The organism is Variovorax sp. UC122_21 (genome assembly GCF_044056785.1).
GTDB lineage: Bacteria > Pseudomonadota > Gammaproteobacteria > Burkholderiales > Burkholderiaceae_C > Variovorax.
Window position 1 is genome coordinate 4206559 of sequence record NZ_CP172004.1, and the last position, 55785, is coordinate 4262343.

General features: G+C 69.0%; 53 protein-coding genes and 12 pseudogenes (2 of these 65 cut by a window edge). 43 read left to right on the forward strand and 22 right to left on the reverse strand.

Annotation, left to right across the window (positions count from 1 at the left end; translation table 11 throughout):
- The 11 genes and pseudogenes from dnaK to ACHMXE_RS32495 form a co-directional block, all read left to right on the forward strand.
- Positions 1-1357: pseudogene (dnaK, locus tag ACHMXE_RS32445) on the forward strand (molecular chaperone DnaK) (it extends 586 nt beyond the left edge of the window).
- A 120-nt stretch (positions 1358-1477) separates the two neighbouring features.
- A pseudogene (gene dnaJ, locus ACHMXE_RS32450) lies at positions 1478-2618 on the forward strand (molecular chaperone DnaJ).
- 771 nt (positions 2619-3389) lie between these two features.
- Positions 3390-3467 (forward strand): annotated as a pseudogene (locus tag ACHMXE_RS32455) (hypothetical protein); the annotation flags it as partial.
- Positions 3468-3534: 67 nt separating this feature from the next.
- Entirely contained in the window at positions 3535-4374 is an 840-nt protein-coding gene (locus ACHMXE_RS32460; RefSeq protein ID WP_395348116.1) for a hypothetical protein, read from the forward strand.
- A pseudogene (locus tag ACHMXE_RS32465) lies at positions 4284-4652 on the forward strand (PrkA family serine protein kinase); the annotation flags it as partial. The gene ACHMXE_RS32460 and the pseudogene ACHMXE_RS32465, both read left to right, overlap by 91 nt.
- A gap of 67 nt (positions 4653-4719) precedes the next feature.
- On the forward strand, positions 4720-5082 hold the full coding sequence (locus ACHMXE_RS32470) for a hypothetical protein (RefSeq protein ID WP_395348117.1): 363 nt from the start codon (positions 4720-4722) through the stop codon (positions 5080-5082).
- Positions 5024-5221: a hypothetical protein gene (locus ACHMXE_RS32475; protein ID WP_395352901.1), complete on the forward strand. Its 198-nt coding sequence runs from the start codon at positions 5024-5026 to the stop codon at positions 5219-5221. The genes ACHMXE_RS32470 and ACHMXE_RS32475 overlap by 59 nt, the downstream gene beginning before the upstream one ends.
- A gap of 63 nt (positions 5222-5284) precedes the next feature.
- Positions 5285-5359, forward strand: a pseudogene (locus ACHMXE_RS32480) (hypothetical protein); the annotation flags it as partial.
- Positions 5360-5466: 107 nt separating this feature from the next.
- Positions 5467-6227, forward strand: a pseudogene (locus ACHMXE_RS32485) (DUF444 family protein); the annotation flags it as partial.
- A gap of 91 nt (positions 6228-6318) precedes the next feature.
- Positions 6319-6579 carry a DUF444 family protein gene (locus ACHMXE_RS32490; protein ID WP_395352904.1) on the forward strand — a complete coding sequence of 87 codons (261 nt, stop codon included), beginning with the start codon at positions 6319-6321 and terminating at the stop codon, positions 6577-6579.
- Positions 6576-8150, forward strand: a complete 1575-nt coding sequence (locus ACHMXE_RS32495) for a SpoVR family protein (RefSeq protein ID WP_281081213.1) — start codon at positions 6576-6578, stop codon at positions 8148-8150. The genes ACHMXE_RS32490 and ACHMXE_RS32495 overlap by 4 nt, the downstream gene beginning before the upstream one ends.
- A 7-nt stretch (positions 8151-8157) precedes the next feature.
- Here the strand turns inward: ACHMXE_RS32495 and aroQ are convergent, their stop codons facing one another.
- Together aroQ and ACHMXE_RS32505 are read right to left on the reverse strand one after the other, a co-directional pair.
- A complete protein-coding gene (gene aroQ, locus ACHMXE_RS32500; RefSeq protein ID WP_395348118.1) occupies positions 8158-8598 on the reverse strand; it encodes a type II 3-dehydroquinate dehydratase in 441 nt (146 codons plus the stop codon).
- A gap of 39 nt (positions 8599-8637) precedes the next feature.
- Positions 8638-9609, reverse strand: a complete 972-nt coding sequence (locus tag ACHMXE_RS32505; RefSeq protein ID WP_203205207.1) for a LysR family transcriptional regulator — start codon at positions 9607-9609, stop codon at positions 8638-8640.
- 159 nt (positions 9610-9768) lie between these two features.
- On the opposite strand from ACHMXE_RS32505, the gene ACHMXE_RS32510 reads away from it, so the two are divergent.
- The 12 genes and pseudogenes from ACHMXE_RS32510 (at position 9769) to ACHMXE_RS32565 (ending at position 18087) form a co-directional block, all read left to right on the forward strand.
- Complete coding sequence (locus ACHMXE_RS32510; protein WP_395348120.1) at positions 9769-10632, forward strand: BMP family ABC transporter substrate-binding protein; 864 nt, start codon at positions 9769-9771, stop codon at positions 10630-10632.
- Positions 10626-10847, forward strand: a complete 222-nt coding sequence (locus ACHMXE_RS32515; RefSeq protein WP_395348121.1) for a hypothetical protein — start codon at positions 10626-10628, stop codon at positions 10845-10847. Before ACHMXE_RS32510 ends, ACHMXE_RS32515 begins: the two co-directional genes overlap by 7 nt.
- Positions 10848-10864: 17 nt before the next feature.
- Positions 10865-11548: a Rieske 2Fe-2S domain-containing protein gene (locus ACHMXE_RS32520; protein ID WP_395348122.1), complete on the forward strand. Its 684-nt coding sequence runs from the start codon at positions 10865-10867 to the stop codon at positions 11546-11548.
- Positions 11549-11558: 10 nt separating this feature from the next.
- Positions 11559-12422 carry an aromatic ring-hydroxylating dioxygenase subunit alpha gene (locus ACHMXE_RS32525; RefSeq protein ID WP_395348123.1) on the forward strand — a complete coding sequence of 288 codons (864 nt, stop codon included), beginning with the start codon at positions 11559-11561 and terminating at the stop codon, positions 12420-12422.
- Positions 12419-13069, forward strand: a complete 651-nt coding sequence (locus tag ACHMXE_RS32530; protein ID WP_395348124.1) for a glutathione S-transferase family protein — start codon at positions 12419-12421, stop codon at positions 13067-13069. Before ACHMXE_RS32525 ends, ACHMXE_RS32530 begins: the two co-directional genes overlap by 4 nt.
- Positions 13070-13152: 83 nt before the next feature.
- Positions 13153-14258 (forward strand): annotated as a pseudogene (locus ACHMXE_RS32535) (S-(hydroxymethyl)glutathione dehydrogenase/class III alcohol dehydrogenase).
- 17 nt (positions 14259-14275) lie between these two features.
- A complete protein-coding gene (locus ACHMXE_RS32540; RefSeq protein ID WP_395348126.1) occupies positions 14276-15184 on the forward strand; it encodes an alpha/beta fold hydrolase in 909 nt (302 codons plus the stop codon).
- Complete coding sequence (gene fghA / locus ACHMXE_RS32545) at positions 15181-16056, forward strand: S-formylglutathione hydrolase (RefSeq protein ID WP_395348127.1); 876 nt, start codon at positions 15181-15183, stop codon at positions 16054-16056. The genes ACHMXE_RS32540 and fghA overlap by 4 nt, the downstream gene beginning before the upstream one ends.
- Before the next feature lie 9 nt (positions 16057-16065).
- Positions 16066-16560: an N-acetyltransferase gene (locus ACHMXE_RS32550; protein ID WP_203205201.1), complete on the forward strand. Its 495-nt coding sequence runs from the start codon at positions 16066-16068 to the stop codon at positions 16558-16560.
- Positions 16561-16583: 23 nt separating this feature from the next.
- Complete coding sequence (locus ACHMXE_RS32555; RefSeq protein WP_395348129.1) at positions 16584-16973, forward strand: VOC family protein; 390 nt, start codon at positions 16584-16586, stop codon at positions 16971-16973.
- A gap of 5 nt (positions 16974-16978) precedes the next feature.
- Positions 16979-17464 carry a TfoX/Sxy family protein gene (locus ACHMXE_RS32560; protein WP_395348130.1) on the forward strand — a complete coding sequence of 162 codons (486 nt, stop codon included), beginning with the start codon at positions 16979-16981 and terminating at the stop codon, positions 17462-17464.
- Positions 17461-18087, forward strand: a complete 627-nt coding sequence (locus ACHMXE_RS32565; RefSeq protein ID WP_395348132.1) for a 3'-5' exonuclease — start codon at positions 17461-17463, stop codon at positions 18085-18087. Before ACHMXE_RS32560 ends, ACHMXE_RS32565 begins: the two co-directional genes overlap by 4 nt.
- Before the next feature lie 129 nt (positions 18088-18216).
- On the opposite strand, the pseudogene ACHMXE_RS32570 reads toward ACHMXE_RS32565, so the two are convergent.
- Together ACHMXE_RS32570 and ACHMXE_RS32575 are read right to left on the reverse strand one after the other, a co-directional pair.
- Positions 18217-18955: pseudogene (locus tag ACHMXE_RS32570) on the reverse strand (alpha/beta fold hydrolase).
- Between the two features lie 117 nt (positions 18956-19072).
- The gene (locus ACHMXE_RS32575) at positions 19073-20086 is read right to left on the reverse strand and encodes a helix-turn-helix domain-containing protein (RefSeq protein WP_395348133.1); all 1014 of its coding nucleotides are present in this window, start codon (positions 20084-20086) and stop codon (positions 19073-19075) included.
- 201 nt (positions 20087-20287) lie between these two features.
- Here ACHMXE_RS32575 and gnd point away from each other — a divergent pair, with 201 nt between their 5' ends.
- Positions 20288-21715, forward strand: a complete 1428-nt coding sequence (gene gnd, locus ACHMXE_RS32580) for a decarboxylating NADP(+)-dependent phosphogluconate dehydrogenase (protein ID WP_395348135.1) — start codon at positions 20288-20290, stop codon at positions 21713-21715.
- Positions 21716-21742: 27 nt separating this feature from the next.
- A complete protein-coding gene (locus ACHMXE_RS32585) occupies positions 21743-22324 on the forward strand; it encodes a GNAT family N-acetyltransferase (protein WP_395348136.1) in 582 nt (193 codons plus the stop codon).
- Between the two features lie 7 nt (positions 22325-22331).
- On the opposite strand, the gene ACHMXE_RS32590 is transcribed toward ACHMXE_RS32585, so the two are convergent.
- The gene (locus ACHMXE_RS32590; protein ID WP_395348138.1) at positions 22332-22778 is read right to left on the reverse strand and encodes a DUF2000 domain-containing protein; all 447 of its coding nucleotides are present in this window, start codon (positions 22776-22778) and stop codon (positions 22332-22334) included.
- A 274-nt stretch (positions 22779-23052) separates the two neighbouring features.
- Between ACHMXE_RS32590 and ACHMXE_RS32595 the strand changes: the two genes are divergently transcribed.
- From ACHMXE_RS32595 to ACHMXE_RS32605, 3 genes are all read left to right on the forward strand, one after another.
- Positions 23053-26259, forward strand: a complete 3207-nt coding sequence (locus ACHMXE_RS32595) for an efflux RND transporter permease subunit (RefSeq protein WP_395348139.1) — start codon at positions 23053-23055, stop codon at positions 26257-26259.
- Between the two features lie 119 nt (positions 26260-26378).
- Positions 26379-27659, forward strand: a complete 1281-nt coding sequence (locus tag ACHMXE_RS32600; protein ID WP_395348140.1) for an efflux RND transporter periplasmic adaptor subunit — start codon at positions 26379-26381, stop codon at positions 27657-27659.
- A gap of 2 nt (positions 27660-27661) precedes the next feature.
- Entirely contained in the window at positions 27662-29155 is a 1494-nt protein-coding gene (locus ACHMXE_RS32605; RefSeq protein WP_395352906.1) for an efflux transporter outer membrane subunit, read from the forward strand.
- Here the strand turns inward: ACHMXE_RS32605 and ACHMXE_RS32610 are convergent.
- Positions 29106-30204: pseudogene (locus tag ACHMXE_RS32610) on the reverse strand (PA0069 family radical SAM protein). The gene ACHMXE_RS32605 and the pseudogene ACHMXE_RS32610 sit on opposite strands and share 50 nt — an antisense overlap.
- Positions 30205-30327: 123 nt before the next feature.
- Between ACHMXE_RS32610 and ACHMXE_RS32615 the strand changes: the two are divergent.
- The 6 genes from ACHMXE_RS32615 (at position 30328) to ACHMXE_RS32640 (ending at position 34492) form a co-directional block, all read left to right on the forward strand.
- Positions 30328-30915, forward strand: coding sequence for a GbsR/MarR family transcriptional regulator (locus ACHMXE_RS32615; RefSeq protein ID WP_395348142.1), 588 nt, complete (start codon positions 30328-30330; stop codon positions 30913-30915).
- Between the two features lie 61 nt (positions 30916-30976).
- Positions 30977-31408 carry a thiol-disulfide oxidoreductase DCC family protein gene (locus ACHMXE_RS32620; protein ID WP_395348143.1) on the forward strand — a complete coding sequence of 144 codons (432 nt, stop codon included), beginning with the start codon at positions 30977-30979 and terminating at the stop codon, positions 31406-31408.
- A 35-nt stretch (positions 31409-31443) separates the two neighbouring features.
- Entirely contained in the window at positions 31444-32376 is a 933-nt protein-coding gene (locus ACHMXE_RS32625) for an SAM-dependent methyltransferase (protein ID WP_395348144.1), read from the forward strand.
- A gap of 37 nt (positions 32377-32413) precedes the next feature.
- The gene (locus ACHMXE_RS32630) at positions 32414-33481 is read left to right on the forward strand and encodes an SRPBCC domain-containing protein (protein ID WP_395348146.1); all 1068 of its coding nucleotides are present in this window, start codon (positions 32414-32416) and stop codon (positions 33479-33481) included.
- Positions 33478-34116 carry a DUF4166 domain-containing protein gene (locus tag ACHMXE_RS32635; RefSeq protein WP_395348147.1) on the forward strand — a complete coding sequence of 213 codons (639 nt, stop codon included), beginning with the start codon at positions 33478-33480 and terminating at the stop codon, positions 34114-34116. The genes ACHMXE_RS32630 and ACHMXE_RS32635 overlap by 4 nt, the downstream gene beginning before the upstream one ends.
- Positions 34117-34144: 28 nt before the next feature.
- Positions 34145-34492 (forward strand): DOPA 4,5-dioxygenase family protein, encoded by a 348-nt coding sequence (locus ACHMXE_RS32640; protein ID WP_395348149.1) that lies wholly within the window; start codon positions 34145-34147, stop codon positions 34490-34492.
- Here ACHMXE_RS32640 and ACHMXE_RS32645 read toward each other — a convergent pair.
- On the reverse strand, positions 34489-35145 hold the full coding sequence (locus ACHMXE_RS32645; protein WP_395348150.1) for a glutathione S-transferase: 657 nt from the start codon (positions 35143-35145) through the stop codon (positions 34489-34491). The two genes, ACHMXE_RS32640 and ACHMXE_RS32645, sit on opposite strands and share 4 nt — an antisense overlap.
- A 131-nt stretch (positions 35146-35276) precedes the next feature.
- Between ACHMXE_RS32645 and ACHMXE_RS32650 the strand changes: the two genes are divergently transcribed.
- A complete protein-coding gene (locus ACHMXE_RS32650) occupies positions 35277-36596 on the forward strand; it encodes a polyhydroxyalkanoate depolymerase (RefSeq protein WP_395348151.1) in 1320 nt (439 codons plus the stop codon).
- On the opposite strand, the gene ACHMXE_RS32655 is transcribed toward ACHMXE_RS32650, so the two are convergent.
- The 12 genes and pseudogenes from ACHMXE_RS32655 to ACHMXE_RS32710 all read right to left on the reverse strand — a co-directional run.
- Entirely contained in the window at positions 36500-38206 is a 1707-nt protein-coding gene (locus ACHMXE_RS32655; protein WP_395348152.1) for a Mur ligase, read from the reverse strand. The two genes, ACHMXE_RS32650 and ACHMXE_RS32655, sit on opposite strands and share 97 nt — an antisense overlap.
- A gap of 70 nt (positions 38207-38276) precedes the next feature.
- Positions 38277-38723, reverse strand: coding sequence for a hypothetical protein (locus tag ACHMXE_RS32660; protein WP_395348153.1), 447 nt, complete (start codon positions 38721-38723; stop codon positions 38277-38279).
- A 272-nt stretch (positions 38724-38995) separates the two neighbouring features.
- Positions 38996-40561 (reverse strand): phosphotransferase, encoded by a 1566-nt coding sequence (locus ACHMXE_RS32665; RefSeq protein WP_203205179.1) that lies wholly within the window; start codon positions 40559-40561, stop codon positions 38996-38998.
- Complete coding sequence (locus ACHMXE_RS32670; RefSeq protein WP_395348154.1) at positions 40558-40929, reverse strand: capsular biosynthesis protein; 372 nt, start codon at positions 40927-40929, stop codon at positions 40558-40560. The genes ACHMXE_RS32665 and ACHMXE_RS32670 overlap by 4 nt, the downstream gene beginning before the upstream one ends.
- Positions 40930-40940: 11 nt before the next feature.
- Positions 40941-42071, reverse strand: coding sequence for a hypothetical protein (locus tag ACHMXE_RS32675; RefSeq protein ID WP_395348155.1), 1131 nt, complete (start codon positions 42069-42071; stop codon positions 40941-40943).
- A complete protein-coding gene (locus ACHMXE_RS32680; RefSeq protein ID WP_395348157.1) occupies positions 42068-42586 on the reverse strand; it encodes a hypothetical protein in 519 nt (172 codons plus the stop codon). Before ACHMXE_RS32680 ends, ACHMXE_RS32675 begins: the two co-directional genes overlap by 4 nt.
- Positions 42553-43590 (reverse strand): hypothetical protein, encoded by a 1038-nt coding sequence (locus ACHMXE_RS32685; RefSeq protein ID WP_395348159.1) that lies wholly within the window; start codon positions 43588-43590, stop codon positions 42553-42555. The genes ACHMXE_RS32680 and ACHMXE_RS32685 overlap by 34 nt, the downstream gene beginning before the upstream one ends.
- A 274-nt stretch (positions 43591-43864) precedes the next feature.
- Positions 43865-44509, reverse strand: a complete 645-nt coding sequence (locus tag ACHMXE_RS32690) for an aspartyl/asparaginyl beta-hydroxylase domain-containing protein (protein ID WP_395348160.1) — start codon at positions 44507-44509, stop codon at positions 43865-43867.
- 138 nt (positions 44510-44647) lie between these two features.
- On the reverse strand, positions 44648-45007 hold the full coding sequence (locus tag ACHMXE_RS32695; protein ID WP_203205176.1) for a hypothetical protein: 360 nt from the start codon (positions 45005-45007) through the stop codon (positions 44648-44650).
- 80 nt (positions 45008-45087) lie between these two features.
- Entirely contained in the window at positions 45088-45369 is a 282-nt protein-coding gene (locus ACHMXE_RS32700; RefSeq protein ID WP_395348163.1) for a LysR family transcriptional regulator substrate-binding protein, read from the reverse strand.
- 121 nt (positions 45370-45490) lie between these two features.
- Positions 45491-45688 (reverse strand): annotated as a pseudogene (locus ACHMXE_RS32705) (hypothetical protein); the annotation flags it as partial.
- A 223-nt stretch (positions 45689-45911) separates the two neighbouring features.
- Positions 45912-46109 (reverse strand): annotated as a pseudogene (locus ACHMXE_RS32710) (LysR family transcriptional regulator); the annotation flags it as partial.
- Between the two features lie 76 nt (positions 46110-46185).
- Here ACHMXE_RS32710 and ACHMXE_RS32715 point away from each other — a divergent pair.
- The 8 genes and pseudogenes from ACHMXE_RS32715 (at position 46186) to ACHMXE_RS32750 (ending at position 53205) form a co-directional block, all read left to right on the forward strand.
- Positions 46186-47301: an adenosine deaminase gene (locus ACHMXE_RS32715; protein WP_395348164.1), complete on the forward strand. Its 1116-nt coding sequence runs from the start codon at positions 46186-46188 to the stop codon at positions 47299-47301.
- Positions 47302-47309: 8 nt separating this feature from the next.
- Complete coding sequence (locus ACHMXE_RS32720) at positions 47310-48305, forward strand: Bug family tripartite tricarboxylate transporter substrate binding protein (RefSeq protein ID WP_395348165.1); 996 nt, start codon at positions 47310-47312, stop codon at positions 48303-48305.
- Positions 48306-48372: 67 nt separating this feature from the next.
- Positions 48373-49455, forward strand: a complete 1083-nt coding sequence (locus ACHMXE_RS32725; protein ID WP_395348166.1) for a phospholipase D-like domain-containing protein — start codon at positions 48373-48375, stop codon at positions 49453-49455.
- A gap of 4 nt (positions 49456-49459) precedes the next feature.
- Positions 49460-49999: a phospholipase D-like domain-containing protein gene (locus ACHMXE_RS32730; RefSeq protein ID WP_395348167.1), complete on the forward strand. Its 540-nt coding sequence runs from the start codon at positions 49460-49462 to the stop codon at positions 49997-49999.
- Between the two features lie 12 nt (positions 50000-50011).
- The gene (locus tag ACHMXE_RS32735; protein WP_395348168.1) at positions 50012-50734 is read left to right on the forward strand and encodes a helix-turn-helix transcriptional regulator; all 723 of its coding nucleotides are present in this window, start codon (positions 50012-50014) and stop codon (positions 50732-50734) included.
- Positions 50735-50775: 41 nt separating this feature from the next.
- Positions 50776-51141, forward strand: a complete 366-nt coding sequence (locus tag ACHMXE_RS32740; protein WP_395348170.1) for a VOC family protein — start codon at positions 50776-50778, stop codon at positions 51139-51141.
- A 111-nt stretch (positions 51142-51252) separates the two neighbouring features.
- Positions 51253-52062, forward strand: coding sequence for a class D beta-lactamase (blaOXA, locus tag ACHMXE_RS32745; protein WP_395348171.1), 810 nt, complete (start codon positions 51253-51255; stop codon positions 52060-52062).
- A pseudogene (locus ACHMXE_RS32750) lies at positions 52059-53205 on the forward strand (acyltransferase family protein). Before blaOXA ends, ACHMXE_RS32750 begins: the two are co-directional and overlap by 4 nt.
- Positions 53206-53285: 80 nt before the next feature.
- On the opposite strand, the gene ACHMXE_RS32755 reads toward ACHMXE_RS32750, so the two are convergent.
- The 3 genes in view from ACHMXE_RS32755 to ACHMXE_RS32765 are tightly spaced (at most 24 nt apart) and all read right to left on the reverse strand, a layout consistent with a single transcriptional unit that may run on beyond the window.
- Positions 53286-54710, reverse strand: a complete 1425-nt coding sequence (locus ACHMXE_RS32755) for an NAD(P)(+) transhydrogenase (Re/Si-specific) subunit beta (RefSeq protein ID WP_395348173.1) — start codon at positions 54708-54710, stop codon at positions 53286-53288.
- Positions 54707-55036, reverse strand: a complete 330-nt coding sequence (locus ACHMXE_RS32760; RefSeq protein ID WP_093350473.1) for an NAD(P) transhydrogenase subunit alpha — start codon at positions 55034-55036, stop codon at positions 54707-54709. The genes ACHMXE_RS32755 and ACHMXE_RS32760 overlap by 4 nt, the downstream gene beginning before the upstream one ends.
- Before the next feature lie 24 nt (positions 55037-55060).
- Positions 55061-55785, reverse strand: the 3' portion of a protein-coding gene (locus tag ACHMXE_RS32765; RefSeq protein WP_395348174.1) for a Re/Si-specific NAD(P)(+) transhydrogenase subunit alpha. Its footprint extends 418 nt past the window's final position; 725 of the gene's 1143 nt are visible here — the last part of the coding sequence; its start codon lies off the right edge, out of view; its stop codon occupies positions 55061-55063.

A 55785-nucleotide genomic window follows, 5' to 3' on the forward strand; every position in this document is an offset into this window, starting at 1 on the left:
TCGGCGGCGGCACCTTCGACGTCTCGATCATCGAGATCGCCGACGTCGATGGCGAGAAGCAGTTCGAAGTGCTGTCGACCAACGGCGACACCTTCCTCGGCGGCGAGGACTTCGACCAGCGCATCATCGACTACATCATCGGCGAGTTCAAAAAGGAACAGGGCGTCGACCTCAGCAAGGACGTGCTCGCGCTGCAGCGCCTGAAGGAAGCGGCCGAGAAGGCCAAGATCGAGCTGTCGAACAGCGCCCAGACCGACGTCAACCTGCCCTACATCACGGCCGACGCCACCGGTCCGAAGCACCTGAACATCAAGCTCACGCGCGCCAAGCTCGAGAGCCTGGTCGACGAGCTGATCGAACGCACCATCGCGCCCTGCCGCCTGGCCATCAAGGACGCCGGCATCAGCGTGAGCGACATCAACGACGTGATCCTGGTCGGCGGCATGACCCGCATGCCCAAGGTGCAGGAGAAGGTGAAGGCCTTCTTCGGCAAGGACCCGCGCAAGGACGTGAACCCCGACGAGGCCGTGGCCGTCGGCGCCGCCATCCAGGGCCAGGTGCTCTCGGGCGACCGCAAGGACGTGCTGCTGCTCGACGTGACCCCGCTGTCGCTGGGCATCGAGACCATGGGTGGCGTGATGACCAAGATGATCACGAAGAACACCACGATCCCGACCAAGTTCGCGCAGACCTTCTCGACCGCGGAAGACAACCAGCCGGCCGTGACGATCAAGGTGTTCCAGGGCGAACGCGAACTGGCCGCGGGCAACAAGCTGCTCGGCGAGTTCAACCTCGAGGGCATCCCGCCGGCTTCGCGCGGCACGCCGCAGATCGAGGTGAGCTTCGACATCGACGCCAACGGCATCCTGCACGTCGGCGCCAAGGACAAGGGTACCGGCAAGGAAAACAAGATCACCATCAAGGCGAACTCGGGCCTGTCGGAGGACGAGATCCAGAACATGGTGAAGGACGCCGAGCTCAACGCGGCCGAGGACAAGAAGAAGGTCGAGCTGGTGCAGGCCCGCAACCAGGGCGAGGCCATGGTCCACAGCGTGCGCAGTCGCTGGGCGAGCACGGCGACAGCCTCGATGCCGGCGAGAAGGAAAAGATCGAGACTGCGATCAAGGAACTCGAGGACGTGGTCAAGGGCGAGGACAAGGCCGCGATCGAAGAGAAGACCAACACGCTGATGACCGCGAGCCAGAAGCTCGGCGAGAAGATGTACGCCGACGCGCAGGCCGCGGCCGGTGCCGCCGCCGGCCCGGGTGCCTCGGCTGGCGCGGAAGCTGCGAGCAGCGCCCCGGCCGACGACAACGTGGTCGACGCCGAGGTCAAGGAAGTCAAGAAGAAGGACTGATCGTCCGCTCGGTCGAACGGGGCTGGAACACCTGGAAGGGTGCTCCAGCCTTTCTCGCTTCGATCGATCCCCGTTCCCGAAGAGACCTGAAGACCGCCCCGCCGCCCGACCGAACCTGCCATGGCCACCAAACGCGACTACTACGAAAACCCTCGGCGTTCCCAAGAACGCGAGCGACGACGAAATCAAGAAGGCTTATCGCAAGCTCGCGATGAAGCACCACCCGGACCGCAACCACGGCGACACCAGCAAGGACGCCGAGGACAAGTTCAAGGAGGTGAAGGAAGCCTATGAAATGCTGTCGGACGGCCAGAAGCGCGCGGCCTACGACCAGTACGGCCACGCCGGCGTCGATCCCAACATGCGCGGCGGCCCCGGCGCGGAAGGCTTCGGCGGCTTCGCGGAAGCCTTCGGCGACATCTTCGGCGACGTGTTCGGCGGCGGTGGCCGCGGCCGTGCCGGCGGTGGCCGCCAGGTGTTCCGCGGCAGCGACCTGAGCTACGCGATGGAGATCACGCTCGAGGAAGCGGCCGAGGGCAAGGAAGCCCAGATCCGCATCCCGAGCTGGGACGACTGCGGCACCTGCAAGGGCACGGGCGCCAAGCCGGGCACCAAGCCGATCACCTGCACCACCTGCCACGGCGCGGGCGCGGTGCAGATGCGCCAGGGCTTCTTCAGCGTGCAGCAGACCTGCCCGACCTGCCACGGCAGCGGCAAGATCATTCCCGAGCCCTGCGCGACCTGCCACGGCCAGGGCAAGATCAAGAACAACAAGACGCTGGAAGTGAAGATCCCGGCCGGCATCGACGACGGCATGCGCATCCGCAGCACCGGCAACGGCGAACCCGGCACCAATGGCGGGCCACCCGGCGACCTCTACATCGAGATCCGGCTCAAGAAGCACGAACTGTTCGAGCGCGACGGCGACGACCTGCACTGCGTGGTGCCGGTCAGCGTCACCACCGCTGCGCTCGGCGGCGAGATCAACGTGCCCACGCTCAAGGGCAACGCGGCCATCGACATTCCCGACGGCACGCAGAGCGGCAAGCAGTTCCGCCTGCGCGGCAAGGGCATCAAGGGCGTGCGCTCGAGCTACCCGGGCGACCTCTACTGCCACGTGCGCGTCGAGACGCCGGTGAAGCTCACCGAGCACCAGCGCAAGCTGCTGAAGGAACTCGACGAGTCGCTCAAGAAGGGTGGCGAGAAGCACAGCCCCACCGACAAGGGCTGGTTCGACAAGGCCAAGGAATTCTTCAGCTGAGGACGAAAACGCACGGCCCTGCCGTGCTGAACCGTGGCGCACGAGGGGTGCGCCACGGCCTCGAGGCCCCTGCGGCCTTTTGTTTGCGTCCACGCACGCGAACGGTGCCCCTCGAACGCCTTCGGTGCCACGCACCACAACGGCGCGTTCTCCCGCTTCCCTCCGACTCGCAACTGGCGCGCTTTCCCACGCCGCGGCGCGCGCGCCGCTCATCAAAAGATGGCGCGTAGATTGCTTTTAGATATTTTTTGAATGAGCAATAAACCCAAACGGGAGCTGCCGCGTTATTGAAGGACAGCGTTGTTTTTTTGAGTCAGTGGGCTCAATAGGAGGTGCTTGCCGTTAAAACACGCAAAGGACGCATATGTCGATTGCCATAGGTATTTTCACTGGCAGACTGGTTTACCCGAACCGGTTTGCGGAACCTGGGAATTTAGCTGGAATTCGCAAACTCGTGCACGAATTTTTTGTTGAACTTTACTCGTGACTGTGGTTCTGAATTAACAACTATTTCCTGGGTGCACTCTTTGCTTTATGCTGATTGTGCAGATTGTGTTTAAGGGAGTTTTCCAAGGCATGCAGCCCTGGGCGGCCACACCTTTTCAAAAGATGCGACGCTTTCGGACTGCAGGATTTCGGGCTTTAAATGCCCGCTGACTTGACGGAGGCGTGACCATGGATGTGATCAGCAACTTTGCAGCGCGTTACGAGCGCACTCGCGAAGAAGTCCTTTCGCTGCAGGAATACCTGGAACTCTGCAAACGAGACCCGATGGCCTACGCCACCGCGTCCGAGCGCATGCTCAAGGCCATCGGCGACCCCGAACTGGTCGACACCCGCAACGACTCCCGCCTCTCGCGCATCTTCGCCAACAAGGTCATCAAGATCTATCCGGCGTTCAAGGAGTTCTATCGGGATGGAGGAGGCCATCGAGCAGGTGGTGTCCTATTTCCGCCACGCCGCGCAGGGCCTGGAGGAAAAGAAGCAGATCCTCTACCTGCTGGGCCCGGTCGGCGGCGGCAAGAGCTCGATCGCCGAGCGCCTCAAGCAGCTCATGGAGCACGTGCCCTTCTACTCGATCCAGGGCTCGCCGGTGAACGAATCGCCGCTCGGCCTGTTCGACGCGGCCGAGGACGGCGAGATCCTCGAGAAGGAATACAACATCCCGCGCCGCTACCTGCAGCGCATCCTGTCGCCCTGGGCCGTCAAGCGGCTCGAGGAGTACGGCGGCGACATCCGCCAGTTCAAGATCGTCAAGCGCTACCCCTCGGTGCTGCGCCAGATCGCGGTGGCCAAGACCGAGCCCGGCGACGAGAACAACCAGGACATCTCCTCGCTGGTCGGCAAGGTCGACATCCGCAAGCTCGAGACCTATGCCCAGGACGACCCGGACGCCTACGCCTACTCGGGCGGGCTGTGCCTCGCGAACCAGGGCCTGCTCGAGTTCGTGGAAATGTTCAAGGCGCCGATCAAGGTGCTGCATCCGCTGCTGACCGCCACGCAGGAAAGCAACTTCAAGGGCACCGAGGGCTTCGGCGCGATCCCCTTCGACGGCATCGTGCTGGCCCACAGCAACGAGAGCGAGTGGAAGGCCTTCCGCAACAACAAGAAAGCAACGAGGCTTTCCTCGACCGGATCTACATCGTCAAGGTGCCCTACTGCCTGCGGGTGTCCGAGGAGATCAAGATCTACGAGAAGCTGGTGCGCAACTCCTCGCTGGCCCAGGCGCCCTGCGCGCCCGGAACCCTGCGCATGATGGCGCAGCTGTCGGTGCTCACGCGGCTCAAGGAACCCGAGAACTCGAGCATCTTCAGCAAGTCGCAGGTCTACGACGGCGACAACCTCAAGGACACCGATCCCAAGGCCAAGTCGATCCAGGAGTACCGCGACTACGCGGGCGTCGACGAGGGCATGAGCGGCGTCTCCACGCGCTTCGCCTTCAAGATCATCTCCAAGGTCTTCAACTTCGACAGCTCCGAGGTGGCCGCCAACCCGGTGCACCTGATGTACGTGCTCGAGCAGCAGATCGAGCGCGAGCAGTTCCCGCAGGAGGTCGAGCAGAAGTACATCAGCTACATCAAGGAGCTGCTGGCGCCGCGCTATGCCGAGTTCATTCGGCAAGGAGATCCAGACCGCCTACCTCGAGAGCTACAGCGAGTACGGCCAGAACATCTTCGACCGCTACGTGACCTACGCCGACTACTGGATCCAGGACCAGGAGTTCCGCGACGTCGACACCGGCGAGGTCTTCGACCGCGCTTCGCTCAACGCCGAACTCGAGAAGATCGAGCGGCCGGCCGGCATCGGCAACCCGAAGGACTTCCGCAACGAGATTCGTCAACTTCGTACTGCGCGCGCGGGCCGGCAACAACGGCCGCAACCCGGCATGGACCAGCTACGAGAAGCTGCGCGCGGTGATCGAGAAAGAAGATGTTCTCGAACACCGAGGAGCTGCTGCCGGTGATCAGCTTCAACACCAAGAGCAGCGCCGACGAGCAGAGAAGCACGAGGACTTCGTCACGCGCATGGTCGAGAAGGGCTACACCGCGAAGCAGGTGCGCCTGCTGTGCGAGTGGTACCTGCGCGTGCGCAAGAGTTCGTAGCCGTCGCGCGCGCCACCGGCGCACGCCAACGCCCATCGTTTTGCAAGGAGCTTTGAAACCATCGTGGCCATCCTGCAGCAGATCATCGACCGCCGGCTCTCGGGCAAGAACAAGTCCATCGGCAACCGCGAGCGCTTTCTCCGGCGCTACCGCGGCCAGATCCAGGAGGCGGTGCGGCGGGCCGTGAGCGGGCCGCAACATCCGCGAACTGGAACAGGGCGAGGATGTGACGCTGCCGCGCCACGATGTGTCGGAGCCGGTCTTCCGGCCATGCGCGCGGCGGCGACCGCGAGTACGTGCACCCGGGCAACCAGGAGTACGTGCGCGGCGACCGCATCAAGCGCCCCGAGGGCGGCCAGGGCGGCGGCTCGGGCAGCGGCGAGGCCAGCGACAGCGGCGAGGGCAACGACGACTTCGTGTTCCACCTCACGCGCGAGGAGTTCATGCGCGTGTTCTTCGACGATCTCGCGCTGCCGCACCTGATCCGCACGCAGATCGCCGACGTGCCCGAATGGAAGAGCCACCGCGCGGGCTTCACCAGCGACGGCACGCCCAACAACCTGCACGTGGTGCGCTCGATGCGCGGCGCGCTGGCCCGGCGCATCGCGCTCGGCGGCGAACCGCGCAAGGAGCTGCGCCGGCTCGAGGCGCACCTGCTGCACCTGAAGGCGCATCCGCAGGCCATGCAGCCCTTCATCCAGAACGAGATCGCCGAGACCGAGGCGCGCATCGAGGAGCTGCGCCGTACCGCGCGCCACGTGCCCTACATCGATCCGATCGACCTGCGCTACCGCAACCGCGTGAAGCGCCGGTGCCCAGCGCCAAGGCCGTGATGTTCTGCCTCATGGACGTCTCGGGCTCGATGGACGAGGCGCGCAAGGACATGGCCAAGCGCTTCTTCATGCTGCTGTACATGTTCCTCACCCGGCACTACGAGACCATCGACCTGGTGTTCCTGCGCCATCACACGCAGGCGCAGGAAGTCAGCGAGGACGAGTTCTTCCATGCCACCGAGACCGGCGGCACCGTGGTGTCGAGCGCGCTGGTGCTGATGGACGAGATCGTCGCGCGCGCGCTACCCCAGCGGCGAGTGGAACATCTACGGCGCGCAGGCCAGCGACGGCGACAACTGGCACCAGGACAGCGGGCGCTGCCGCCAGCTGCTCGAGGAGCACATCCTGCCGAAGGTGCGCTACTACGCCTACGTGCAGGTGGCCGAGACCGAGCAGAACCTGTGGCAGGAATACGCGCAGCTCGAGGGCATCGAGCCCAACTTCGCGATGCGCAAGGTGTCCGAGGCCAGCGACATCTACCCCGTGTTCCGCGACCTGTTCAAGAAGGAAGGAGCCAGCGCATGACCTCCGCCGACCGCCCTCCTTCGGCACCGCCGCTGCCGACCGCCGCCACCATCCCGCAGGGCAGGCTCGAGCGCTTGCCGAGCCCCTCGGACTGGACCTTCGACCTGATCGAGCGCTACCACACCGAGATCGCGCGCACCGCGCGCGGCTACGGCCTCGACGTCTATCCGAACCAGCTCGAGATCATCACGGCCGAGCAGATGATGGATGCCTACGCCAGCGTGGGCATGCCGATGATCTACAGGCACTGGTCGTACGGCAAGCAGTTCATCGCCACCGAGAAGAACTACCGCCGCGGCCACATGGGGCTGGCCTACGAGATCGTGATCAACTCCGATCCCTGCATCGCCTACCTGATGGAGGAGAACACCATGGCCATGCAGGCCCTGGTGATCGCGCACGCGGCCTACGGCCACAACAGCTTCTTCAAGGGCAACTACCTGTTCCGCATGTGGACCGATGCGTCCTCGATCATCGACTACCTCGTCTATGCGCGGCACTACATCGCCGAATGCGAGGAGCGCCATGGCGTCGATGAAGTCGAGAAGCTGCTCGACTCCTGCCATGCGCTGATGAACTACGGCGTGGACCGCTACCGCCGTCCGCAGAAGCGCTCGCTGGCGCAGGAGAGCGCGCAGCGCGCCGAGCGCGAGCGCCACATGCAGCAGCAGGTCAACGACCTCTGGCGCACGCTGCCGCGGCGCAGCGAGCAGAACGCCGGCTCGGAATCGGCGCCGCGCTTTCCGCTCGAGCCGCAGGAGAACCTGCTCTATTTCATCGAGAAGAACGCCGCCCTGCTCGAGCCCTGGCAGCGCGAGGTGGTGCGCATCGTGCGCAAGATCGCGCAGTACTTCTATCCGCAGCGCCAGACCCAGGTCATGAACGAGGGCTGGGCCACCTTCTGGCACTACACGCTGCTCAACACCATGTACGACCGCGGCCAGCTCGACGACGGCTTCATGATGGAGTGGCTGAGCTCGCACACCGGCGTGATCTTCCAGCCGCCCGTGGGCCACCGCGCCTACAGCGGCATCAACCCCTACGCGCTCGGCTTCGCGATGTACACCGAGCTGCGCCGCATCTGCGAGAAGCCGACCGACGAGGACCGGCGCTGGTTCCCCGACTTCGCGGGCAGCGACTGGGTGGCCACGCTCGACTACGCGATGCGCAACTTCAAGGACGAGAGCTTCGTGGGCCAGTTCCTGAGTCCGAAGACCATGCGCGACTTCCGCCTGTTCGCGATCCGCGACCACCAGAGCGAGTCCGAGCTCGAGGTCTCGGCGATCCACGACGACAGCGGCTACCAGGCGCTGCGCGAATCGCTGTCGCGCCAGTACGACCTCGGCAGCCGCGAGCCCGACATCCAGGTCTGGAACGTCAACATGCGCGGCGACCGTTCGCTGACGCTGCGCCACACGCAGCGCAACAGCCTGCCGCTGCACGACGACGCCGAGGAGGTGCTCAAGCACGTGGCGCGGCTGTGGGGCTTCGACGTGCACCTCGAGAGCGTCGATGCGCAGGGCCGCATCAGCCGCAGCTGGAAGGCCTCGGCGCCGCGGGCGCTGTACTAGCCGAGGTTCAGGGCACGAGCGCGGCGATCGCCAGCGTGTAGCCCTTCACGCCCAGCCCCACGATGATCCCGCGCGCCGCCGGCGAGATGTACGAGCGGTGGCGGAACTCCTCGCGCGCATGCACGTTCGAGATGTGCAGCTCGATCAGCGGCACGCTCGCGCCCTTGATGGCGTCGTGCAGCGCGATCGAGGTGTGGGTGTAGGCGCCCGGGTTCATCACCACGCCGAGCATGGTGCCGGCCGCCACCTCGCGGCCCGCTTCCTGGATCCAGTCGACCAGCATGCCTTCGTGGTTGGTCTGGCGGCATTCGATCACCACGCCGAGCTTCGCGCCGGTTTCGACGCACAGGCGTTCCACGTCGGCCAGCGTGTCGCGGCCATACTGTTCGGGCTCGCGCGTGCCCAGGAGGTTGAGGTTGGGGCCGTTGAGGACGAGGATTTTCTTCATGATGGATCGGGCTGGCGGCACGCGTCGGACGGGCCGCCATTATGGTCTGGCACCGGCCCTGCCCCGCCGGGCCGCGGGCGAGCCGACGTAGTGGTTGTACGCGTCGATGTCGACCACGCAGCGCGCCATCAGGTCGACGAAGGCGCGCAGCTTCTGCCCCATGTAGCGCTGGCGCTGGTAGGCGCAGTAGATGGGCCGCGGCTGCGGCTGCCACTGCGGCAGCACCGGCACGAGCACGCCCTGCGCCAGCTCGGGCCGCACGAAGAAGGCCGGCAGCAGCGCGATGCCCAGGCCGTCGATGCAGAAGGTCTTCATCACCCAGTGGTCGTTGGTCTCGAAGGCGGGTTCGGGGCGGTAGGCATGACGGCCCGATGCGCCCGACACCAGCAGCACCTGCGACGGCCCCGCGGCCTCCCGCATCACGATCGCCCGGTGCGCCGCGAGATCGTCGGGCGCGCGCGGCGTGCCGTGGCACTCGAGGTACTGCGGGCTCGCATAGAGGCCGTAGTTCAGCTGTCCCAGCAGCTTGGCGACAAGGTTCGGCGCATCGGGCGGCTCCGAGCACACATAGCAGTCCACGTCGCCGATGCCCGGCGCGTTCGGCCGGCTCGCCGCATCGAGCTGGCAGCGCACATTGGGATGCGACTCCAGGAACAGCTTCACCACGTGGCACACGAAGGAAGTGCTGAACTGGGTGTCCGACAGCAGCGAGAGGCTGCCCGACACGCCGCTGGTGATCTCCTGGATCTCGGTGCGCGCCGTCTCGAGCCGCCCCGTGACCTCGCCGAGCAGGTCCTCGCAGCGCACGAAGAAGGCACGGCCCGCCTCGGTCGCGGTGATGCGGCGCGAGCTGCGCATCAGCAGCTGCGCGCCCAGCAGTTCCTCCAGCCGCGTGAGCTGCCGGCTCAAGGTGGCCTTCGACACGCCCGACAGGCTCTCGGCCCGCGTGAGGCTGCCGCTTTGCACGACGAGCACGAAGGCCTGCACCAGCGCGAGGTCGATGCCGGTCACGCGCGCTCCCTGTCGGCCACGATCGGCTGTTTCAAAATTGAAAAGTTGCGTCTCGGCATGTGGCTTTCATCAGGAGGCAAGAAACGGTACGGTCTGCGCGAGCGTAGCGAATGCTATGCCATGCGCTGCCGCCCCCTCCCCACGACTGGAGAACCCCCGATGCATAGCTCCTTCCGACGCAACCTGCTTCTCGCCGGCGTTGCCGCGTCCCTTAGGCCCTTGCCCACCGCCTGGGCGGCCAGCCCGTTCAAGATCGGCTTCGTTCTCCACGGTCCAGTCAGCAACGCGGGCTGGACCTACCAGCACGACCTCGGCCGGCGCGAACTCGAGAAGAACCTCGGTGCCCAGATCGAGGTGCGCACCGTGCCCGACACCGACGATGGCCCCGACTCCGAGCGCGTGGCGCGCGAACTGTCCGCCGCCGGCTACCGATTGATCTTCGGCGCCTCCTTCGGCTACATGAAGCCGATGCTCTCGGTCGCCAACGACAACCCCGGCATCCAGTACCTGATCGCAAGCGGCTACCAGACCGCGAAGAATGTCGGGGGGTACAACGCTCGCTGGCATGAGGGCGGCTACCTCGCGGGGATCGTGGCGGGCAGGACCACGCGCTCGAACATCATCGGCCTCGTCGGTGCCCACCCGGTGCCTGACGTGATGTGGTATCTCAACGCCTTCGCGCTCGGCGCCCGCAGCGTCAATCCGAAGGCGATGGTGCACGTGGTGTTCGTCAATTCGTGGTTCGACCCGCCGAAGGAGCGCGACGCCGCGGTCGCGCTGATGAACCAGGGCGCCGACGTGCTCACGCATTTCACCGACACGCCCGCCGTCACCACCGCCGCCGAGGCGCGCGGCGTGGGCGCCATCTCGTTCCACTCCGACATGCGCAATCACGCGCCCAGGAACTACCTCACCGGCGTTACCCACCACTGGGGCGGCTTCTACACCCGGGTGGCGCGCGAGGTGATGGCCGGCAGCTGGAAGCCCGGCCTCTATCTGGCGGCATCGGCGACGGCGTGGTGAAGATGGCGCCGATGGGCCCGCGCGTGCCGAAGGACGTCGCCGAACTCGTGCAGGCGAAGGAGCGCGACATCGCCAGCGGCAAGCTGCAGGTGTTCGCCGGTCCCATCAAGGACCAGAAGGGCGCGGTCCGCGTGGCCGCGGGCGCCCGCGTCGCCGACGCGGACCTCGGCCGGATGGACTGGTTCGCCGAGGGCGTGGTGGGCGGCTCGCGTTGAAGGCCATGGAGAACCCCATGACGCATCCCATCGCCGCTCCCTGGCACCCCGTCGCCCCTTCGGCCGGCCTGCGCCCCGGCGTCAACATCGTCGCCGGCTTCGCCGAGGGCCAGGAGCTCGCGCTCTGGCGTTCGGCCGACGGCGCGGCCCAGGCCTGGGAGAACCGCTGCCCGCACCGCAGCGTGCGCTTCACGCTGGGCCAGGTGGTCGAGAACCGACTCGCCTGCGCCTACCACGGCTGGCAGTACGCCGCGGGCAACGGGCAGTGCGTCGGCATTCCCGCCCATCCGGCGATGCCCGCGCCGCGCAACGTCTGCGCCAGGGTGTTCGGCGCGGTCGACGCGGCGGGCATGGTGTGGGTGAACCTGGCGCACGAAGGCCCCATGACGGCATCGGCGCCGCAAGCGCTGGCCGATGCCGTGCCGGCCGGCTGGCATTTCTGTCGCACGCTGACCTTGCGTGCCGGCGCGCAACAGGTGCGCGAGGCGCTCGCACGGCACGGCTTCGCGGCCGGCGCCGCCCCAGGCGCATGGCGCGGCACGCTCGGCGACACGCCGACCGTCGCGCTGCTGCTCGACGCGCAACCGCAGCTGGCCTTCATCCACCTGTGGACCGAGACCGCCCCGGGCTCCGAGGCCATGAAGACCCTGCACGCGGCCGCGCGGACCCTGCGCGGCGACATCGAACCAACCGAGACCTGAAGGAAGCACGATGCCCTTCGTCACCGAAGACCCCAACATGCTCGACGACTGGCTGGTCGTCGGCCCCACGAGCGCGCTCGCCGGCCGCTCGCAGCGGCAGCCCTACGCCACCTGCCTGCTCGGCGCCACGCTCTCGCTGTGGGCCGAGGCCGACGGCACGCCGCAATGCCGGCTCGGCGCGCAGCCGCTTTCGGTGCAGTCGCGCCACGGCTACCTCTGGGTCTGTCCCAGCGGCCGGCCCGCGCGCCCGCTGTTCGAGTTTCCCGAATACACCGAGCCCGGGCGCCGCCTCGTCGATTGCGGCGGCATCGGCGTCGCGGTCTCGGGGCTGCGCGTGATCGAGAACTTCCTCGACATGGCGCACTTTCCCTTCGTGCATGCCGATTACCTCGGCAAGGTGCCGCACACCGAGGTCGCCCCGTACCGGGTGACGATCGAGCCCGCCACCGGCGAGATCTGGGCCACCGACTGCCGCTTCTGGCAGCCGCGCGCCTCGGCCGCGCACGACAGCGGCGCCGACGTGCGCTACACCTACCGCGTGATGCAGCCCTTCTCGGCCATGCTCTACAAGTCGAGCCTGCGGCCCGAGGCACGGGACGCGATCTGCCTGTTTCTCCAGCCGCTGGACGACGAACACGTGATCGCCCACGCGTTGATCGCGTACTTCGACGACGTGTCGAGCGACGCCGAGCTCATCGCGTTCCAGCACACCATCTTCGGCCAGGACAAGCCGATCCTCGAGAACCACGCGTTCAAGCGCATGCCGCTCGAAGGCCGCGCCGAGACGCCGACGCGCGGCGACACCGCCTCCGTCACCTACCGCCGCTGGCTGCGCGAACGCGGCATGCGCTTCGGCACGAGGGCCGCCGCATGACGACGCTGCTCAAACTCCACGACTACCCGCTCTCGGGCAACTGCTTCAAGGTGCGGCAACTGCTGGCCTGGCTGGCCGTGCCCCACGAGATCGTGCCGGTCGACTTCCACCCGGGGCGCGCCCACAAGTCGGCCGCGTTCCTCGCCGAGCTCAATCCGCTCGGCCAGATCCCGGTGATCGAGGACGACGGCTTCGTGCTGCGCGATGCGCAGGCCATCCTGGTCTACCTCGCGAGCCGCCACGACGCGCAGCGGCGCTGGTACCCCGAAGATGCGAAGCTGCGCGGCCAGGTCGCGATGTGGCTCGCCACGGCCGACGAGATCACGCGCACCGCCTCGGCCGCGCGGCTGCACGACGCGCTCGGCTACCGCCACCTCGACATCGAGGCCTGCCGCGCCGGCGCGCGCGCCGTGTTCCGCGTGCTCGACGACCACCTGGCCGAGCAGGCCAGCGCGGGCCTGCGCTGGCTGGCCGCGGCCACCGAGCCGACGATCGCCGACCTGGCCTGCTTCCCGTACGTGGCGCTGGCCGGCGAAGGCGGCATCTCGCTCGACGAGTTTCCCGCCCTGCGGCACTGGGTCTGGGATTTCCGACACCTGCCCGGGTTCATCGGCATGTCGGGTATCTTCCCCGCTGGCCCCGCCTGAGTATCCTTGGGGCCTCGCGCCGCCTGCCGGCCCTCCAATTCCTCCCCCTCCTTTCCCCTCCTTCCCTCCTCCCCGAACACGCCATGAAAACCAAAGCCGCCGTCGCCTGGAAATCCGGAGCCCCGCTGACCATCGAAACCGTGGACCTCGACGGCCCGCGATTCGGCGAAGTGCTCGTCGAGATCAAGGCCACCGGCATCTGCCACACCGACTACTACACCCTCTCGGGCGCCGACCCCGAAGGCATCTTCCCGCCATCCTCGGCCATGAAGGCGCGGGCATCGTGGTCGACGTCGGCCCCGGCGTCACCACCCTCAAGAAGGGCGACCACGTCATTCCGCTCTACACGCCCGAATGCCGCCAGTGCAAGTTCTGCCTGTCGCGCAAGACCAACCTGTGCCAGCTGATCCGCGGCACCCAGGGCAAGGGCCTGATGCCCGACGGCACCAGCCGCTTCAGCCTCGACGGCAAGCCCATCGCCCACTACATGGGCACCTCCACCTTCAGCAACTACACGGTCGCGCCCGAGATCTCGCTGGCCAAGATCCGCGAGGACGCGCCCTTCGACAAGGTCTGCTACATCGGCTGCGGCGTCACCACCGGCATCGGCGCGGTGATCTTCACGGCCAAGGTGGAAGCCGGCGCCAACGTGGTGGTGTTCGGCCTCGGCGGCATCGGCCTGAACGTGATCCAGGGCGCGAAGATGGTGGGCGCCGACAAGATCATCGGCGTCGACCTGAACCCCGAGCGCGAAGCCATGGCGCGCAAGTTCGGCATGACCCACTTCATCAACCCGAAGGACACAGAGAACGTCGTCGACGCCATCGTGCAGCTGACCGACGGCGGCGCCGACTACAGCTTCGAGTGCATCGGCAACACCAAGGTGATGCGCCAGGCGCTCGAGTGCACGCACAAGGGCTGGGGCCGCAGCATCATCATCGGCGTGGCCGAGGCCGGCGCCGAGATCAGCACGCGCCCGTTCCAGCTGGTCACCGGCCGCAAGTGGGAAGGCTCGGCCTTCGGCGGCGCGCGCGGCCGCACCGACGTGCCGAAGATCGTCGACTGGTACATGGAAGGCAAGATCAACATCGACGACCTGATCACCCACACCATGCCGCTCGAGAAGATCAACGACGGCTTCGACCTCATGAAGCGCGGCGAGTCGATCCGCGGCGTGGTGCTCTACTGACGCCGCGGGTGCCGACCATGGAACGCATGGAGCCCCTGCGCCGCATCGAAGCCGGCGTGCTCGAGGTCGCCTATCACGAGAGCGGCCCGGCCGACGGACCGCCCGTGCTGCTGATGCATGGCTTCCCCTACGACATCCACACCTATGCCGAGGTCGCGCCGCTGCTCGCGGCCGAGGGCTGCCGCACCATCGTGCCGTACATGCGCGGCTACGGCGGCACGCGCTTCCTGAGCGCCGACACGCCGCGCTCGGGCGAACAGGCGGCCTTCGGCGCCGACCTGCTGGCGCTGCTCGACGCACTGAAGATCGAGCGCGCCGTGCTGGCCGGCTACGACTGGGGCGGCCGCGCCGCCTGCGTGGTGGCGGCCCTGTGGCCCGAGCGCTGCGCGGGGCTGGTATCGCTCAACAGCTACAACATCCAGAACATCGCCAAGGCGATGGAGCCCGACACGCCCGAGAACGAGCACAGCCTCTGGTACCAGTACTACTTCCACAGCGAGCGTGGCCGTGCCGGCCTGCGGAAGGACCGCAAGGCCATCGCCAAGCTGCTGTGGAAGCTGTGGTCGCCGACCTGGCGCTTCGACGACGCCACCTTCGAGCGCAGCGCCGCGGCCTTCGACCATCCCGACTTCGTGGAGGTGGTGATCCACTCGTACCGCCATCGCTACGGCCTGGTGGCGGGCGATCCGGCCTATGCGGACATCGATCGCCAGCTGGCCGCGCAGCCGGTCATCCGCGTGCCCGCGATCACCTTCGACGGCATCGACGACGGCGTGCGGCCGCCGGCCGATGCATCGGCGCATGCGCCGCGCTTCAGCGGACCGCGCTCGCACCGGCTGGTGCCGGGCGCGGGCCACAACCTGCCGCAGGAGGCGCCGCGCGCCTTCGCCGACGCGGTGCTCGAACTGGTGCGAGGCGCCGCATGACCGATCTGCTCAAGACCCTGTCCGAGCACCACTGCTTCGGCGGCGTGCAGGGCTTCTACGAACAGGCCTCGCACGAGATCGGCCTGCCGATGCGCTTCTCGGTCTACCTGCCGCCGCAGGCCGCCAACGAGCGCGTGCCCGCGCTGCTGTACCTCGCCGGCCTGACCTGCAACGAGGAGACCTTCGCGATCAAGGCGGGCGCCCAGCGCATGGCCGCCAGCCTCGGCCTCGCGCTGATCGCGCCCGACACCAGCCCGCGCGGCGCGGCCGTGGAAGCGCTGCCGGGCGCCACCGCGAGCTGGGACTTCGGCATCGGCGCCGGCTTCTACCTCGACGCCACGGAGGCGCCCTGGGCCACCCACTGGCGCATGGAGAGCTGGATCGTGCAGGAGCTGCTGCCGCTGGTGGGCCGCGAGTTCGCGATCGACACGGCGCGCCTGGGCATCTTCGGCCACTCGATGGGCGGCCACGGCGCGCTGACGCTGGCGCTGCGCCATCCGGGGCGCTTCCTCTCGCTGTCGGCCTTCGCGCCGATCTGCGCGCCCACCCAGTGCCCCTGGGGCGACAAGGCGCTGCGCGGCTACCTCGGCGAACCCGGCGACGACCGCGCCGCCTGGCTCGCGCACGATGCCAGCGCGCTGATGCAGTCGCAGACCGCGGCGCCCTATCCGCACGGCATCCTGGTCGACCAGGGCCTGGCCGACAAATTCCTCGCCGAGCAGCTGAACCCCGAAGCCTTCGAGGCCGCCTGCTTCGCCGCCGGCCAGCCGCTCACGCTGCGGCGCCACGCGGGCTACGACCACGGCTACTACTTCATCCAGAGCTTCATGGCCGACCACCTGGCGCACCACGCGCAGGTGCTGCGCGGCTGACGAACGGCCATGTCCGACGCCCAGACGCCCGCCTTCCACCTGCGACTGCGCGACGGCGCGGCCGAGGAGGACATGGTGCTCGCCGGCATCTGGCGCCGGGCCTGGTCGGCCTCGCACCCGGGCGCGGCCACGGTCGAGCCGATCGCCCACTGGCTGCAGCGCGTGCGCACCGAGTTCGTGGCACCGGCCGAGGTGGTGATCGCCGAGCGCGACGCGCAGGTGCTGGCCTTCATGGTGCTGCACGACCGGCGCGAGTACGTGGCGCAGCTGTTCGTCGACCCGCACCTGCGCAACCAGGGCCTGGGCCAGGCGCTGCTCGACGAGGCCTGCGTGCGCATGCCCACCGGCTGGCGGCTGCACGTGGCGCTCACCAACACCGCGGCCCAGCGCTTCTACGAACGCTACGGCCTCGCGCGCGGCACGGTCGACCGCCATCCCACGAGCGGGCGCGAACGCATCAGTTACCACTGGTACCCGGCGCGCGCGCCCTGGCGCAAGGCCTGAACCCTCACGTCGTCTTCTTCACCATGCGCATCGACCACATCGCCCTCTGGACCAACGACCTCGAACGCTGCAAGCGCTTCTACGTCGACTATTTCGGCGCCGCCGCCGGCGAGGGCTACGTCAATCCGAAGAAGGGCTTCGCCTCCTACTTCCTGAGCCTGGGCGACGGCGCCCGCATCGAGGCGATGACCACCAGCACGCTGTCGCCGGTGGCGGCCGAGCCCGGCGCGCAGCGCATGGGCTGGACGCACCTCGCGATCAGCGTGGGCTCGGAGGAAGCCGTCGACGCGCTGAGCCGCCGGCTGCAGGCCGACGGCTATCCGCTGCTCGACGGCCCGCGCCGCACCGGCGACGGCTACTACGAGAGCGTGGTGCTCGACCCCGACGGCAACCGCATCGAGATCACGGCCTGACACCCATGAAGAACGCCTTCGCCGACAGCCTGCACGAAACCTTCGAGCGCCTGGGCCGCATCGACATCCGCCGCATGTTCAGCGGCTTCGGCATCTATCACGAAGGCCGCATGTTCGCGCTGGTGATACGCGACACGCTCTACCTCAAGTCCGACGCCGAAAGCGCCGCGCATTTCGACCGCCTGAACCTCGCGCCCTTCACCTACGAGCGGCAGGGCCAGCAGATGCCGATGTCCTACCGCGAGGCGCCGCCCGAGCTGTTCGAGGACCGCGAGGAAGCGGCCCTGTGGGGCCGGCGCGCCTACGAAGCCGCGCTGCGCTCGGGCACGGTGCCGAAGGCGGTGCGCAAGGCGGCCGCGGCGAAGAAGGCGGCGGCGAAGAAAGCCCCCGCCACGAAGAAGGTGGCTGCGAAGAAGACCGTCGCGAAGAAGGCTGCACCGGCCAGGAAGACCGCGCCGGCGAAAAAGGCCCGAAAGGCGACTCCCCGTTGAACGCACCACGCACACCCCAGACCTCTCTGCCCCCTCTGCCGGAGCGCGAGGAGATCGCGCTGCTCGAGCCCTTCGAGGGACTGGGTCTGGACGACATCGTGCTGGTCGCCACGCGCGACGATGCCGAGCGCGCGGCCACCGCGCTGCTGGCGGCGGGCGTGGTCGGCTTCGACACCGAGTCCAAGCCCACCTTCGCCAAGAACGAGGTCTCGACCGGCCCGCACCTGGTGCAGTTCGCCACGCGCGAGACCGCCTGGCTGTTCCAGCTGCATCGCACCGACTGCAACGAGGTGCTGGGCGCGCTGATCGGTTCCGAGGCGCTGCGCAAGGTGGGCTTCGGCCTTTCGAGCGACCTCTCGCTGATCCGCCAGAAGCTCAAGGTGGAGCCGCGCGCGGTCCACGACATCGACGACGAGTTCCGCCGCCGCGGCTACCGCCGCTCGGTCGGCGTGAAGACCGCCGTGGCGCTGGTGTTCGGCCAGCGCTTCGCGAAGTCGCGCAAGGCCACGACCTCGAACTGGGCCAGCCACCGGCTCAGCGAGGCGCAGCTGCGCTACGCGGCCAACGATGCCTATGCGTCGATCCGGGTGTTCGACGCGCTGCAGGACAACCGTTCACGCTGAGCCTGTCGAAGCGCTGCACAACCGTTCACGCTGAGCCTGTCGAAGCGCCGCACAACCGTTCACGCCGAGCCTGTCGAAGCGCCGCGCAAGGCTTCGACAGGCTCAGCCGAACGGTTCTTGCACGACGCCTCAGTCCCGCCCCGCCTCGAGGATCGCCTGCGCGAGCCGCTTCGGATTCGAGAAGAACATCTCGTGGCTGCCCGGGCATTCGACCAGCCTGAACAGCCCCAGCCGCTCCGACAGCCCGCGGATGCCACGGCAGGCTGTGCGGCAGCGCGATGTCCTGCTGGCAGTTGATGTAGGACTTGCCCACCTGCAGCGCGGCCATCGGCTGGCTCAGCACGATCTTGTCGGTGAAGGTGCGGTACGGGTGCGGGTTGAGCTGCTCGTAGGCCGAACGCGCGAGCGCCATGTCGGCGTCGTTGATGAAGGCATCGCGCCAGATCTCGAAGGGCAGCGTCACGGCCTGGTCGTTGGCGCCCGCCACCGCGTCGAACAGCGCCACGTAGTGCGGCGGCACCATGTCGTTGAGCGACTCGCCGGGCTGCGGCACGAAGGCATTCACGTACACCAGCCGCGCGATCCGGCCCGGCTGCTGCGCGAGGCGGTCGGCCACGCCGGTGATCACCATGCCGCCATAGCTGTGGCCCACGAGCCGCAGCTGCGAGAGATTCTTCTCCTCGATGTACTGCAGCGCCGAATCGATCGCGTCGGCCAGCCCGATCTTCGCGCGGTCGTCGCCGGGCCGGTTGCCCGCGAGCGTGGGGCAGTGCACGGTGTGGCCGGCCTCGCGCAGGCCGTTCGCGACGGCCTCCATTTCGGCACCGGTGTGCCAGGCGCCGTGAATCAGGACATAGGTGTCGGACATGGGGGTCTCCTCGAGGGGTGGATGCGGGTTGCTGGCGATCGAACGCAGCGACTGTAGGAATCCCGCCGCCGCGCCGCTGGCCGCTGGCCGCCAGCGCGATGGCCGATTCGCGCCAGCTCAGCGCAGGCGCCGCAGCGCGCCCGGCGTGGCGCCCAGCTGCTGGCGGCACAGGCGCACGAAATGCGAGGCGTCGCGCAGGCCGACGCGAAAGCCGATCTCCGCCACCGCGAGCCGGTCGAAGCGCGCGTCGCCCAGCATGCGACGCGCGGCCTGCATGCGAAAGCCCAGCAGCGCGGTGGCGAAGGTGGTGCCGCCCTCCCCGCCTTCACCGCGCTCGGCCAGGCAGCGGTGCAGGCTGCGCTGCGAAATCCCGAGCTCGCGCGCCACCGCCTCGGCCGTGAGGCCGGGCTCGGCATGGCGCTCGCGCGTGGCCTCGAGCACGCGCCGGCGCAGCGCGGCGCGCGCGCCCGGCTCCACCGCCGCGGCCACGCCCGGCCCGGTGGCCAGCGCGAGCAGCCCGCCGAGCTGGTCGGCCAGCAGCCGCGGCGGCAGCGGCGGCGCGCCCGCGGCCTCGGGCGTGAGCTGCTGCACGAAGCGGCTCAGCACGCTGCCCCAGCCCGCGCTGCCGTCGATGCGGCAGGCGAGCTGGCCTGGCGCGTCGGGCAGCCACGATTCGACCCAGGCCGTGGGCAGCTCGAGCGAGACGGTGTCGGCCGACTGCACGAAGTGGAAGGCATAGCTGCGCCGCGAATCGACCAGCACCGCGTCGCCCGGCAGCATGCGCGCGCTGCGCCCTTCCTGCTCGACGCTCCAGGCGCTGTCGGTCTTGCACAGCAGGTAGTAGAAGTTGCTGCGGCTGCGCTCGATCGCGCGTCGCGTGCGGTAGACATCCTGCGCGCTGCCGCGCACGCGGTTGACACCGATGCCGAGCTCCGGCGTGCCCAGCGGGGCCGATTCGAGCATGGCATCGAAATGCCGCGCCTGCGGGCTGGTCACCTCCATCTCGAGGAAACCCTCGCAGACCGCGCCCACCCAGTAATCGAGCCGCTGCGCGGGCGGCACCGCGTCGGTGGACCAGCGCTCGATCGCGGCCGGCGAACGGTGGGCTTCGGCGAGGGACTGGGTGGGCATGGAGGGTTCTCCCCGTGGATGGGTCGGCAGCAACATACCGAAGCCGGCCGGGCTTGCCAAGCGGGCTCGCCCGGGAAGCCGGCCCGGTTATAGGCGGCGGCTGACGACGCGGCCGACGGCCGGTCGGCACAATGGCCTGCTGCATCAACCCCGCGCACCGGCCGCCGCCGGCGTGCGCACAAGGAAGGAAACACCCAGGCCATGACCACCACCAACAAAAGCGACTTCGGACTGATCGGCCTGGCCGTGATGGGCCAGAACCTCGTGCTGAACGTGGAAAGCCGCGGCTTCCAGGTCAGCGTCTACAACCGCACCGAAGCCACCACCGAGGCCTTCATCGCCGCCAACCCGGGCAAGAAGCTGGTAGGCGCGAAGACGCTCGAGGAGTTCGTGCAGAGCCTCGCCAAGCCGCGCAAGATCCAGATCATGGTCAAGGCCGGCGCGCCGGTCGACCAGGTGATCGAGCAGCTCATCCCGCTGCTCGACAAGGACGACATCGTCATCGACGGCGGCAACAGCCTCTACACCGACACCGAGCGCCGCGACGCCTACCTCTCGAGCAGGGGCCTGCGCTTCATCGGCGCGGGCGTCTCGGGCGGCGAGGAAGGCGCGCGCAAGGGCCCCTCGATCATGCCGGGCGGCCCGGCCTCGACCTGGGAGGTGATGAAGCCGATCTTCGAGAGCATCGCAGCCAAGGTCGACGGCGAGCCCTGCGTGATCCACATCGGCCCGGGCGGCGCCGGCCACTACGTGAAGATGGTGCACAACGGCATCGAGTACGGCGACATGCAGCTGATCTGCGAGGCCTACAGCCTGTTCAAGGCCGCCGGCTTCACGACCGACGAGATGGCCGCGATCTTCAACGAATGGAACGACGGCGAGCTGCAGAGCTACCTGATCCAGATCACCGCCAAGGCGCTCGAGCAGAAGGACCCGGAAACGGGCAAGCCGATCGTCGACGTGATCCTCGACAAGGCCGGCCAGAAGGGCACCGGCCAGTGGACCTTGATCAACGCGGCCGAGAACGCGGTGGTCATCAGCACCATCAACGCCGCCGTCGAGGCGCGCGTGCTGTCGTCGCAGAAGAAGGCGCGCGTGGGCGCGAGCAAGCTGCTGCAGGGCCCGAAGGTCGAGCTCTCGCTCGAGAAGAAGGCGCTGGTGGCCAAGGTGCACGACGCGCTCTATGCCTCCAAGGTCATCAGCTACACCCAGGGCTTCGACCTCATCAAGACCATGGGCGACAAGAAGGGCTGGGGCCTCGACCTCGGCCGCATCGCGGCGATCTGGCGCGGCGGCTGCATCATCCGCGCGCGCTTCCTCAATCGCATCACCGACGCCTTCCGCACCGATCCGGCGCTGGCCAACCTGATGCTCGATCCCTTCTTCAAGGACCTGCTCAACCGCACCCAGCAGAACTGGCGCGAGGTGGTGGCGCTGGCCGTGAGCAACGGCATCCCGGTGCCGGCCTTCAGCGCCTCGCTGGCCTACTACGACAGCTACCGCACCGAGCGCCTCAGCGCCAACCTGCTGCAGGCGCAGCGCGACTTCTTCGGCGCCCACACCTACGAGCGCGTGGACAAGCCCGAGGGGCAGTTCTTCCACACGGAGTGGCCGGAAGTCATCGGCTGAACCCGGATTGACCCGCGGCCCGCCGCCATGGCACAACCCCCCGCCATGGCAGCACCGGCCGCACCCCACGCCTATCCCGCGCACCTGGTCGAAGACTGGCGGCTTCGCGATGGCCGCGCGGTGCGCATCCGCCCGATCCATGCCGACGACCTCGCGATGCACACCGCCTTCGTCGCGGGCCTGTCGGACCGCACCGGCTACCACCGGCTGCTCTCGCCGCGCAAGCCGCAGCCCGACGAGCTCTGGCGCATGACCCATGTCGACTACGCGCACGAGCTCGCGCTGATCGCCACCCTCGAGGCCGATGGCGCCGAGCAGGAGATGGGGGTGGTGCGCTACGTGCGCGGCGACACGCCCGAAACAAGCGAGGTGGCCGAGTTCGCGGTGGTGATCGCCGATGCCTGGCAGCGCCAGGGGCTGGCCGAGAAACTGATGCGCAGTCTGATCGCGGCGGCGCGCGCCGCGGGCGTCCGCCAGCTGGCCGACATCACCCTCTACGACAACCTCGCGATGATCGCGCTGGCGCGCAAGCTGGGCTTCCGGGTGCAGCGCGACCCGGGCAACCCGAACGTCAGCCGGCTGCGTCTCGCGCTGGACGCGCCGGCGTGACCTCCGCCTACTGCCCGAGCAGGCCCAGCTTCGACACCACCTTGCCCAGCGGCTTGCGCTCGCCGACGAAGCCGACCGCCACGTAGCGCAGCGCCTCGGTCGGCACGCTCGCCACCGCCTCGCGGAAGGCCGCGTAGTTGGTGGTCTGCTGGCCCTGCACCGGGAAGTCGATCACGTCGCACTCGGTGTTGGCGAGCGCCTTCTGCCGTACCGCCACGAGCTCGTCCTGCGAGGCGCCGAGCACCGCGATGCCGATCGGGATCAGGCCCGGGTGCGAGCGACCCGAAGCATCGACCAGCGGCGCGCCGACCAGCCCCGGGTGGCGCTGGCCGACGGTCAGTGCGACCACGGCCGCGGCATTGGCGGCCAGGCCCGGCGGCAAGGCGGCGTCGACGACGATGACGCAGCGCTCGGGCAGCGCGGCAGCAGCGGGAGAAGGATCGGTCTGGCTCATGGCGGGTGAAAGAAGCGAAAATTGAGTATCACTTAATCATAAACCAGCCATAAATCAGCACTCAACCGCCATCAATTCGACCTCTCGATCCTATTGTATGAGTACAACTCAATAACGAATCCAGGCGCCGCCACCCTATCCGGCACGCTCCATGCGTCGCCCGTCCCACCCCGAAAGTCGCACCGAAGAGGGCCAAGTAACTAAGTTAAACAAACTTAAAACTACTTCCTTATGATGCGAAACCTTTTTTCGCCGGAAGCAGAGAGACCCGTCCATGGTTCAGCTCGCGTTGCGTCGTCCGTACACCTTCATCGTCATGGCGATGCTGATCGTGCTGGCCACGCCCTTCGTCCTCTTGCGGATGGCCACCGACATCTTTCCGGAGATCAATATCCCGGTGGTGTCGGTCATCTGGAACTACACCGGCCTGCCGGCCCAGGAGATGGGCCAGCGCATCTCGGGCCAGGTGGAGCGCGGCCTGACGACCACCGTCAGCGACATCGAGCACATCGAATCGCAGTCGCTCGCGGGCGTGTCGATCATCAAGGTGTTCTTCCAGCCCACCGCCAACATCGAGATGGCGATCTCGCAGGTGGTGGCCTCGATGCAGGCCCAGGTGCGGCAGCTGCCTCCGGGCATCACGCCGCCGCTGGTGATCAAGTACTCGGCCTCGAGCGTGCCCGTGATCCAGCTCGCGCTGTCGAGCCCCACGCGCTCTGAAAACTCGCTGTTCGACGCCACCGTGAACCAGCTGCGCCCGCAGCTCATCACGGTGCCGGGCGCGGCGATCCCCTTTCCCTACGGCGGCAAGAACCGGCTGATCTCGGTCGACCTCGACACCCAGGCGCTGCAGGCGCGCGGCCTGTCGCCGTCGGACGTGGTGAACGCGATCAACACGCAGAACCTGATCCTGCCCTCGGGCACCGCCAAGTTCGGCGCCACCGAGTACGGCGTGCGCATGAACGGCTCGCCCGATGCGATCGCCGGCCTCAACGACCTGCCGATCCGCACCGTGAACGGCGCCACCGTCTACGTGCGCGACGTGGCCTACGTGCGCGACGGTTTCTCGCCGCAGACCAACGTGGTGCGCCAGGACGGCGTGCGCGGCGTGCTGCTGTCGGTGCTCAAGAACGGCGGCGCCTCCACGCTGGACATCGTGGCCAATCTGCGCGCGATGCTGCCGGTGGCGGCGCAGACCATGCCGCAGGACATCAAGATCACGCCGCTGTTCGACCAGTCGGTGTTCGTGAAGGCGGCCGTCAAGGGCGTGGTGTTCGAGGCCATCCTGGCCGCCGCGCTCACCGCCGCGATGGTGCTGCTGTTCCTCGGCAACTGGCGCAGCACGCTAATCATCGGCCTGACCATCCCGCTGTCGATCCTGGCATCGATCCTGGTGCTCTACGGCCTCGGCGAAACGCTCAACCTCATGACATTGGGCGGGCTCGCGCTCTCGGTCGGCATATTGGTGGACCAGGCGATCGTGACCATCGAGAACATCGAGCGCCACCTGCACATGGGCACGCCGCTCAAGGAGGCGATCGAGATCGGCGCCGGCGAGATCGGCAATGCGGCCTTCGTCTCCACGCTGTGCATCTGCATCGTGTTCGTGCCGATGTTCTTCCTCTCGGGCGTGGCGCGCTTCCTGTTCGTGCCGCTGGCCGAGGCCGTGGTGTTCGCGATGCTGGCCTCCTACCTGCTGTCGCGCACGCTGGTGCCCACGCTGGTGATGCTGCTGATGGGCGGCGTGCACGGCCAGCAGGCCGACGAGAACGCGAAGCCCAGCGCGCTGCAGCGCGTGTACCGCGCCTTCGACCGCCGCTTCGAGCGCGTGCGCCGCGCCTACACGCTGCTGCTGTCGGCGCTGCTGTCGCGCCGCGGCGGCTTCATCTCGGTGTTCCTCGGCTTCTGCCTGCTGTCTTGCCTGCTCTATCCGGCGCTGGGCCGCGACTTCTTCCCGACCGTGGACGCCGGCCAGATCCGGCTGCACATGCGCGCGCCCACCGGCACCCGCATCGAGGAGACCGCGCGCCTCACCGACCGGGTCGAGGCCGCGATCCGCGAGCTGGTGCCGCCCGACCAGCTCGAGACCATCCTCGACAACCTCGGCGTGCCGAACAGCGGCATCAACCTGTCGTACAGCAACGCCGGCACCATCGGCACCTTCGACGCCGAGATCCTGATGTCGCTGAAGGACGGCCACCGGCCGACCGAGGAGTTCGTGACCACGCTGCGCGCCGAGCTGCCCAAGCGCTTCCCGGGCATCGAGTTCTTCTTCCAGCCGGCCGACATCGTCACGCAGATCCTCGACTTCGGCCTGCCGGCGGCCATCGACGTGCAGTTCAGCGGCAACGACATCGCGGGCAACGCGGCGCGCGCGGCCGAGCTCACCAAGGCGATCCGGCAGATCCCGGGCGCGGTCGACGCTCACGTGCACCAGCGCCTCGACGGGCCCTCGGTGGACCTGACGATGGACCGCTCGCGGCTGCAGCAGTACGGCCTGACCGCCTCCAACGTGGGGCAGAACGTGCTGATCGCGCTGTCGGGCAGCTCGCAGACGGCGCCGGCCTACTGGCTCAATCCGCAGAACGGCGTGGTCTACAGCATCGCGGTGCAGACGCCGCAGTACAACGTCGACTCGCTCGATTCGCTGCTCAACATCCCGGTGGGCGCGCCCGGCGCGGCCACGCCCGGCGGCGCGCAGCAGCTACTGGGCAACCTGGTCGACGCGCGCGCGGCGCGCCAGCCGGCGATCCAGTCGCGCTACAACATCGCGCCCGTGATCGACGTCTACGTCAGCGTGCAGGGCACCGACCTCGCGAGCGTGGCGAGCAAGGTGCAGGCGCTGGTCGACGAGATGCGGCCCAAGCTCTCGCGCGGCAGCCGCGTCGACATCCGCGGCCAGGTGCAGACCATGCAGTCCTCGTTCATCGGCCTGGGCGTGGGCCTGGCGATGGCGATCGTGCTGGTCTACCTGCTGATCGTCGTGACCTTCCAGTCCTGGCTCGACGCCGCGATCATCATCACCGCCCTTCCCGCCGCGCTGGCCGGCATCGCCTGGATGCTGTTCATCACCGGCACCACGCTGAGCGTGCCGGCGCTCACGGGCGCGATCATGACCATGGGCGTGGCCACGGCCAACTCGATCCTGATGGTGTCCTTCGCGCGCGAACGGCTGGCCGCGGGCATCCCGCCGCTGTCGGCCGCGCTCGAGGCCGGCGCCACCCGCATCCGCCCGGTGCTGATGACGGCGCTGGCGATGATCATCGGCATGATCCCGATGGCGCTGGGCCTGGGCGAAGGCGCCGAGCAGAACGCGCCGCTGGGCCGCGCCGTGATCGGCGGCCTGCTGTTCGCGACGGTGTCGACGCTGTTCTTCGTGCCCGCGGTCTATGCGGGCGTGCACAGCTGGCTCGCGCACCGGCGCGCCGCGCACGGCGGCGGTGCCCATCCGCCGGCCGGCGCCACCGCGCAGGAGCACTGAGCGATGCCCGCGCCATCCGATCGTTTCGACACCCTGTTCGACTTGTTGTACCCGCCGCGCACCCTGCCCTCCCACGGCCGCGCGGCCCGCCACGGAAACGGCCCCGCGCCGTCTAGCGCATGACTGAGCAACGCCATTCGGCATTGGCCATCCACCCCATCGCCGGCGAAGACGGCGACGGCCCCGAGCTGCTGCGGCGGCGCCAGATCGTGCGGCGCACCCGCTGGCTGGTGCTGATCGTGCTCGTGCTGCTGGCGCTCGGCGCGGCACGCACGGTGTTCGTGCGCATCGCCAACGCGCGCGAGCTGCAGGCCAGCTCGGTCGAGCATGCCAAGCAATACGTGCAGACCGCGCTGCCGCGCACGCCCACCGCGGGCCAGAAGCTGGCGCTGCCGGGCACGCTGCAGGGCTACGTGCAGTCGCCGATCTCGGCGCGCGCCAGCGGCTACCTCAAGCGCTGGACCAAGGACATCGGCAGCCGCGTCGAGAAGGGCGAGCTGCTGGCCGAGATCGAGACGCCCGAGATCGACCAGCAGCTGTCGCAGGCCGTCGCCGCGCGCAACCAGGCGGCCTCGGGCCTCGAGCTCGCGCAGAGCACGGCCGCGCGCTGGGAGAACCTGCGCAAGAAGGACGTGGTCTCGCAGCAGGACCTCGACGAGCGCCGCAGCGCCGTCGCGCAGGCCACGGCCAACGTGGCGGCCGCCGATGCCAACGTGCAGCGGCTCAAGCAGACCGAGGGCTTCAAGCGCGTGGTCGCGCCGTTTTCCGGCGTGATCACGCGGCGCAACGTCGACACCGGCGACCTGATCGATGCCGGCGCCGGCGGCGGCGCGGGCCGCGCGCTGTTCGTGCTGGCGCAGACCGATCCGCTGCGCGTGTACATCAACGTGCCGCAGGCCTATGCCCAGCTCGTGAAGGCCGGGCAGCCGGTGGTGGTGACGCAGGCCGAGCTGCGCGGCCAGAAGTTCAGCGGCCAGGTCGCGCGCACCGCGGGCGCCATCGACACCACCACGCGCATGATGCAGGTCGAGGTCTCGCTGCCCAACCGCGACGGCGCGCTGCTGCCGGGCGCCTACGTGCAAGTCGAGCTGCCGCTGGCCGCGAGCGGCACCATCACCGTGCCGGCCAATGCGCTGCTGTTCCGTGCCGAGGGCACGCGCGTGGCGGTGGTCGACGCGCAGGGCCGCGTCGGCCTGCGGCCCGTGACCCTGGGCCGCAACTACGGCGAGAACGTCGAGGTGGTCGACGGGCTCGCGGGCACCGACCGCATGGTGCTCAACCCCTCGGATTCACTGGCCGATGGCGACATGGTCGCGGTGGCGCCCGATGCGCCGGCCGATGGCGCCAAGCCCGGAGCGGCGCCTGCGGCACCGGCTGCCGCGAAGAAGGAACCCGCGTGAGCATGCGCCGCCCCGCCTTCGCGGCGATCGCGATCGCCGCCGTGATGCTGGCCGCGGGCTGCGCGGTCGGTCCCGACTACAAGGCGCCCGAGACCCCGCTGCCCGTGAGCTGGAAGCTCGAGGCACCGTGGCGCGAAGGCACGCCCAACGACATCGCCGACAAGGGCCCGTGGTGGAAGCGCTACGGCGACGCGCAGCTCGACGCGCTGCAGGACCGGGCCGTGGCCGGCAGCCCCACGCTCGCCATCGCCGGCGCGCGGCTCGCGCAGGCGCGCGCCACGCTGGCCTCGAGCTCGGCCGCGCAGTACCCGCAGCTCGGCCTGGGCACGCGCGCCTCGCGGCTCAAGATCTCGGCCAACCGGCCGCTGACCAACTACAACGCCTCCAATTTCTCGACGGTGCAGAACGACTTCGCGCTCTCGCTCAACGCCAGCTACGAGCTCGATCTCGCGGGCCGCGTGCAGCGCAGCGTGGAAGGCGCGACCGCCTCGGCCGAGCAGTCGGCCGCCGACCTCGCCAACACCCGGCTGCTGCTGTCGGCCGACGTGGCGAGCAGCTATTTCAACCTGCGCTCCACCGACATCGAGCTCGACGTGCTGTCGCGCTCGATCGCGCTGCAGCGGCGCGCGCTCGAGCTGGTGACGTCGCGGCACGACCTGGGCGCCGTCTCGGGCCTGGACGTGGCGCAGCAGCAGGCACTGCTCGAGACCACGCTGACGCAGGTCGACGTGCTCAAGAAGCAGCGCGCGCAGTACGAGCACGCGCTCGCCACCCTGACCGGCACGCCCGCGCCCTCGTTCGCGCTGGCGACCGACCTGCGCGAGATCCGCCCGCCCGCGGTGCCGCTGGGCGTGCCCTCGGACGTGCTCGAGCGCCGGCCCGACGTGGCCTCGGCCGAGCGCGCGATGGCCGCGGCCAATGCGCAGATCGGCGTGGCGACGGCGGCCTTCTATCCGAGCATCCTGATCGCGCCGACGATCGGCGTCGACAGCCGGCTGATCGAATCGCTGTTCGATGCGCCCAGCCTCTTGTGGTCGGTCGGCGTGTCGGCCACGCAGGTGCTGTTCGACGGCGGCCGCGTGCGCGCGGGCGTGGACTTCGCGAAGGCCGGCTACGAGGCCAACGTGGGCAACTACCGCCGCGTGGTGCTGACCGCGATGCAGGAGGTGCAGGACGGCATCGACGGCCTTGCGGCGCTCGAGCGCGCCACCGCCCAGGCGCAATCGGCCGTGGCGGCCGCGCGGCGCGTGCTCGACATGGCCAACAGCCGCTACGAGGGCGGTGCCTCGACCTACCTCGACGTGATCACCGCGCAGCAGTCGCTGCTGACGGTTGAGCGCCAGGCCGCGCAGCTGCAGGGCCAGCGCCTGCTGACCTCGGTGTTCCTCGTGAAGGCGCTGGGCGGCGACTGGTGCGGCGACGGCAACGCGGACGCCGCGCTCGCCGCTAGAACAGGCTGCCCTGCCCCGGGTCGCCAGGTGGCCGAAAAGCGCTGAGGTCGAGCGCGATGCGCTCGCGGTTGAAGCCGATGCGCGCGGTCGCCTTCTCGAAGCGCTGGCGCAGCAGGTCGGCCCACAGGCCCGTGCCCTTCATGCGCGTGGCGAAGTCGGCGTCGTAGTCCTTGCCGCCGCGCACGTCGTGGATGCGCGCCATGATGCGGTCGGCGCGCTGCGGGTAGTGCAGCGCCAGCCACTGCTTGAACAGCGGCGCCACCTCCCAGGGCAGCCGGATCATCGTGTAGAAGGCGCTCGCGCGCGCCCGCCTCCCAGGCCGCCTCGAGCACCTGCTCCATGTCTTCCGTCACGAACGGAATCTGCGGCGCCACGCTCACGCCCACCGGCACGCCGGCCTCGGCCAGCGTGCGGATGGTGCGCAGCCGACGGTGCGGCGCCGCGGCGCGCGGCTCGAGCTTGCGCGCCAGGTCGCCGTCGAGCGTGGTCACGGTCACGTACACGGCCGCCAGCCGGCGCGCGGCGGCCGGCGCGATCAGGTCGAGGTCGCGCTCGACCGCGCTGGACTTGGTCACCAGGCCGAAGGGATGGTTGGCTTCGGACAGCAGCTCGATTACCGAGCGCGTGATGCGCAGCTCGCGCTCGATCGGCTGGTAGCAGTCGGTGGCGGTGCCGATCGCGAGGTGGCTGGGCCGGTAGCTCTTGCGGCCCAGTTCGCGGCGCAGAACCTCGACCAGGTTGCGCTTGGCGATCAGCTTGGTCTCGAAGTCCAGCCCCGGCGACAGGTTGAGGTAGCTGTGCGTGGGCCGCGCGAAGCAGTAGATGCAGCCGTGCTCGCAGCCGCGGTAGGGGTTGATCGAGCGGTCGAAGTGGATGTCGGGCGAGTCGTTCTCGTTCAGGGCCGACTTCACGTCCTCGAAGCGCACCTCGGTGGCCAGCGGCTCGAGCTCGTCGGCCTCGGCCGCGTTCTCCTCGAGCGTGCCCCAGCCGTCGTCGAAGGCATCGCGCTCGTCCTTCGAGAAGCGGTGCGCGAGACGCGTGGCGGCGCCGCGGCCCTTGATGGCATGGATGGGGATGTGGGCGGCGGGTGGCATGGCGCGACTCCTTCGCTGTCGTTTCACTGTTTAAACATACAGTATTTCACCTTTGGCTCAGACTTCGGCAGTTTTTTTGATTTCTTTCTTGACAGAAATTTCGGAAGTCCTAGACTCCAGCGCATGGAACTCACCGACATCCAACGCAAGTTCGTCCTCCACTGGGGCGAGATGGGCTCCATGTGGGGCGTCAACCGCACCGTCTCGCAGATCCATGCGCTGCTGTTCGTGCACGGCAAGCCGATCCATGCCGAGGAGCTGTCCGACACCCTGGGCGTGGCGCGCTCCAACGTGAGCAACAGCCTGAAGGAGCTGCAGGCCTGGAACCTGGTGCGCGTCACCCACATGCTGGGCGACCGGCGCGACTACTTCGAGACCAGCGTCGACGTCTGGGAGCTGTTCCGCACCGTGGTGCGCGAGCGCAAGGAACGCGAGTTCGATCCCACCATCCGCATGCTGCGCGAGGTCGTCGCGAGCCCCGACTTCCAGAAGGAATCGGCCGATGCGCAGGACCGCATCCGCTCCACCATGGACCTGATGGCCAAGCTCGCCACCTGGGCCGACGAGATGCTGCGGCTGTCGCCCGGCACGCTCGACAAGGTGCTGACGCTGGGCGCGAGCGTGCAGAAGTTCGTGCGCGGCGACGCGCCCGCGCCCGCCGTCGGCAAGGACGATCCCGATGCCCACCATGCGAGCCTGCCGATGATCTGAGGCCGGCTTTTTTTGCCCATTCATTTCTGTTTTGACAGAAATATCGAGAACAAAGAACACCATGTCCCGACACACCGCCACCGCCTACCCGCTGACCGTCTACTACGACGCCACCTGCCGCCTGTGCACCGCCGAAATGGGCGCGATGAAGGCGCGCGACGCGGCCGCGCGGCTCGTCCTGGTCGACTGCTCGCCGCCCGATTTCGATGCTGGCCCGGCGCCACGCGACGCGCTTATGACCGCGATCCACGCCGTCGATGCCGCCGGCCGCGTGCGGGTCGGCGTGCCCGCGATCCGCGCCTGCCGCGAGGCGGTCGGCCTGCCCAACGGCGGCGCCCTGCTCGACCTGCCGCTGGTCGCGCCGCTGGCGGACCGCGCCTATGCCGCGCTGGCGCGCAACCGCCAGCGCCTGCCCGGCTGGCTCGTGACCCTGCTCGCCGGGCCGGCCGCGAAGGCCTCACGCACCTGCGCCGACGACCAGTGCCGACTCTGACATCCGCATCGCATTTCCGACCAGGAGTCCATCGCATGCCCAGCGTCTTCCAGCCCGATTTCAACCTGCCGCGGGCCGCCGATGCCCCGGCCCCGGCCAGCCGCGCCGACACCCAGGACTACTTCACCGAGGTCGCCACCGACTACCGCGCCTGGAGCCCCAGCTACAACATGCACTTCGGCTACTGGCGCGCGGGCCTGAATCCGCTGCGCCGCGAAAGCATGCTGGTCGAGATGAACCGCGAGGTCGGCCGCGCGCTGCGGCTCGGCGAGCGCCCGACGGAAGACGGCCGCCACTGCGTGCTCGACCTGGGCTGCGGCGCCGGCGCCACCGCGCGCACGCTAGTCGGCGACGACCGCCGCCTCTATGCCGTGACCGTCACCAACGTGCCGGTGCAGAACCGCATCGCCGAGCGCCTCGATGCCCGGGCCGGCGTGGCCGACCGCATGGCCCAGATCGAGGCCGACTACACGCGCACCGGCCTGCCGGCCGCGCAGGCCGACGGCGCCTGGGCGCTCGAGAGCGCCTGCTATGCCGAGGGCACCGCCAAGGCCGACTTCGCGCGCGAGGCCGCGCGCCTGCTCAAGCCCGGCGCGCGGCTGGTGGTGGTCGACGGCTTTCTTCTGCGCCGCGAGCCCGGCCGCCTCGCGCGCTGGCTGCACCGCCTGTGGGCCGACAGCTGGGCCGTGCCCACGCTGGCCGTGCGCGACGAGTTCACGGCCGCGCTGCGCGAACACGGCTTCGAGGACATCGAGGTGCGCTCGCTGCGCTGGCGCGTCGCACCGAGCGCGCTGCACATCCCCGCGCTCGCCACCCGCTTCACGCTGGCCGAACTCTGGAAGGCACGCGGACGCCTGAGCCCGTGGCGCCGCAAGCACATCGTGGCCAGCTACTGCGCGCTCGCGCTGGGCCTGTTCTGGCGCGACTTCGACTACTGCATGGTCAGCGCCACCCGGCGCGCGGGCTGAACCCAAGAACGAACACATCGAGGAGAAGAGGACTTCCATGCACACCGATCCCGAAGACAGCCGGCTGTCCGAGCTGGCGCCCATCGAGCCCGCCACGAACGGCGAGCCGGCCGCGAACAAGCCCGTGCGCGGCATGCCCTTCGGCTGGTTCTGGCCGATGGCGATCGGCGCCGCGATCGCGCTCGTGCTGCGCCTGGTCTTCAGCGGCGGCCCCGGCAAGGCCTATTCGGCCATGCTGGGCTCCTTCGTCTACCTCGCGCCCGCGGTGTGCGGCGCGGTCACGGTGTACCTGGCCGAGCGCATCGAGCGGCGCAGCTGGGGCTACTACCTCTGGGCGCCCTGGGTGGCGACCGCGCTGTTCGTGGGCGGCACGCTGGTGGTGTTCATCGAGGGCCTGATCTGCGCCGTCTTCATCGTGCCGCTGTTCGCGGTGATGGGCAGCGTCGGCGGGCTGGCCATGGGCATCGTGTGCCGCATCACCCACTGGCCGAAGCAGACCCTCTACGGCTTCGCGGTGCTGCCGCTGGTGCTCGGCGCCATCGAGCCGAACCTGCCCAACCCCGACCGCTTCTCGAACACCTCGCGCACGCTCTTCATCGCCGCGCCGGCCGAACGCGTGTGGCACGAGCTCAACGCCGCGCGCGACATCCGCCCGGCCGAGGTCGACGGCGCCTGGGCCTACCGCGCCGGCGTGCCGATGCCGGTGTCGGGCGTCACGGTCGACACGCCCGAGGGCCGCGTGCGCCAGGTGCAATGGCAGAAGAACGTCCGCTTCGAGGAGGTCATCACCGATTGGCAACCCAACCGCCGGCTGCAATGGCGCTTCCGCTTCTCGCCCGACTCCTTTCCGGCCGGCGCGCTCGACGACCATGTAATGATCGGCGGGCAGTACTTCGACCTGCGCGACGCCACCTACACGCTGACGCCGCGCGATGGCGGCACCGAGCTGCGCGTGGAGGTGTCGTGGCGGCTGAGCACCAGCTTCAACTGGTATGCCGACCGCGTCATGCACCTGCTGCTGGACGACGCGTCCGAGAACATCCTGCGCTTCTACAAGGCACGCAGCGAAGGCACGGCCACCGCTGGCACCATGATCCAGCCATGAACCACGACATTCGCCCGGTCTTCCAGCAAGCGCTCGGCCCCGACTGGGACCGGCTGGGCGACGCGATCCGCCGCCACTACACCATGGCGCCGCATTCGAATGACCATGTCTGCGTGCGCGGCACCATGCACGAGGTCCACCATGCGCCCTGGGCCGCGCTGCTGATGCCCTTCGGCCGGCTGTTCGGCGCCCTCGTGCCCCACACCGGGCGCGCGGTGCCGATCGAGGTCCACTACCGCTGCCGGCCCGACGACCCGCATCTCTACTGGGACCGCATCTTCCGCTTCGCGGGCCGCGCGCCCTTCCACTTCCGCTCGCGCATGGAGCACGACGCGGCCGACGGCGCGCTGGTGATCGAGTACGTGCGCTTCGGCATCGGCATGCGGCTGGCCGTGAGCGCCGAAGAAGGCGCGCTGGTGTTCCGCGACCGCGGCTACGTCTGGCGCCTGGGCCGCCTGCGCATCCCGCTGCCGCTGGGCCTGCTGATGGGCACGGCCTACGTCGAGGAACGGCCCGACCCGCGCGACCCCGACGCCTTCAGCATGCGCATGCTGCTGCGCCACCGCTGGTTCGGCGACGTGTTCCGCTACAGCGGCAGCTTCCGCCTGCCCGACGACCTTCCCTGCGACAGGTGATCCGCGCCCGCGCCACAATCGCCCCACCATGCCGCGCCGCCCCGAGAACCTCTACCCGCAGTACCACGCCCACGTCTATTTCGGCCCCGCCACCGTGGCCCAGGCCCGGGCGCTGTGCGAGCAGGCGGGCCGCGAGCTGATGGTGGTGGTGGGCCGGGTGCACGAGCGGCTGGTCGGCCCGCATCCGCACTGGAGCTGCCAGCTCGCCTTCGACGCGGCCGAGTTCGACACGGTCATCGGCTGGCTCGACAGCCACCGCGACGGCCTCGACGTGTTCGTGCACGGCCTGACCGGCAACGACCTCGCCGACCACACCGATCACGCGATGTGGCTGGGCGACGAGAGCGCGCTCGACCTGCGGATGTTCCGCCACTAGAACTCGGCGTCGAGCTCGTCGATCTCGTCGGGCTCCTGCTTCGCCGCCGCCACCCATTCCTTCATCGCGGGCAGTTCCATCACGCGCTTGCTGTAGGCCGTGCAGGCGCTGTCGAGCGCCACGTCATAGCTCAGGAAGCGCGTGACCACGGGCGCGTACATCGCGTCGGCGATGCCCGGCTGCTCGCCGAACAGGTAGGGGCCGCCGTAGGCCTTGAGGCATTCGCGCCAGATCGCCACGATGCGGTCGATGTCGGCCTGCGCGCGCGACCACACCTTGAAGTTCTTGAACCGGGCCTTGATGTTCATCGGCAGCGCGCCGCGCATGGCCGCGAAGCCCGAATGCATCTCGCCGCAGATCGCGCGGCAGTGGGCGCGGGCCGCCACGTCGGCGGGCAGCAGGCCGGCCTTGGGCTTGATCTCGTTGAGGTACTCGCCGATCGCCAGCGTGTCCCACACCTTGACCGAGCCATGCTGCAGCGAGGGCACCAGCATCGAGGACGACAGCAGCAGCATCTCGGCCTTCATGGCCGGATCGTCGGGCGGGATGATCTTCTCGCTGAAGTCCAGGCCCGCCAGCCTGCACATCAGCCAGCCGCGCAGCGACCAGGCGCCGTAGTTCTTGCTGCTGATGGTGAGAACGGGTTTGGCCATCGGGTGTGCTCCTTGGTGCCGGCAAGCGCCGCCGGTGGGCTGCGACGTGCAAGCCCTGTGCCACCCGTTCCATCCCGGTGCGCCCGGCCTTGGCCCGCAACTTGCCTCTGCGCAGACAACGCACCACAACCATGCTCTACCGCGTCTACCAGAACCAGGCCGACCTGCTCTCCCCGCTGCGGCTCGCCTCCCAGTACATGGCGCGCGCGCTCTGGCAGGACGGCAGCGAGCGCACCATGCAGCGGCGGCTGGCGGCGCAGTGCGAGGTGTTCTCGCGCATGCGGCTCACCCACAGCCGGCCGCCCTACGGCATCGCGAGCGTGCTGGTCGACGGCGACGATGTCGCGGTGCACGAGGAGGTGGCGCTGAGCGCGCCCTTCGGCACCCTGCTGCATTTCAGGAAGGACGGCGACCATCCCACGCACCCGCCCGTGCTGCTGGTCGCACCGTTGTCGGGCCATTTCGCCACCTTGTTGCGCGAAACCGTGCGCACCCTGCTGCGCGACCACGACGTCTACCTGACCGACTGGCACAACGCGCGCGACGTGCCGCTGTGGCAGGGCCGCTTCGGCCTCGACGACTACACGCTGCAGCTGATCGCCTTCCTCGAGGCCGTCGGCCCCGGCGTCCACATGGTCGCGGTGTGCCAGCCCTGCGTGGCCGCGCTGGCCGCCACCGCGCTCATGGCCGAGGACGACAACCCCGCCACCCCGCGCAGCCTCACGCTGATGGCCGGACCGGTCGACTGCCGCATCAACCCGACCGCGGTGAACCGCCTCGCGACCGACCGGCCCATCGACTGGTTCCGCCGCAACCTCATCAGCCACGTGCCCTGGCCGCATGCGGGCGCGATGCGGCGCGTGTACCCGGGCTTCCTGCAGCTCGCGGCCTTCATGAGCATGAACCCCGAGCGCCACAAGAAGCAGTTCGAGGACATGTACCGCCACCTGGTCGAGGGCGAGCTCGAGAAGGCCCACACCATCGGCAACTTCTACGACGAATACCTGGCGGTCAACGACCTGCCCGCGGAGTTCTACCTCGAGACCGTGGAGCGCGTGTTCCAGACCTACGACCTGCCGCGCGGCCGGCTCACCGTGGGCGAGCGCACCGTGAACCCGGCCGCGATCCGTCGCACCGCGCTGCTCACGGTCGAGGGCGAGCGCGACGACATCTGCGCCGTGGGCCAGACCGTGGCCGCGCAGGACCTGTGCACCGGCGTGCGGCCCTACCTCAAGGCCCACCACCTGCAGGCCGGCGTGGGGCACTACGGCGTGTTCAGCGGCAGCAAGTGGAACGCGCAGATCTATCCGCGCGTGCGCGAGACCATCCACGCGGCGGCCGAGCTGCACTCGAGCTACGGCTGCGGCAGCGCGGCCTCCACCGCCGCCGGCTGCGCCGGCCGCCCTCCCGCCTCCAGGTATTTCCAGTACGCCACGTACCCCGAGAGGTAGTGCTCCACGTCGTCGATGCGCACGCGGAAGCTGTGGTGGCGGATGAAGAAGCTGCCGACGATGCGCTGCGGATTGCGGAAGAACATCGCGAGCTCGGGCCAGAAGTGCCCCGTGAGCAGGTAGCGCGCGCGCTGCTCGAGCGCGCGATAGAACTTCTCGATGTCGAAGCCCTCGAGCAGGTGCGCATGCGCGGGGTCGGCCTGCAGCCGCGTCACCATCTTCTGCGCCGCCATCATCAGCTCCAGCAAGGTCGGAAAGGTGGTGATGCGGTTGAGCACGAACTCGAGGTGGTCGCGCACGTTGTCCAGCCCGAAGCGGAAGTAGCGCTCTTCCGGCCGGTACAGCGTGAGCTCGTTGACGCAGTAGCTGAGCCAGTGGTCGTGCGCCTCCCAGTGGCGCGCCTCGATGAAATGCGCGAAGGCCTTCTCGACCGCGCGCAGCCAGCGCTCGTCGCGCGTCAGGCCGTACAGCCGCATCAGCCCGAAGGCGGCCTCGCCGTCGTAGTAGATGATGCGGTTCTCCTCCTTCACGCTCAGGTCGGGATGGTGGAGCACGTGCACGAAGCGGCCGCTGGCCGGGTCCTGCATGTGCAGGATGCCGAGCGCGAGCCGTTCCATCAGCGGCAGGTAGGCCTGCTCGCCCGTGAGCTCGGTGTATTTGACCATCGCGAGCAGGCACACGGCATTGCCGCCGAGCTTGATCTCGTTCTCGATGTCGACCAGGAACGCGGCCTGCGAACCATCGGGCAAGGTGGCGGGCCGGATCAGCTCGCCGGTCAGGTGGCCCAGCGCGCGATCGATCGCCGCCTTGTGCTCGGGCTTGCGCGTCAGCTCCCAGCCCTCGATCAGCGCGTAGGTCGAGCTCGCATGGCGCAGCGCGTTGTAGGTGGGAATGGCGCGGTCGAAGCAGGGAAACCAGCCGTAGTGGTAGGCGCCCGAGCTCTTGACCTGGCGCGCGAGGTAGGCGGTGCTGGTCTCGACGATCTGGCGCACGCGCGGCGCGTCCCAGGCCGGCAGCCGGCGATAGCCGCGGCCCACGCCCTCGTGCTCGATGCGGTGCGCCTCCTTGCCGTCGGTGAACACGGCGCGCGTGTCGAACACCCACACCGGCTGCTGCGGATCGGTGGGCCAGCTCAGCTCGCGTCCGTAGCGGTGCTTGCCGAACAGCTTGAGGTTCGCCGCATTGGGCGCGGCCTCGTCGAACTTGCCGTCGTAGAGCACGGCATGGGCGCCGATGTCCTGCTCGAGCATGGCCACCGACAGCTCGGCGTCGAAGGCGATGCCGCTGCGGAAGTAGTTGCGCTTGGTGGTCGAGAACGCCTGCTGCAGTCCCTTCCAGCTCATCGCCTGCACAGTGTGGACCACGTCCGCGCGCAGCCAGATCGGCGCCGTGCTCTGCTTGCGCAGCCAGGCCTGCAGCAGCTGGGCGCCGCGGCGCCAGACCTCGTCGAAGGCCTTGCCGCGTACCGTCACGACGTGCGCGCGGTCCTTGGCGTTGCAGGCCGACAGGAACAGCACGCCCGCACCCTCGGATGCAGACGCCTCCATGCACTCGGCCCACGTCGCGGCCACCGCGGGCTTCGCGCACGCGAGCAGTTCACCCAGACTCATCGAAGATTCCTCACATGGCTTCCATCGGCTGGCGATGCGATGGCTGCGCGCATTGTCCCTCGTCCCGGTGTCATTCCCAGGGCCGGGCGACCGCCGCTTCGTACTCCTGCGGCGTGCCGCAGAAGACGATCTGCTCGGGCCCGATCAGCTCGTAGGCCACGCGCGCGCCGCGCTCGATCAGCGCGTTGTAGCAAGGCGCGATGTAGTACTCGCCGCGCGTCAGCAACTGGTGGCGCTGCTGGTGCTCGAAGGCCTCGTCGAAGACCCGCGCATCGGCGAAGTGGTAGAGGCCGTCGCTGCACAGGTTGGAGATGCGTTCCTTCTCGGTGGTGCGCAGCACCGAGCGATCGGGTCCGGGTTCGACGAAGGACCAGTGCTCGCCCTCGCCCTCGAACACCTCGAGGTAGCCCGCGGCGCCATCGACCAGCGCCGACTTGCGGAAACCGGGCCGGATGGTGTCGATGTTGAAGACGTAGACCGCCTCCTCGCTGCGCAGCGCCTGCAGCCCGCGATGCACCGAGTCGGCCTGCCCAGCGTGTCGCCGTCGAGCTCGACGATGTGGAAGGACTTGACGCCCAGCGCCTGCAGTTCGCGCACCAGGAACTCGACCACGTCGTGGTCGCGCCGCACCACGAACAGGAACAGGTCGTCCTGGAAGTAGCGCTCGAAGGACTTCACCACGTGGAAGAACACCGTGCGCCCGTGCAGCGGCAGCCGGTACTTGGGCAGCGCATAGCCGGCGTCGGTGAAGCGGCGGCTCTTGCCCATCATCGGAATCACGAACATCGCTCAGTGCTCCATCTGCTCGTAGAGGCGCAGCGCATTGGCCAGCATCGCGCGCTGGCGGCGCGGCGCGTCCTGGTGCAGCGGCAGCATCGACAGGAACAACAGCACCGTGATCGGCGCCACGTGGCGCGCGGTCATGCCGTTGAGCAGCGGCAGCGCCGCGAACAGCTTCTGGATCGCGGCCACGTCCTCGTCGGCATGGATGCGCAGGCGGAAATCCAGCCCCGTCCCGTCGTCGATCTCGAAGGCGTCGGCCACGATGTAGTCGTACAGGCCCAGCACCGAATGCGCGAGCTTGGCGAGGTCGTAGCGCAGGTCGCCGACGAGCCGCGGCTCGTCGCGGAAATTGAGGCCGCGCGGATCGATCAGCTTGATGCAATCCGAGCGGGTGTCGAACAGGATGTTGCTGAAGCACAGGTCGCCATGCATCACGCCCGGCACCAGCGGCACGCGCGCCGCGGTCTCGAGGCAGCGCTCGACGATCTCGGCCAGCGAGGGCAGCGCGCGCCCGTTGAGCCGCGTGGGCGCCGACAGGCTCATGCCGCTCGCCGTGGCATAGGCATCGAGCCGCGCGCGCGTCTTGTCGCCCAGCATGCCGCGGCTGTCCTGCGCCACCGCCTGGCACTCGCGCTCGCCCAGCGGCATGGCCGTCTGGCAGGCCGCCAGCCAGTCGGCCAGGTGCCTGAACACGCGCGACCAGAAGGCCGTGGAGTTGCGGCCATGCACGTAGAGCTCGTTGAGCGGCGCCATGCACAGGTACTCGAGTTCGTAGCCATAGCCGCCGCCCCCGTCCTCGACCGCGCCGCGGTCGAGCAGCTGCGGCGCATACACGCGCAGCCGCGGCGGCAGTGCGTCGAACCAGCGTGCCTCGGCCTCGAGCTTGCGCGGCTGGCAACCGGTCTTGCGCACGCGCCGGTCGCCGATGGCGAGGTCGTTGAACGCGCGCTGCGTGGTGATGCGCGCGCGCGAGCGGTAGAAGGTGTTGACGTGGCCGAAGTCCGACCACTGCGCGGTCTGCACGCGCTGCAGGTAGCAGGCCTCGTCGTAGGCCGAGACCGCGCGCTCGAACGAACCGCGCGCGGCCACCAGGCATTTGGCGAGCCGGCTGACCGACTGGAACGCGAAGTAGCCGCACCACACGCGCACCGCGGTCTCCGTGCCGTGGTCCACCTGCCAGTCGTAGTCGTCGGCCGACTCGGCCACGCTCAGGCAGTCCCAGCCGGTCGGCAGGTCGCTGATCAGCGTGTCGCCCAGCAGCAGTCGCATGCCGTCGCCGTAGCGGCCGATGGTGTTGATCGAGAACAGCAGCGAATCGGCCAGCGTGAGCCCGTCGGGCACGCGCAGCACCTGGATCGCATGCGCTTCGAGCGCCTGCGCGTCGCGGTGCGAGACGGCATGGCTCTCGGGCAGCGAGAGATAGATCGGCTCGCCCGGGAAATGCCGCGCCAGCAGCTCGGCCTGGTGCACGAACAGCCGATGGTTTGCCACCGGCAGGAAGGCCGGCGGCAGGCGGCCGAACTCCGACTGCAGCTCGGAGTCGACGTAGGCCGCCGAGGTGACGACGATCACTTCTCGTGCTCCAGAAGCCGGTCGATCTCCTCGCGGCTGTACTTGAGGAACTCCGACGGTCGGATCGCGCGGTCGTCGACGTAGAAGCCCTCCTCGCCGCACCAGGGCTTGCCGACGTGGATCTCGTCGTAGGGCACGTCGTGGCGGGCCAGCCAGTCGATGATGATCGGCAGCGTGTGGGCGTTGATGCGGCCGACGTTGCCGCCGAAGCTGTTGACGTTGCGGCTGGTGTAGATCGAGATCGCGAAGCCCTGCTCGCGGTAGCTGCGCAGTCGCTCGATCATGTCCTCGCGCGGGCGGGCATTGGGGTAGTCCTTCCGTTCCGCCACGCACAGCGTGTGGTCCAGGTCGAAGATCAGGCGTTTCAAGGGGGGCTCCTCTAATTCTGGTTCGCGGCGGCCGGGTCGATGGCCAGGAAGCGCGCGATCTCGTCGTTGTTGCGTAGGCCGGCGGCGGCCACCGCGCGCTGCACCGCCCGCATGAGCCGCGGGTTGTGCGCCGTGTCGCGCTGGTCGGCATCGGGCCACTGGTACGGCGGCAGGCCGCGCTCGCGCGCGACGGCCTCGGTCTCCTCGCCCAGCGCCTGCAGGATGCGTAGCATCAGCGCATGGCCGCGCCAGATCTCGTCGCGCACCACGGGGCTGCCATCGGCGAAGCGGCGCGCGCGCAGCTCTTCGGGCATGGCCATCGGCGGTTCGCCGGCCTTGGCGAGCTCGGCCAGCCGGTTCCAGAAATGCCGCACGTCGTAGGGATTGGGATTGGCGAACACGCGCGCGCGCAGTTCGGTGGGCGTAGCCGGAAGCGGCGTGCTCCACAAGGTGGCGTTGCGGCGGTTCTCGGCCAGCGTCACCCACTCGGCCCACTTCGCCATGCCCTCGAGGTACCAGCTGGCGCGGAACATCGCGTGGCCGTACTGGAACAGGTGGAACAGCTCGTGCGGGATCAGGTAGTCCTTCACCCGCTCGTGGTTGCCCGCGAGCGCCGAGTTGATCGCCATCGAGAGCGCGCAGCGGTCGGCGCGCGCGCGGCTGCCGGGGTAGCGGATCACGGCCGAGAACGCGAGCCCGCGCTTGTCCGCGACGCCGGGGCTGTAGGCATCGAAGTTCAGCAGGTCGATGTCGATGGTCTCGGCCTGGCGGAAGCGAGGGCTGCGCAGCGGATCGCGAAAGCCGTTGGCCAGGTAGATGCGGCGCACGGTGTCCAGGTGCAGCGCGGCATCCTCGACCATGTCGGGCACGCCGTTGCCGTTGAGGTCGACGCCGGTGTAGAGCGCATGCGGTCCGTCGAGCGCATAGAAGACGCGGATGCCGTTGAACTCGTGGCGCTGCGTCAGCGCCAGCCGGTGCGCGTTCTTCGAGATGCGGCAGCCCGCGCCTTCGGGCCCCTGCTGCAGGCCCGGCTCGCGATCGGCCTGGTCCTGCGCGCGCGCCGCGCCCGGCAGCAAGCCAAGGAACAGGCCCCACAGCACCGACAGGGCCAGCACGGCCTGCACGCGACGCACCCGTCTCACCGCGGCGCCGCGCCGGCCAGGGCGTTCCACAGCAGGCGGTCCATCTCGCTGACCGGGCCCGCGGGCAGGTCGGCCGACAGCATCGCGCGCAGCTCGCCGCGGCCATAGGCGGCGGCGGGCACGGCCTCGACGGCATGGATGTTTTCGAGCGGCCGCCGCCGCACGCCCTGGAACAGCATCGCATGCGCGAGCGAACAGTGCGAACGCAGCCGCTTCGGAAAGCCGAACCAGTTCTCGCGGATCGCCTGGGTCTGCAGCCCCAGCGTGTTGGCATAGCAGCCCATGGCCTCGGGCGAGCCGACCGCGAACTGGTCGCCGGCATAGAGCGTCTTGGTCACGGCGAGGTGGTTGAAGAACAGCACCCGCTGGCGGCGGCAGGCCTCGGCCATGCCGGCCCAATCGGGCGCGGCCATGCCGGCGCGGAAGGCGCGGTCGGGCCGGATTCGGATCACCAGGTCGTAGTCGCCGCCGTCCTGCAGCATCAGGCGGTGCGCTTCCTGGATCTTGTAAAACATCTTGAGCTGGTTGTTCGCATCGTTCTCAAACTCGGGCCGCCGGTGGTTCTCGATCGCCACCACCGCATCGGTGCCGTACACCGCGCGCAGGTCCGCTTCGCCGAGCGTCGACGACACCTCGAGCCTGGCGAAGAGTTCGGATAGGCCTTCTTCATCGCGGCCAGCCCGTAGCGGAAGCCGGCCTGCCGGTAGGCCTCGGCGAAGGGCGCGAACTTGAAGATCCGGTCCACGCCGTTGCCCGACATCGGATCGGGAAAGCGCCAGCCGGTGTCCTCCCAGGTATGGACGAAGTACTTCACCTGGTGGCCGTCCAGGCCCAGGTGCTTCCAGGTCTGGAAGGCGGCCGCGTAGCCACGCATCTGGCCCGACACGCACACGGCGATGCGCAGCGGCGCGCCGGTGGCCGGCGCAGTGGCGTCCGACCGCGCCGCGCCCGATTCGAAGGCGCGCGCGATCCTCGCGCTGGCGCGCGCCTGCCTCGCCTGCTTGCCGCCCTCGGCCGGCGGCAGGCCGCGCACCTGCGCGAGGATGCGTTCGTACAGCGCTTCGTCGAACAGGCCGTAGCCGAGGATCAGCAGCCGGCAGATCGCCGCGTCGCTCAGACAGCGCAGGCCCTGCGCGTCCTGCAGCAGATCGTTCGCGAAGGCGCGCAGCAGCGCGCCGTTCGCCGGCAGCACGCTCTGGAAGAAGCGGCACAGCGTCTCGTGGTCGCAGCTCTGGAAGAGTTCGACCAGCATCTCGCGCCGCAGGTCGTCGCCATAGCCGCGGAAGCCCTCGACCGCGAGCATCAGCGCGGTGCGATCGCGCGGGTCGGCAAACTCCCGATGCTCGAACAGCGGCCGGGCCACGCCGGCCAGGCTGCGGTAGCTCGCGCCCTGGTGCCGCTTGAGGCCCGCGAGGAAACTCGCGAAGGCGAAAGGAAAGGCCTCGAGGACCTGGCCCAGCCGTGCCGCATGGCCATCGATCTGGCCCGCGATCATCTGCACCGCGCTCGCATCCATCACGCCCTGGGCGGGGAAAGTGGCGCGCCCAGACCTCGCCGGCGCGCAGCTCGAGCGCCGCCGCGACGTTGCCCGACAGCACCAGCGCCTCGTGGTAGCGCAGCGCGATGTCCTTCTCGAACGCATGGCCCTCGCCGAGGGCGCGGCGCAGCCGATACAGGCTCAGCTCATGCTGGTCCGCGCGCGCGAAGGCCGCCAGCGTGGCGTCCATGTCGGCGACCGAGCTCCATGCCTCGGTGGCGATCGCTTCGGAGGGCGCTTCTTCCCGCCACATCGCTCAAGCCGCCAGCGCGACGGCTTCGGCCTCGCGCACCACCGGCAGCCAGGGGGTGGTCAGCATGCCGATCGGCGGCGGCGTCTCCAGGCTGATCAGCAGGTGGGCCCGGCTCGAGGGCTGGTTGCTGCGGTTGACGGCGCGGTGGTGCACGTCCACACGCACCAGCCAGGCCGAACCGTCGGCCGGCAGGTGAACGCTCTCGATGCTGCCGTCGGCGCGCTGCCATTCGAAGAAGCAGTTGGGGTTGGTGACGATCGGCACGTGCAGGCGCCAGGCCTCGCGCACGGCGTCGGTGTGCAGCGGCATCTCGTCGCCTTCGCTCTCGAGCTGCATGATGCGCGCGCGAAAGGGCTTGAGGCCGAGCGCGGACAGCGCGTCCATCACCTCGGCGAGGCTGCCCGAGCAGGCATCGGTGGGTTGCGTGCCGCGGCTGGGCATGGCGGCATTGGGATTGATTCGGCGGATGCCGTCGATCAGCGTGCCATCGCGGCTGGTCACCGCCCAGCCGATGTAGTCGACGCGGTTGTCGCGATAGGGCGTCGATGGCAGCGTCTTCACGTGGTCCAGGAAATGCGCGCACAGCGCGTCGATGTCGATCTTGAAGTTCGCCAGCCGGGCGAACATGACGTCCTTGGAATGCTTCACGGCTCTCTCTCCTCGGTTCCTCTGGATGGATGGCCACCGCGAACGGTGGCGCCGGCCCGCGCGCGGCGGGCGATGCGCAACGGCTGGCGCAGGCGCTGCACGCCGAAGCGGCAGCGCGGTCCGGGCACGAAGCCGGACCTAGGCAAGGACGGAGGAAAGGCGCGGCGGCCGCTTGGGCGGCGCGAAGAAGGTCTTGGAGGAGAAGAAGGCGAAGGAGCGCGGCAGCGCCACGGGCAGCACGATCAGTTCGAGCACGTAGCCCTCGAACAGGATCTCGATGCCGTGGCCGATGTCCGTGTCGTCGGCGGCGGCCGAAGCGGAGACGGACGTGCCCGCGCCGCGCTGATAGTCATCGGGGGAGGCCGAGGCATCGGACCACAGCGTCTGCGCCACGAGGTCGCGATGCATGCCTGCCTCGACGAGGATCTGCGCGAACACCACCACGGCCTGACAGCACAGAAGGACCGCGAGGACGAGCGCGATGAGCGGGCGAGACATGACCGCGAAATCTTAGCGGCAGATACCTCACGCGGGAGACAATTCGTTAACCTTTACAACGATATTCCGAGCGCTGAGCACTACGGTTTTCGGTGGGCACGCGCAGCTTTCGCGACCCGCCGCACCGGCCTTTCGCCGGCCTGCGGCAGGCGCTCGCGCAGGAAGTCGATCAGCGCCTGCGCCGCCACGTTGCGCATCGGCCCGGGCAGGTAGGCCAGCACCACGCGGCGCTCGATGCGCGGCTTCGACAGTGCCAGCACGACCAGTTCGGGATCGCGCAGCGAGGCCGTGTACAGACGCGGCATCAGCCCGAGCGCCTGGCCGCCGCGCACCAGCGCATAGAGGGTTTCGGAATAGCTCACGCGCAAGGGCTCGAGCCCCTGCGCGAACTGGGGCGCGCGCGGGATTGCCGAGCGCCGGCATGCTGCCGCTCTCGAACAGCACCAGTCGCTCGCGGCCGATGCGCTCCCATTCGGTCTCGCCGGCCGCGGCCAGCGCATGGTCGCGCCGCACCACCAGCACCAGTGGGTCGCGGAACAGGTCGACGCATTCGAGCCCCGCCCGGCGGCTCGGTGATGGCGGCCACCGCCATGTCGAGCTGGCCGCTGCGCAGTTCGGCGAGCAGCGCGGTCGAGGGCGCGTCGCGCCACGACAGCTCGACCTCGCCGAGGCGCTCGGCATGCGCCGCCGCGAACTCGCTCGCGGCCGCGGCCACGCGCGCGGCGGCCGAAGGGATCACACCGATGCGCACGAAGGCCCGGCCGCGCCGCACCGTGCTCTCGATGTCGCGCAGCGCCACCTCGACCGTGTGAACCAGGAAGTCGGTGCGCGCCAGCACCTCGGCGCCCAGCGGCGTGAGCTCGACGCGGTGCGTGGAGCGCGTGAGCAGCTGCGCGCCCAGCAGCTTCTCGATCTGCTTGATGGCATTGCTGAGCGCGGGCTGCGTGATGGCCAGCCGGCGCGCGGCGCGGCCGAAGTGCGCCTCCTCGACCAGCACCGAGAAGCACTGCAGCTGGCGCAGCGTGAGCGCGCGCAGCGGCAGCGAGGATGCGGCCGGCTCGGGTGCGGCCGGGGATTTGGGAGCGCGCGAAGAGGTGGCCATGCTTATAGATCGGGCGAATCAAATTATAGAAATTCAAAATTTTCCTTATCGCCTCGCCCTCACTAGACTGGCCCGCATGACCGCCAGCCCCTCCGCCAGCCCGTCTTCCGCCGCCCCGGGCTTCGACCTCGAAGCCCTGCTGCGCGCCATTCCCAAGGTCGAGCTGCACTGCCACCTGTTCGGCACCGTGCGCCACGAGACCTTCAAGCAGCTCAACCTGCGCGCCGGCTCGCCGCTGGCGGCCGACGAGATCGAGGGCTTCTACACGCGCGGCGAGAAGCCCGTGGGCGTGCTGCGCGTGCTGCGCGCGCTCGACGCCGAGCTGGTGCGCAAACCCGACGACCTGCACCAGCTCACGTTCGAATACCTGCAGGACGCGGCGCAGCACAACGTGCGCCATGCCGAGTTCTCGTGGAACCCGACCGGCACGGTGCAGGTGTCGGGCATCCCCTATGCGCTCGCGCAGGGCGCGATCGTGCGCGCGATCCGCGACGCGAAGCAGCAGTTCGGCATCGACGGCCGGCTGATCGGCGCCATCGACCGCGAGGCCTCGCCCGCGGCCGCGCTCGAGATGGTCGAGTGGATGGCCGCGAACCGCTGCGACGAAGCGATCGGCATCGGCATCGACTACCGCGAGGTCGACCGGCCGCCCGAGCTCTTCACCGAGGCCTATGCGCGCGCGCGGCAGGTCGGCTTGCGCACCACCGCGCATGCCGGCGAGTTCGGCATGCCCTGGACCAACGTGCGCACCGCGCTCGACGTGCTGCGCGTGGACCGCATCGACCATGGCTACACCGTGGTCGACGCGCCCGAGTTCGCGCGCGAATGCGCCGAGCGCGGCGTGCTCTTCACCGTGGTTCCGACCAACTCCTACTACCTGCGCACCCTGCCGCCCGAGCGCTGGGCGCTCGACCATCCGATCCGCCGCATGCCGGGCCTGGGCCTGCGCATCCATCCCAACACCGACGACCCGACCCTGCACAAGGTCACGCCCACGCAGGCCTGGCTGATGATGGTGCGCGACTTCGGCTTCGGCCTCGACGACCTGCGCGGCTTCATGCTCAACGGCCTCGACGGCGCCTGGATCGACGAGACGCAGCGCCGCGACTGGCGCGCGCAATGGAGCGACGCCTTCGACCACCTGCGCAGCCGCCTCGGCGATGCGCCGCCCTCTTCCCCAGCCCACGCCTGAAGCCCGCCATGAACCCCCTCCGCCGTCCCCTGCTCGTGGCCGCGACGCTCTGCGCCGCGCTGCCCGCCCTGCTGCCCACCATGGCCTCGGCCCAGCCGGCCTGGCCCGCGGCCAGGCCGATCACGCTGATCGTTCCCTACACCGCGGGCGGCAGCGTCGACGTCAATGCGCGGCTGGTCGCCACGCGGCTGGCCGAGCGGCTCAAGCAGGCGGTGGTGATCGACAACGTGGCCGGTGCCGGCGGCGCCATCGGCGTGGCCAAGGCCGTGGCCGCCGCGCCCGACGGCTACACGCTGGTGGTCGGCCCCGACAGCGCGATCGCGATCGGCCGGCTGGTCAACCCCTCGGCCTTCCGCTTCGATCCGCTCAAGGACCTGGCCCCGGTCGGCCTGCTCAACACCGCGCCGATGGTGCTGGTGGCGCGCCCCGGCCTGCCCGCGAAGAGCTATGCCGACTTCGTGCAGCTCGCCAAGGCCGCGCCCGGCAAATACAACTACGCCACCTCGGGCGTGGGCACCGTGCTGCAGCTCGCGATGGAACTGCTCAAGCAGCGCAGCGGCATCTTCGTGACCCACGTGCCCTACCGCGGCGGCGCGCAGATCGCCACCGACGTGATCGGCGACCAGGTCGACCTCGCGATGCTCGTGAGCACCAGCGCCATCCCGCACGTCAGCGGCAAGCGGCTGCAGGCGCTGGGCATCACCGGCACCAAGCGGCTGCCCTCGCTGCCCGGCGTGCCCACCTTCGACGAGATGCCCGGCCTCAAGGGCTTCGACATGGTGAGCTGGACCGGCATCTTCGCGCCCGCGAAGACACCGGCCGCCGTCGTCGCGCGCCTCAACCAGGAACTCGAGGGCGTCCTGCAGGAGGAAGGCGTGCGCGCCAAGCTCGCCGAACAGGGCGCGCTGCCGGGCAGCGGCAAGCCCGAAGCCTTGGGCCGCTTCGTGCAGGCCGAGTACGCGCGCAACCAGAAGATCGTGCAGACGGCCAACATCAAGGAATGAGCGCGGCGCGGCCGCCATGGCGCATGATCGATCGCCGCACCGTCACCGGCCTTCGGAGATCGACCCGATGCCGACCGCGTCCCCGCTCCCGCGCCTTCGCCTGCTGCTCGCGGCCCTGCTGCTGCCCGCCCTGCTCGGCGCCTGCGCCAGCCTGCCGCCGCCCGTCGCACAGGCGCCGGTCGCCGCGATCGCCGACTACGCCACCACGCCGCTGAACGCCATCGCGCAGCGGGCACTGGCACCGGGCGGCTCATCGGGCTTTCGCCTGCTGCCCTACGGCCCGACCTCCTTCGCCAGCCGCATCGAACTCGCGAAGCTCGCCACCCGCAGCCTCGACGTGCAGTACTACCTGCTGGCCGGCGACAACACCGGCCGCGCCCTGATGCGCGCGCTGCGCGATGCCGCCGCGCGCGGCGTGCGCGTGCGATTGCTGGTGGACGATCTCTACACCACCGGCGAGGACGAGCTGCTGCTCGGCCTGGCCAGCCATCCGAACGTGGAGGTGCGCCTGTTCAATCCCTTCCCGGCCGGCCGCGGCAGCGACCTCACGCGCTTCGCCGCCTCGGCCATGGATTTCGAGCGCATCAACCGGCGCATGCACAACAAGCTGTTCGTGGCCGACAACGCCGCCGCCGTGGCCGGCGGGCGCAACATGGCCGACGAGTACGTGATGAACGCCAGCGCCAGCAACTTCATCGACATGGACGTGTTCGCCGCGGGCCCGGTGGTGCGCGAACTCTCCGACGCCTTCGACCACTACTGGAACAGCGAAGCCGTCTATCCCGTGCAGCGCATCGCGCGCAGCAGCCTGACGCCGGCGCAGCTGCGGCAGGCCTTCGAGGAACGCACCGCCACCGCCAGGCCGCCGCAGGCGCCGCGCATTCCCGACGACGGCATCATCCCCGACGCGACCGAGGGCGAGCCGGCCTCGATCCCGCTCGAGATGGTGCCGATGATGAACCTGCCCTTCGAGCTGGCCGAGCGCAGGCTGAGCCCGCTGCTCGCGGCCGACGCGCGCGTGCTGTTCGATCCGCTGACCAAGACGCAGGGCTGGAACGAGCGCGAGAACTCGAACAAGGGCACCGTCACCGAGGCCGTGATCCGCTGGTTCCGCACCGCGCAGCGGACCATCAAGATGGTCTCGCCCTGATTTCGTGCCTTCGGACGCCGCCGTCGCCAGCCTCGCCGAGGCGCGGGCCGCGGGCCTGCAGGTCGAGCTCGTCACCAACTCGCTGGCCTCCACCGACGAGCCCTGGGTCTACGTCGGCTACTGGCCGCACATCCACCGGCTGCTCGAGGCCGGCGTCGAGATCTACGAACTGAGCCCCTCGCTGAGCGTGCACCGCGGCAAGCTCGGCCTGTTCGGCCACGGCACCGGCGCGCTGCACATGAAGAACGGCATCGTCGACCATCGCCAGGTCTTCCTCGGCTCGATGAACCTCGACCCGCGCTCGGCACGGCTCAACACCGAGCTCGGCCTGATCATCGACAGCCCCGACATGGCGCGCCAGCTCGAGAGCTTTGCCGACACGCGCAGCTTCTACCGGCTGCGGCTCGATGCGAAGGGCCGCAACGTCGAATGGGTGGACCAGGACGACGACACGCGCGTGTTCGACGTGCCGCCCGAGACGACGGCGTGGCAGCGCTTCAAGCTGAGGCTGCTGGGTCCGTTGATTCCGCAAAGCCAGCTCTAGAAGGCCGCACGCATGTCCCGCTCCGAACGCCTGCTCGCCCTGGTCCAGACCCTGCGCCGCCATCGCCGGCCGATCAACGGCCAGGCCCTGGCCGAGCAACTCGGCATCAGCCTGCGCACGCTGTACCGCGACATCGCGAGCCTGCAGTCGCAGGGCGCGCTGATCGAAGGTTCGCCCGGCCTGGGCTATGCGCTCCAACCGGGCTACGTGCTGCCGCCGCTGATGTTCGGCCCCGAGGAGATCGAGGCGCTCGCGCTGGGCCTGCGCTGGGTGGCGGACCGCGGCGACAAGACCCTGTCGGGCGGCGCGAACGATGCGCTCGCGAAGATCGCCGCCGTGCTGCCGCCCGAACTGAAGCGCGAGCTCGAGGCCTCCGCGCTGCTCGTGGCCGCGGGTGCGAAGCGCGCACCGGCCGCGGTCGAACCCGATCTGCTGCGCGCCGCGATCCGTGCCGAGCACAAGCTGCGGATCGGCTACAGCGATCCCGGCGGAACCGCATCGCAACGCGTCATCTGGCCCTTCGCGCTCGTGTACTTCGAACAGTCGCGCGTGCTCAGCGCCTGGTGCGAACTGCGCAACGACTTCCGCAACTTCCGCGCCGACCGCATCGTCGCCGCCGAGATGCTCGATGCGCGCTACCCCCAGCGTCGCCAGGCGCTGCTCAAGGCCTGGCAGCAGCGCGTGAAGGAAAGCGGCCGCACGATACTGCCGGAATCTGACATGCCCTCTTCCTAAGCTCGCGCCATCGTTCATTCATCAGGAGATCGGCGTGAAGTTTGCATCCGTGCGTCTTAGTCACCCAACAATTCGAAGCCCTCGTTGCGTTCTACGCGCGCCTCTCGGGCACCGAGGCCACCCGCCTGGCCGATGGCTTCGCGGAGATCAGGCTGGCGGGCGCGACCCTGGCCATTTCCGAGGAGCATCTCGTGCAGCGCTTCAACGCCGGTGCCGCGACGGCCGCGTCGAACCGCTCGGCGATCCTCGAGTTCGAGGTCGCCGATGTCGAGGGGACGCTGGCGCGCATGGAAGAAGCGGCCGAGGTCGTGATGCGGCCGACCACGATGCCGTGGGGCAACCTGTCGCTGCTGCTTCGCGATCCGGATGGGAGTCTGGTGAATGTGTTTTCGAGGCCCGCGAGCTAGCGAGGGCCCTTCGGCGTTACACGCGTTACGGCCGAGACGTCCCTCGCTTGCCAGTCGGAGGACATGAAGCCCGGCCTTTTCTACGATGGCGGCCCAATCCCCGTCCCTCCCATGAAACGACCGCTTCGCCTCCTGTCCGCAGCCCTGCTCGCCACCCTCGCCGCCACCACCCACGCCCGCACCCTCTGCACCGCCATCGCCGACGCAACCACCGGCCAGTTCATCGTGAAGCAAGGCCGCTGCGACGAACGCGTCACCCCCGCCTCCACCTTCAAGATCGCGATCGCGCTGATGGGCTTCGACGCGGGCTTCCTCAAGAACGAGCACGACCCCGTGCTGCCCTTCAAGGAAGGCTATCCGGCCTGGGTCGAAGGCTGGAAGCAGCCGACCGACCCGCAACGCTGGCTCAAGCTCTCGGTGTTCTGGTTCTCGCAGCGGGTGACCGAATCGCTCGGTGCCGAGCGCTTCGCGCGCTACGCGAAGAACTTCGACTATGGCAACGCCGACGTGTCGGGCGACCCGGGAAAGAACAACGGGCTCGAGCGTTCATGGGTCGCGTCTTCGCTGCGCATCTCGCCGCGCGAGCAGGTCGAGTTCCTGCGCAAGCTGCTGTCGAACCGGCTGCCGGTGTCGCCGCGCGCGATCGAGATGACGCGGCGTTCGATGGAGACGACCGAGCTGCCCGAGGGCTGGACGGTGCAGGGCAAGACCGGCGCGGCCTACCCGAAGAAGGCCGATGGCTCGCTCGATGAAGCCCATGGCTACGGCTGGTATGTCGGCTGGGCCACGCGCGGCGAGCGCACCGTGGTGTTCGCGCGGCTGACGCAGGACGACCGGAAGCAGGCAACGACGCCGGGCATCCGCACGCGCGACGCGCTGCTGCCGGCCCTGCCCGCGCTGATCGGTTCCGCCGCGAGATGACGGCGGCGCCGTGCACCGGACCACGCAGCACGCGCATCGACGTGTTGCGCGGCATCGCGATCCTGCTGGTGCTGTTCCACCACTTCAACATCGCCTACCGTCTCGACGGCACCGTGCTGTCGCAGCTCTTCGGCTGGGAAGCGGTGCGCGCGGTGGCGCGCAACGGCAACTACGGCGTCACGATGTTCTTCGTGATCTCGGGCTTCCTGATCACCTCGAACGCGCGGCGCCGCTGGGGCGCGCTGCGCGACGTGAAGGCGCGCGCCTTCTACGGCCTGCGCGTGGCGCGCATCGTGCCGTGCCTGCTGCTCCTGCTGGTCGCGGTCAACCTGCTGGCCTGGGCGGGCGTGGCCATCTTCCAGAACCGGGCGCCGGCAGGTGCGACCCCGTTGCCGCTGTGGCTGGTCAACCTCGTCTCGCTGACCTTCTGGATGAACGTGGTGGTCGACAAGTACGGCTGGACCAACTACGCGCTCGGCGTGCTGTGGTCGCTGTCGGTCGAGGAGGTCTTCTATCTCTTCTTCCCGATCCTCTGCGCGCTGCTGCGCCGGGAGCGCCGGCTGATCGCCTTCTGGCTCGCGATCGCGGTGCTGGCACCGGTCTACCGCTTCCATCGCCAGGACGATGAAGGCGGCTACCTCTATGCCTACTTCGCGGCCTTCGACGGCATCGCAATCGGCTGCTGCACCGCGCTGCTCGCGGACTCGGTCGTTCTCTCCATGCGACTCGAAGACGCTGCTGCAATGGGCCGTGGCGATCGCCATGGTCTTCCTCTACCTGCGATGGCCGATCGCGCAGAGCCACGTGCTCGGCGTCACGGCGATGGCGTTGGGCACGGCCGTGCTGCTGGCGACGATGGTCGATCGGTCCACGCACGGCACGGCGCCCGCACGCCTTCGCTGGCTCTCCACCGCCTTCGGATGGTTCGGCCGGCGCAGCTACGAGCTCTACCTGTTCCACCTGATTGTGCTCGGCCTGCTGCGGACCCTGTTCCCGCCCGCGCTCGCGAGCGGCGGCGACAGGATGTGGCTGCTCGGCGGCTACCTGCTGCTGTCGATGGCCCTGTGCGACGCCATCGCGCGCTGCTACAGCGAGCCCATGAACCGCTGGCTGCGAGGGCGCCTGTCCGTTGCGCGCGCCTGACCCGGGCGTCCTTTCCTGTGCGCCGGCATCGCCGGACACGATCGAGATGACGCGACGGGACGCGATCGCGCGAAGAGGTTTCAATCAACCGCCTTGCCCATCTCCTCGACCACCTTCTTCGCGTCGCCGAACACCATCATGGTCTTGTCCATGTAGAAGAGTTCGTTGTCCAGCCCGGCGTAGCCGGCGGCCATGGAGCGCTTGTTGACGATCACCGTCTTGGCCTTGTAGGCCTCCAGGATCGGCATGCCGTAGATCGGGCTGCCCTTGGTGTGCGCGGCCGGGTTCACCACGTCGTTGGCGCCCAGGATGATCGCCACGTCGGCCTGGCCGAACTCGCCGTTGATGTCCTCCATCTCGAACACCTGGTCGTACGGCACCTCGGCCTCGGCCAGCAGCACGTTCATGTGCCCCGGCATGCGCCCGGCCACCGGATGGATCGCGTACTTCACCGTGATGCCCTTCTCGGTGAGCTTGGCCGCGAGCTCCTTGACCGCGTGCTGCGCTCGGGCCACCGCCAGGCCGTAGCCCGGCACGATCACCACCGTCTCGGCATTGCCCAGCACGAAGGCCGCGTCGTCGGCGCTGCCGCTCTTCACGGGGCGCTGCTCCTTCGCGCCACCCGTGGCCGCCGCCGCGTCGCCGCCGAAGCCGCCCAGGATCACGTTGAAGAACGAGCGGTTCATCGCCTTGCACATGATGTAGCTCAGGATCGCGCCCGAGCTGCCCACCAGGCTGCCCGCCACGATCAGCATCGCGTTGTTCAGGCTGAAGCCGATGCCCGCGGCCGCCCAGCCCGAGTAGCTGTTGAGCATCGACACCACCACCGGCATGTCCGCCCCGCCGATCGGGATGATGATCAGCACGCCCATCACGAAGGCCAGCGCGAGCATCGCGAAGAACGCCGTCCAGTTCTCCGTTGCCATGAAGACGAGGCCCAGGCCCACGGTCGCCAGGCCCAGCACGAGGTTGAGCATGTGCTGGCCCGCGAACTGCACCGGCGCGCCCTGGAACAGGCGGAACTTGTACTTGCCCGAGAGCTTGCCGAAGGCGATCACCGAGCCGCTGAAGGTGATGGCGCCGATGGCCGCGCCCAGGAACAGCTCCAGGCGGTTGCCCGCGGGGATCGGATCGCCCTTGAGCGCGATGTTGAAGGCATGCGGCTCGGCCACGGCGGCCACCGCGATGAACACGGCAGCGAGACCGATCATGCTGTGCATGAAGGCCACCAGCTCGGGCATCTTGGTCATCTCGACCTTGTTGGCCATGTAGGCCCCGAGGCCACCGCCCACGACCAGCGCGACCAGCACGTAGGCCAGGCCCTCGAGGTTGCCGCTGGCGAGCTTGTAGATCAGCGCGCCGGTGGTCAGCACGGCGATCGCCATGCCGGTCATGCCGAAGACGTTGCCGCGGATCGAGGTGGTGGGATGGCTCAGGCCCTTGAGCGCCTGGATGAAGCAGATGCTGGCCAGCAGGTACAGCAGGGTGACGAGGTTCATGCTCACTTGGAAGCTCCCTCGGCGGCTGCGGGCGCGGCCTTGCGCTCCTTCTTCTTGAACATCTCCAGCATGCGCCGCGTGACCAGGAAGCCGCCGAAGACGTTGACCGCCGCCAGCGCGACGGCCAGCACGCCCATGGTCTTGCCCAGGCCGGTCTCGGTGAGCGCGGCGGCCAGCATGGCGCCCACGATGACGATCGCCGAGATGGCGTTGGTCACGGCCATCAGCGGCGTGTGCAGCGCGGGCGTGACGGTCCACACCACGTGGTAGCCCACGTAGATGGCCAGCACGAAGATGATGAGGTTGATGACGGTGTGAGAGACGATGTCCATGGTTTCTTCTCCTCGCGTGTTCGCTTACTTCTTCGTGACCTGGCCGTCCTGCGTGACGCGGCAGGCGGCGACGATGTCGTCCTCGAGGTCGATCTTCAGCGCGCCCTCCTTGGTCAGCACGAGCTTGAGGAAGTCGAGCACGTTGCGCGCGTACAGCGCCGACGCGTCGGCCGCCACCAGCGCGGCGAGGTTCGTCTCGCCGACGATGGTCACGCCGTGCTTGACGACGGTCTTGTCGGCTTCGGACAGCGGGCAGTTGCCGCCTACCCCTCCATCTGGATTGACCGGACCTTTACCAGCGGCGATGTCGACGATGACCGAACCCGGCTTCATCGACTTGACCATGTCCTCGGTGATCAGGGTCGGCGCGGCCCGCCCCGGGATCAGCGCGGTGCTGATGACGACGTCGGCCAGCGCCACGCGCTTGGCGACCTCGGCCTGCTGGCGCGTGAGCCAGCTCGCGGGCATGGGGCGCGCATAGCCGCCCACGCCCTCGGCGGCGTCCTTCTCTTCCTGCGTCTCGTACGGCACGTCGATGAACTTGCCGCCCAGCGATTCGATCTGTTCCTTGACGCTGGGGCGCACGTCCGAGGCCTCGATGACCGCGCCCAGGCGCTTGGCCGTGGCGATGGCCTGCAGGCCCGCGACGCCCACGCCGAGGATGACGACCCGCGCGGCCTTCACGGTGCCGGCGGCGGTCATCAGCATCGGGAAGAAGCGCTGGTACTTGTCGGCGGCGATCATCACGG

Coding starts and splice junctions, on each gene's coding strand:
- ACHMXE_RS32645 (WP_395348150.1), bottom strand. CDS start 35,145: ATGGCCAAACCCGTTCTCACCATCAGCAGCAAGAACTACGGCGCCTGG.
- ACHMXE_RS32495 (WP_281081213.1), top strand. CDS start 6,576: ATGACCTCCGCCGACCGCCCTCCTTCGGCACCGCCGCTGCCGACCGCC.
- ACHMXE_RS32650 (WP_395348151.1), top strand. CDS start 35,277: ATGCTCTACCGCGTCTACCAGAACCAGGCCGACCTGCTCTCCCCGCTG.
- ACHMXE_RS32725 (WP_395348166.1), top strand. CDS start 48,373: ATGCCGACCGCGTCCCCGCTCCCGCGCCTTCGCCTGCTGCTCGCGGCC.
- ACHMXE_RS32695 (WP_203205176.1), bottom strand. CDS start 45,007: ATGTCTCGCCCGCTCATCGCGCTCGTCCTCGCGGTCCTTCTGTGCTGT.
- ACHMXE_RS32575 (WP_395348133.1), bottom strand. CDS start 20,086: ATGCCCACCCAGTCCCTCGCCGAAGCCCACCGTTCGCCGGCCGCGATC.
- ACHMXE_RS32735 (WP_395348168.1), top strand. CDS start 50,012: ATGTCCCGCTCCGAACGCCTGCTCGCCCTGGTCCAGACCCTGCGCCGC.
- ACHMXE_RS32600 (WP_395348140.1), top strand. CDS start 26,379: ATGACTGAGCAACGCCATTCGGCATTGGCCATCCACCCCATCGCCGGC.
- fghA (WP_395348127.1), top strand. CDS start 15,181: ATGACCGATCTGCTCAAGACCCTGTCCGAGCACCACTGCTTCGGCGGC.
- ACHMXE_RS32550 (WP_203205201.1), top strand. CDS start 16,066: ATGTCCGACGCCCAGACGCCCGCCTTCCACCTGCGACTGCGCGACGGC.
- ACHMXE_RS32585 (WP_395348136.1), top strand. CDS start 21,743: ATGGCACAACCCCCCGCCATGGCAGCACCGGCCGCACCCCACGCCTAT.
- ACHMXE_RS32760 (WP_093350473.1), bottom strand. CDS start 55,036: ATGGACATCGTCTCTCACACCGTCATCAACCTCATCATCTTCGTGCTG.
- ACHMXE_RS32640 (WP_395348149.1), top strand. CDS start 34,145: ATGCCGCGCCGCCCCGAGAACCTCTACCCGCAGTACCACGCCCACGTC.
- ACHMXE_RS32615 (WP_395348142.1), top strand. CDS start 30,328: ATGGAACTCACCGACATCCAACGCAAGTTCGTCCTCCACTGGGGCGAG.
- ACHMXE_RS32510 (WP_395348120.1), top strand. CDS start 9,769: ATGCATAGCTCCTTCCGACGCAACCTGCTTCTCGCCGGCGTTGCCGCG.
- ACHMXE_RS32680 (WP_395348157.1), bottom strand. CDS start 42,586: ATGTTTTACAAGATCCAGGAAGCGCACCGCCTGATGCTGCAGGACGGC.
- ACHMXE_RS32635 (WP_395348147.1), top strand. CDS start 33,478: ATGAACCACGACATTCGCCCGGTCTTCCAGCAAGCGCTCGGCCCCGAC.
- ACHMXE_RS32715 (WP_395348164.1), top strand. CDS start 46,186: ATGACCGCCAGCCCCTCCGCCAGCCCGTCTTCCGCCGCCCCGGGCTTC.
- ACHMXE_RS32590 (WP_395348138.1), bottom strand. CDS start 22,778: ATGAGCCAGACCGATCCTTCTCCCGCTGCTGCCGCGCTGCCCGAGCGC.
- ACHMXE_RS32460 (WP_395348116.1), top strand. CDS start 3,535: ATGGAGGAGGCCATCGAGCAGGTGGTGTCCTATTTCCGCCACGCCGCG.
- ACHMXE_RS32655 (WP_395348152.1), bottom strand. CDS start 38,206: ATGAGTCTGGGTGAACTGCTCGCGTGCGCGAAGCCCGCGGTGGCCGCG.
- ACHMXE_RS32595 (WP_395348139.1), top strand. CDS start 23,053: ATGGTTCAGCTCGCGTTGCGTCGTCCGTACACCTTCATCGTCATGGCG.
- ACHMXE_RS32520 (WP_395348122.1), top strand. CDS start 10,865: ATGACGCATCCCATCGCCGCTCCCTGGCACCCCGTCGCCCCTTCGGCC.
- ACHMXE_RS32620 (WP_395348143.1), top strand. CDS start 30,977: ATGTCCCGACACACCGCCACCGCCTACCCGCTGACCGTCTACTACGAC.
- aroQ (WP_395348118.1), bottom strand. CDS start 8,598: ATGAAGAAAATCCTCGTCCTCAACGGCCCCAACCTCAACCTCCTGGGC.
- ACHMXE_RS32525 (WP_395348123.1), top strand. CDS start 11,559: ATGCCCTTCGTCACCGAAGACCCCAACATGCTCGACGACTGGCTGGTC.
- ACHMXE_RS32630 (WP_395348146.1), top strand. CDS start 32,414: ATGCACACCGATCCCGAAGACAGCCGGCTGTCCGAGCTGGCGCCCATC.
- ACHMXE_RS32560 (WP_395348130.1), top strand. CDS start 16,979: ATGAAGAACGCCTTCGCCGACAGCCTGCACGAAACCTTCGAGCGCCTG.
- ACHMXE_RS32605 (WP_395352906.1), top strand. CDS start 27,662: ATGCGCCGCCCCGCCTTCGCGGCGATCGCGATCGCCGCCGTGATGCTG.
- ACHMXE_RS32555 (WP_395348129.1), top strand. CDS start 16,584: ATGCGCATCGACCACATCGCCCTCTGGACCAACGACCTCGAACGCTGC.
- ACHMXE_RS32720 (WP_395348165.1), top strand. CDS start 47,310: ATGAACCCCCTCCGCCGTCCCCTGCTCGTGGCCGCGACGCTCTGCGCC.
- ACHMXE_RS32470 (WP_395348117.1), top strand. CDS start 4,720: ATGCCGAGTTCATTCGGCAAGGAGATCCAGACCGCCTACCTCGAGAGC.
- ACHMXE_RS32625 (WP_395348144.1), top strand. CDS start 31,444: ATGCCCAGCGTCTTCCAGCCCGATTTCAACCTGCCGCGGGCCGCCGAT.
- ACHMXE_RS32530 (WP_395348124.1), top strand. CDS start 12,419: ATGACGACGCTGCTCAAACTCCACGACTACCCGCTCTCGGGCAACTGC.
- gnd (WP_395348135.1), top strand. CDS start 20,288: ATGACCACCACCAACAAAAGCGACTTCGGACTGATCGGCCTGGCCGTG.
- blaOXA (WP_395348171.1), top strand. CDS start 51,253: ATGAAACGACCGCTTCGCCTCCTGTCCGCAGCCCTGCTCGCCACCCTC.
- ACHMXE_RS32540 (WP_395348126.1), top strand. CDS start 14,276: ATGGAACGCATGGAGCCCCTGCGCCGCATCGAAGCCGGCGTGCTCGAG.